The sequence below is a fragment of the Mesobacillus subterraneus genome (genome assembly GCF_023715485.1).
Taxonomy (GTDB): Bacteria; Bacillota; Bacilli; order Bacillales; family Cytobacillaceae; genus Mesobacillus; species Mesobacillus subterraneus_B.
In genome coordinates this window covers 461,372-510,165 of record NZ_JAMBOF010000001.1, presented here as the reverse complement: position 1 = coordinate 510,165, position 48,794 = coordinate 461,372, and the positions used below count along the sequence as shown (strand labels likewise).

At 41.1% G+C, this 48,794-nt stretch carries 48 protein-coding genes (1 of these 48 cut by a window edge); 15 read left to right on the top strand and 33 right to left on the bottom strand.

Annotated elements, in window-relative coordinates; translation table 11 throughout:
* Positions 1-482, top strand: a 482-nt coding sequence (locus tag M3204_RS02535; protein ID WP_251478064.1) for an IS110 family transposase, incomplete at its 5' end; no start/stop codon positions are given.
* A 595-nt stretch (positions 483-1,077) separates the two neighbouring features.
* Here the strand turns inward: M3204_RS02535 and M3204_RS02530 are convergent.
* Entirely contained in the window at positions 1,078-1,377 is a 300-nt protein-coding gene (locus tag M3204_RS02530; RefSeq protein WP_251478062.1) for a DUF3055 domain-containing protein, read from the bottom strand.
* A 159-nt stretch (positions 1,378-1,536) separates the two neighbouring features.
* Between M3204_RS02530 and M3204_RS02525 the strand changes: the two genes are divergently transcribed.
* A complete protein-coding gene (locus M3204_RS02525; protein WP_251478060.1) occupies positions 1,537-1,971 on the top strand; it encodes a DUF1885 family protein in 435 nt (144 codons plus the stop codon).
* 78 nt (positions 1,972-2,049) lie between these two features.
* Here M3204_RS02525 and M3204_RS02520 read toward each other — a convergent pair whose 3' ends face one another.
* Positions 2,050-2,922 carry a polysaccharide deacetylase family protein gene (locus M3204_RS02520; RefSeq protein WP_251478058.1) on the bottom strand — a complete coding sequence of 291 codons (873 nt, stop codon included), beginning with the start codon at positions 2,920-2,922 and terminating at the stop codon, positions 2,050-2,052.
* 581 nt (positions 2,923-3,503) lie between these two features.
* Between M3204_RS02520 and M3204_RS02510 the strand changes: the two genes are divergently transcribed.
* Entirely contained in the window at positions 3,504-3,881 is a 378-nt protein-coding gene (locus tag M3204_RS02510) for a small peptidoglycan-associated lipoprotein (protein ID WP_251478054.1), read from the top strand.
* Between the two features lie 40 nt (positions 3,882-3,921).
* Here M3204_RS02510 and lpdA read toward each other — a convergent pair whose 3' ends face one another.
* The 5 genes from lpdA to M3204_RS02485 form a co-directional block, all read right to left on the bottom strand.
* A complete protein-coding gene (lpdA, locus tag M3204_RS02505; RefSeq protein ID WP_251478052.1) occupies positions 3,922-5,331 on the bottom strand; it encodes a dihydrolipoyl dehydrogenase in 1,410 nt (469 codons plus the stop codon).
* Between the two features lie 3 nt (positions 5,332-5,334).
* Positions 5,335-6,708, bottom strand: a complete 1,374-nt coding sequence (locus tag M3204_RS02500) for a dihydrolipoamide acetyltransferase family protein (protein WP_251478050.1) — start codon at positions 6,706-6,708, stop codon at positions 5,335-5,337.
* A 50-nt stretch (positions 6,709-6,758) separates the two neighbouring features.
* Positions 6,759-7,736, bottom strand: a complete 978-nt coding sequence (locus tag M3204_RS02495; RefSeq protein ID WP_251478048.1) for an alpha-ketoacid dehydrogenase subunit beta — start codon at positions 7,734-7,736, stop codon at positions 6,759-6,761.
* Between the two features lie 3 nt (positions 7,737-7,739).
* Positions 7,740-8,855, bottom strand: coding sequence for a pyruvate dehydrogenase (acetyl-transferring) E1 component subunit alpha (gene pdhA, locus M3204_RS02490; protein ID WP_251478046.1), 1,116 nt, complete (start codon positions 8,853-8,855; stop codon positions 7,740-7,742).
* A gap of 595 nt (positions 8,856-9,450) precedes the next feature.
* Complete coding sequence (locus tag M3204_RS02485) at positions 9,451-10,125, bottom strand: YkyA family protein (protein ID WP_251478043.1); 675 nt, start codon at positions 10,123-10,125, stop codon at positions 9,451-9,453.
* Between the two features lie 261 nt (positions 10,126-10,386).
* Between M3204_RS02485 and M3204_RS02480 the strand changes: the two genes are divergently transcribed.
* Both M3204_RS02480 and def read left to right on the top strand, forming a co-directional pair.
* Positions 10,387-10,512, top strand: a complete 126-nt coding sequence (locus M3204_RS02480; protein WP_251478041.1) for a YjcZ family sporulation protein — start codon at positions 10,387-10,389, stop codon at positions 10,510-10,512.
* A 128-nt stretch (positions 10,513-10,640) separates the two neighbouring features.
* Positions 10,641-11,195 (top strand): peptide deformylase, encoded by a 555-nt coding sequence (def, locus tag M3204_RS02475; protein ID WP_251478039.1) that lies wholly within the window; start codon positions 10,641-10,643, stop codon positions 11,193-11,195.
* Between the two features lie 49 nt (positions 11,196-11,244).
* On the opposite strand, the gene M3204_RS02470 is transcribed toward def, so the two are convergent.
* Complete coding sequence (locus tag M3204_RS02470; protein ID WP_251478037.1) at positions 11,245-12,015, bottom strand: Cof-type HAD-IIB family hydrolase; 771 nt, start codon at positions 12,013-12,015, stop codon at positions 11,245-11,247.
* A gap of 802 nt (positions 12,016-12,817) precedes the next feature.
* Between M3204_RS02470 and M3204_RS02465 the strand changes: the two genes are divergently transcribed.
* Together M3204_RS02465 and rnjA are read left to right on the top strand one after the other, a co-directional pair.
* A complete protein-coding gene (locus M3204_RS02465; RefSeq protein ID WP_251478035.1) occupies positions 12,818-13,030 on the top strand; it encodes a DNA-dependent RNA polymerase subunit epsilon in 213 nt (70 codons plus the stop codon).
* A gap of 3 nt (positions 13,031-13,033) precedes the next feature.
* Positions 13,034-14,701 (top strand): ribonuclease J1, encoded by a 1,668-nt coding sequence (gene rnjA / locus M3204_RS02460; protein ID WP_251478033.1) that lies wholly within the window; start codon positions 13,034-13,036, stop codon positions 14,699-14,701.
* A gap of 55 nt (positions 14,702-14,756) precedes the next feature.
* Here rnjA and M3204_RS02455 read toward each other — a convergent pair whose 3' ends face one another.
* The 11 genes from M3204_RS02455 to M3204_RS02405 form a co-directional block, all read right to left on the bottom strand.
* On the bottom strand, positions 14,757-15,704 hold the full coding sequence (locus M3204_RS02455) for a DUF4349 domain-containing protein (RefSeq protein WP_251478030.1): 948 nt from the start codon (positions 15,702-15,704) through the stop codon (positions 14,757-14,759).
* Positions 15,705-15,800: 96 nt separating this feature from the next.
* Positions 15,801-17,618, bottom strand: a complete 1,818-nt coding sequence (locus M3204_RS02450) for an ABC transporter ATP-binding protein (RefSeq protein ID WP_435367710.1) — start codon at positions 17,616-17,618, stop codon at positions 15,801-15,803.
* Positions 17,619-17,811: 193 nt separating this feature from the next.
* Positions 17,812-19,560: an ABC transporter ATP-binding protein gene (locus M3204_RS02445; protein ID WP_251478026.1), complete on the bottom strand. Its 1,749-nt coding sequence runs from the start codon at positions 19,558-19,560 to the stop codon at positions 17,812-17,814.
* 390 nt (positions 19,561-19,950) lie between these two features.
* Positions 19,951-20,406, bottom strand: coding sequence for a TlpA disulfide reductase family protein (locus M3204_RS02440; RefSeq protein WP_251478024.1), 456 nt, complete (start codon positions 20,404-20,406; stop codon positions 19,951-19,953).
* A 190-nt stretch (positions 20,407-20,596) separates the two neighbouring features.
* Positions 20,597-21,139, bottom strand: coding sequence for a peroxiredoxin (locus tag M3204_RS02435; protein WP_251478023.1), 543 nt, complete (start codon positions 21,137-21,139; stop codon positions 20,597-20,599).
* Positions 21,140-21,481: 342 nt separating this feature from the next.
* A complete protein-coding gene (locus M3204_RS02430; RefSeq protein ID WP_251478021.1) occupies positions 21,482-22,606 on the bottom strand; it encodes an N-acetyldiaminopimelate deacetylase in 1,125 nt (374 codons plus the stop codon).
* Between the two features lie 56 nt (positions 22,607-22,662).
* Positions 22,663-23,373 carry a 2,3,4,5-tetrahydropyridine-2,6-dicarboxylate N-acetyltransferase gene (dapD, locus tag M3204_RS02425; RefSeq protein ID WP_251478019.1) on the bottom strand — a complete coding sequence of 237 codons (711 nt, stop codon included), beginning with the start codon at positions 23,371-23,373 and terminating at the stop codon, positions 22,663-22,665.
* 71 nt (positions 23,374-23,444) lie between these two features.
* On the bottom strand, positions 23,445-24,338 hold the full coding sequence (locus tag M3204_RS02420; RefSeq protein ID WP_251478016.1) for a LysR family transcriptional regulator: 894 nt from the start codon (positions 24,336-24,338) through the stop codon (positions 23,445-23,447).
* Between the two features lie 356 nt (positions 24,339-24,694).
* Positions 24,695-26,209, bottom strand: coding sequence for an MDR family MFS transporter (locus tag M3204_RS02415; RefSeq protein ID WP_251478014.1), 1,515 nt, complete (start codon positions 26,207-26,209; stop codon positions 24,695-24,697).
* A 58-nt stretch (positions 26,210-26,267) separates the two neighbouring features.
* Positions 26,268-26,714, bottom strand: a complete 447-nt coding sequence (cbpB, locus tag M3204_RS02410) for a cyclic-di-AMP-binding protein CbpB (protein WP_251478010.1) — start codon at positions 26,712-26,714, stop codon at positions 26,268-26,270.
* A gap of 188 nt (positions 26,715-26,902) precedes the next feature.
* On the bottom strand, positions 26,903-27,139 hold the full coding sequence (locus tag M3204_RS02405; protein ID WP_251478007.1) for a YkuJ family protein: 237 nt from the start codon (positions 27,137-27,139) through the stop codon (positions 26,903-26,905).
* A gap of 182 nt (positions 27,140-27,321) precedes the next feature.
* Between M3204_RS02405 and M3204_RS02400 the strand changes: the two genes are divergently transcribed.
* The gene (locus M3204_RS02400; protein ID WP_251478003.1) at positions 27,322-28,284 is read left to right on the top strand and encodes an MBL fold metallo-hydrolase; all 963 of its coding nucleotides are present in this window, start codon (positions 27,322-27,324) and stop codon (positions 28,282-28,284) included.
* Between the two features lies 1 nt (position 28,285).
* Positions 28,286-28,525, top strand: coding sequence for a glutaredoxin family protein (locus M3204_RS02395; protein ID WP_251478000.1), 240 nt, complete (start codon positions 28,286-28,288; stop codon positions 28,523-28,525).
* Positions 28,526-28,652: 127 nt separating this feature from the next.
* Here the strand turns inward: M3204_RS02395 and M3204_RS02390 are convergent, their stop codons facing one another.
* The 3 genes from M3204_RS02390 to M3204_RS02380 form a co-directional block, all read right to left on the bottom strand.
* On the bottom strand, positions 28,653-29,321 hold the full coding sequence (locus tag M3204_RS02390; RefSeq protein WP_251477997.1) for a DUF3993 domain-containing protein: 669 nt from the start codon (positions 29,319-29,321) through the stop codon (positions 28,653-28,655).
* Positions 29,322-29,648: 327 nt separating this feature from the next.
* On the bottom strand, positions 29,649-29,891 hold the full coding sequence (locus M3204_RS02385; protein ID WP_251477994.1) for a hypothetical protein: 243 nt from the start codon (positions 29,889-29,891) through the stop codon (positions 29,649-29,651).
* 75 nt (positions 29,892-29,966) lie between these two features.
* Entirely contained in the window at positions 29,967-31,187 is a 1,221-nt protein-coding gene (locus tag M3204_RS02380) for an EAL domain-containing protein (RefSeq protein ID WP_251477991.1), read from the bottom strand.
* A 259-nt stretch (positions 31,188-31,446) separates the two neighbouring features.
* On the opposite strand from M3204_RS02380, the gene M3204_RS02375 reads away from it, so the two are divergent.
* Complete coding sequence (locus M3204_RS02375) at positions 31,447-32,250, top strand: C39 family peptidase (RefSeq protein WP_251477988.1); 804 nt, start codon at positions 31,447-31,449, stop codon at positions 32,248-32,250.
* Positions 32,251-32,312: 62 nt separating this feature from the next.
* On the opposite strand, the gene M3204_RS02370 is transcribed toward M3204_RS02375, so the two are convergent.
* A complete protein-coding gene (locus M3204_RS02370; protein WP_251477985.1) occupies positions 32,313-32,540 on the bottom strand; it encodes a hypothetical protein in 228 nt (75 codons plus the stop codon).
* 216 nt (positions 32,541-32,756) lie between these two features.
* Here M3204_RS02370 and M3204_RS02365 point away from each other — a divergent pair, with 216 nt between their 5' ends.
* Entirely contained in the window at positions 32,757-33,620 is an 864-nt protein-coding gene (locus tag M3204_RS02365) for a metallophosphoesterase (protein WP_251477982.1), read from the top strand.
* 241 nt (positions 33,621-33,861) lie between these two features.
* Here M3204_RS02365 and M3204_RS02360 read toward each other — a convergent pair whose 3' ends face one another.
* Positions 33,862-35,979, bottom strand: a complete 2,118-nt coding sequence (locus tag M3204_RS02360; protein ID WP_251477980.1) for a sensor domain-containing protein — start codon at positions 35,977-35,979, stop codon at positions 33,862-33,864.
* Positions 35,980-36,192: 213 nt separating this feature from the next.
* On the opposite strand from M3204_RS02360, the gene M3204_RS02355 reads away from it, so the two are divergent.
* Entirely contained in the window at positions 36,193-36,690 is a 498-nt protein-coding gene (locus M3204_RS02355; RefSeq protein WP_251477976.1) for a L,D-transpeptidase family protein, read from the top strand.
* Between the two features lie 205 nt (positions 36,691-36,895).
* Positions 36,896-37,366 (top strand): YkyB family protein, encoded by a 471-nt coding sequence (locus tag M3204_RS02350; protein WP_251477973.1) that lies wholly within the window; start codon positions 36,896-36,898, stop codon positions 37,364-37,366.
* A gap of 89 nt (positions 37,367-37,455) precedes the next feature.
* On the opposite strand, the gene M3204_RS02345 is transcribed toward M3204_RS02350, so the two are convergent.
* From M3204_RS02345 to M3204_RS02335, 3 genes are all read right to left on the bottom strand, one after another.
* The gene (locus M3204_RS02345; RefSeq protein ID WP_251477970.1) at positions 37,456-38,358 is read right to left on the bottom strand and encodes a chemotaxis protein; all 903 of its coding nucleotides are present in this window, start codon (positions 38,356-38,358) and stop codon (positions 37,456-37,458) included.
* Between the two features lie 146 nt (positions 38,359-38,504).
* The gene (locus M3204_RS02340) at positions 38,505-40,028 is read right to left on the bottom strand and encodes a M1 family metallopeptidase (RefSeq protein WP_251477967.1); all 1,524 of its coding nucleotides are present in this window, start codon (positions 40,026-40,028) and stop codon (positions 38,505-38,507) included.
* Positions 40,029-40,139: 111 nt separating this feature from the next.
* Positions 40,140-40,610: a DinB family protein gene (locus M3204_RS02335; protein ID WP_251477964.1), complete on the bottom strand. Its 471-nt coding sequence runs from the start codon at positions 40,608-40,610 to the stop codon at positions 40,140-40,142.
* A 143-nt stretch (positions 40,611-40,753) separates the two neighbouring features.
* Between M3204_RS02335 and M3204_RS02330 the strand changes: the two genes are divergently transcribed.
* Positions 40,754-41,899, top strand: a complete 1,146-nt coding sequence (locus tag M3204_RS02330) for an aminotransferase A (protein WP_251477962.1) — start codon at positions 40,754-40,756, stop codon at positions 41,897-41,899.
* 37 nt (positions 41,900-41,936) lie between these two features.
* On the opposite strand, the gene M3204_RS02325 is transcribed toward M3204_RS02330, so the two are convergent.
* Positions 41,937-42,113 carry a hypothetical protein gene (locus M3204_RS02325; RefSeq protein WP_167831916.1) on the bottom strand — a complete coding sequence of 59 codons (177 nt, stop codon included), beginning with the start codon at positions 42,111-42,113 and terminating at the stop codon, positions 41,937-41,939.
* A gap of 63 nt (positions 42,114-42,176) precedes the next feature.
* A complete protein-coding gene (locus M3204_RS02320) occupies positions 42,177-43,106 on the bottom strand; it encodes an NAD(P)-dependent oxidoreductase (protein WP_285856857.1) in 930 nt (309 codons plus the stop codon).
* A gap of 178 nt (positions 43,107-43,284) precedes the next feature.
* Between M3204_RS02320 and M3204_RS02315 the strand changes: the two genes are divergently transcribed.
* Entirely contained in the window at positions 43,285-43,950 is a 666-nt protein-coding gene (locus M3204_RS02315) for a GNAT family N-acetyltransferase (RefSeq protein ID WP_251477956.1), read from the top strand.
* 402 nt (positions 43,951-44,352) lie between these two features.
* Here the strand turns inward: M3204_RS02315 and ptsP are convergent, their stop codons facing one another.
* From ptsP to M3204_RS02295, 4 genes are all read right to left on the bottom strand, one after another.
* Positions 44,353-46,068: a phosphoenolpyruvate--protein phosphotransferase gene (gene ptsP / locus M3204_RS02310; protein WP_251477953.1), complete on the bottom strand. Its 1,716-nt coding sequence runs from the start codon at positions 46,066-46,068 to the stop codon at positions 44,353-44,355.
* Positions 46,068-46,334, bottom strand: coding sequence for a phosphocarrier protein HPr (locus tag M3204_RS02305; protein WP_251477950.1), 267 nt, complete (start codon positions 46,332-46,334; stop codon positions 46,068-46,070). The genes ptsP and M3204_RS02305 overlap by 1 nt, the downstream gene beginning before the upstream one ends.
* Positions 46,335-46,736: 402 nt before the next feature.
* Positions 46,737-47,993, bottom strand: a complete 1,257-nt coding sequence (locus M3204_RS02300; RefSeq protein ID WP_251477947.1) for a hypothetical protein — start codon at positions 47,991-47,993, stop codon at positions 46,737-46,739.
* Positions 47,986-48,794, bottom strand: partial view of a DUF58 domain-containing protein gene (locus M3204_RS02295; RefSeq protein ID WP_251477944.1) — the 3' portion only. It continues 391 nt past the right edge of the window; the window shows 809 of its 1,200 coding nt (coding positions 392-1,200); its start codon lies beyond the right edge, outside the window; its stop codon occupies positions 47,986-47,988. Before M3204_RS02295 ends, M3204_RS02300 begins: the two co-directional genes overlap by 8 nt.

Genomic DNA, 48,794 nt, shown 5'->3' with positions numbered 1-48,794 from the left:
AGTATGACCTTGCGATTCAACAACTTGAAAGAGTTGAGCTGGCAATCAAGGATGAACTACCTAAAATTCCTTTCGCGAATAAGTTACTTATGATTAAGGGAATTAGTGAAATTTCGTTAGCTGGTATCTTAGGGGAAGCAGGAGATTTAAGTGGTTTTTCACACGGCAACTCTTTGCTTCGCCATGCAGGACTCCATCTAGCCGAAGCCAGTTCAGGGAAGTGGAAAGGGCAAATTATCATTTCAAAGCGTGGAAGGTCGAGGCTAAGACGTTTCCTCTATTTAGCTACTATGAGTCTGGTAATGAACAACCCGGAATTTAAAGCCCTCCACTCGAATAATGTTAAGGACAAGAAAATGAAAAAAATGAAATCTATAATGAAGCTGATCGGGAAGTTAGCTAGGATCTTTGTAGGGATAGCGCGAAAAAACGAAGCATATTGTGCCAAGAAGATCCAGCCGTTAACTGAGTTGGCAGCGTAGTTCAATTCACTTTTTCTCGAAGAGAATCATTACCCCTTATATTTTTAAAGATCGAGTGTTGGCTTATTCGCAGGATTTCAAATATGTACGGAGTACCAGGTTTGTTCAACAAAAGGGCACTGACCCATCAGGTTAGCATAACTGGCCTCCACCCCTTGGATAGGCATGACGAAGGAATGAGAGGGCAATTGACCCGTTGAGACATGGGAGGGAAAGCCTCCAAGGGCTGGCGTGGAGAAGTACATCATATGGTAGAATATGGAGTATAAACCTACTCCTCTATTTAACTATGTCTTCACGTAGCCATTTGTCCAGAATCCACTCCTTTTAATTTAGAAATATATATCCATGGAGGATGAAATCCTGCGAATAAGCGAGCATTCGTGAGTAAACCGTATTAAACTGAGGGAGTTGAACATGAAGGTTGATTTCCGTCCAAGTGCCCACTTTCCCGTAAGGAATTATGAAACAAGAACCCTGCTGACCAGCTTTTTCAAAAATTATAATCTTGTTGAATTCAGACGATAATATGACCCGAAAGCTCTCCAATAAAAATAAAAACAGGCCTATTGGTGGCCTGCTCCAAATCTGATGCTTATTCGTATTGAGTCTGGAATGGGGCTGTTGGCAGTTCTTCATTGAAAAACAACGCAAGGTCTTCAGCCTGTCGGACTTCTGTAATATGGAATGCCCTTTGTAAAAACTCTACATCTTCAATGTCTTTAGGGTCGAGGAGTGCCGAACGCCCCGTCTGCATGCAAACAACGAGCGGTTTTCCGAAAAACATATTCGTATACACGATTCCAAAGTCATAACGAGTGTCATAAGTCGTGAACCCCACAAATCTGACCTGAACCTTTTCGTGTTCATCATAAAGCTTTTCGAATAGTTCCATATGCCTCCTCCTTTTTAATTAAATATTTAGAATATTATTATAATTCATTTTTGACAAAAAGGCAAATCATATGAAGTTAAAAAGCTTTAATTCTATTGTCAACGCTTTTTACAGAGTGATAAAATGAATGGAGAATACATAGGAAAAGGGGATTGGACGATGTCTAGTAATGCTTATATCAAACTTGTACCATCATCATCTCAGCAAGCCATTTCCACCGAAGAATTGAAGGATTTATTTAATTACTACAAGCAAATTACCGCTAAAACTGGTGACCAGGTAGATTGGGATTACGAAAATTCCGCACTTCCTTATGAAATAAAGGAAAAAGAAGATGGCAGGGGCAGCTGGTTTTACCTTCAGTCATCCCAGGATCGTTACAACGCAATTTTACTTGGAGTAGATAAAGAAACGATCGCCGAAGAAGATGGAACGGAACGCGAGCAATCATACATACAAATTACCCTGCCTCCGACAGCAACAGCTGGCGACAAAGGCAAAGCCAATGAATTCAGTAAATTTATTGCCAAAAAACTGCAGGGAGAACTGCATTTATTCAATGGACGAGTGATGTATTTCTATCCTCGCAAATAAGAAAGCGCTGGAGCTGGACATTTCTCGCATTGACATTTATACAATATGATCTCGTAAAAAAAAACAAAACAACGGATGTTATTGAGCAGCCGTTGTTTTATTTTTTGGAGTTTCAATAAGCATTGGATCAGCAATTTTAAATCCCTTGTTTTGCAGTCCTTTAACGATGTCGGCAAGGGCAGCGCTTGTCCACTCCCTGTCATGCATAAGCAGGTTTGCTCCATTTCGCAGATAGGGTGTATTAATCATAATGTTTGCAAGGGCTTCTTTTGACTGAAATTCTTTTACCCAATCGTATCCGTATGTCCAATTCATCAATAACATCTTTTCTTCCGCAACCACATTTTTACTAAAATCGGTGTTTTCTCCAAATGGGGCCCTGAAAAATTGCGGTCTTTCTCCGATAAGCTCCTCAACCCTGTCATTAAGTCCAACTATTTCCCGACGTTGTTCCTCTTCCGTTATGCCTTTTAATGACTGATGGCTTAATGTATGATTTCCAATAGGGAAACCCATCTTATGAATTTGCCTCAGCACCTCCCCTTCCTCAGGACTGTCTATAAAGTGCCCATTCACAAAGAAGATTGCTTTTACATTTAAATCCTTTAATGTTTCAGCCATTGCCAAAGCATTTTTATCTGGCGCATCGTCAATCGTTAACAAGACTACTTTTTCTTCAGGAACCTTTATATTCTGGATTGAAAAGTCAGCTTTCATTCTATATTGGGGACTTGTTTGTGCGGCCTCCTGGCTTGCTGTCACTTCCGTCGAATCTTCCTTTGTTTCTTCCTCAGCAGCATCTTCTTCAGTAACTTTACCATCCTTATTGACTTCAGCTTTCTGCTTCTCCTCAGCCGTGCTCATTTCAGTATTCGCTTGCTGTTTTTCTTCAGTGGCTCCACAGCCTCCTAAAAGCAATAACGAACCTATTATCAAAATCTTTGCTTTCAAAGCATATCCCTCCTGCTGGCATTCATGTTGTTAATAGCTGTTCTGCATAGAAAATGGCAGAATTCGCAAATCCATTAGCATCATCCATTTTTTTATACAAACATCATTCTTCCGAAAAGAAACTTATCAAACAATAAAAGACATCGTCAAATGAAATGAGGCATAAATAGCTAGGCTGATGATGGTAGTTATTAATGTCTTTCTTGTCGATTTCATTATGTAATTGCCTATTATTATGGCCAGATAGAAAAATACCAGGAACATAATAACATTATAAATGGGATGATCGTGTTTTGACAGCCATTCTATAAATGTATATCCACTCCATATGATCATCTGCAGCAAGACTACTGTATATACCTTCAAAACTTCCACCACCGTGTTCTAAATTATCTCTTTCCCCTGCTCAAGAAAGCTAAACATTTAGAGTTTTTTAATAGTATATGTCCGTTTAGAAGGGATATTTTTCATTTATGTAACATTTCAATAACATCTCATTATTTTGGAAATTGCTGTGATAGAATATGGACAACTAATAACCGTGTATTTTCACGAATCCGAAAAAAGTGAGGCAACGATAAATGAAATGTTTGTCTTTTGTTTTTGTCGCTTCGTTCCTTTTCTTAACGGCTTCCTGCAACCCAGTCAACAATTCAGATAAATTAATGGTGAATGAAGACATAAAGCAAGTAGTCTTTTTTTCTGATGAAAAAGATTATGCGCATGAAGCATCCTATTATGATGCGATTATCGAATTGAAAAAAAAGTATCCCAGTGAATTTGATAATATGATGGTTATTCCTGCTTCCAACGCGAAAAAATATTATGACCTTATTGAGATTGAGCAATTACCAGCAATTCTTGTCGTACATGGGGACGAAGTAATCGCGAATGTTAATGGCACTGTTTCTAAGGATCAAATCATAGAACCGCTTTCCGCTGTACTTAATCAGGACTAAACAAACAAAAAATCCTCTCTGACTGAGAGGATTTTTTGTTTTATTTTATAATATGGATTGGATTTCCAAGTGCTACTTCCGCAGCTTCCATTGTAATCTCACCAAGCGTTGGGTGAGCGTGGATTGTCATAGCAAGGTCTTCAGCAGTCATACCTGCTTCAATAGCAAGACCAAGCTCTGCAATCATGTCAGACGCATTCGGGCCAGCGATTTGAGCACCGATGACAATGTCATCTTCTTTACGAGTGATCAGCTTCAAGAAGCCGTCTGTCTGATTAAGTGATAGTGCACGGCCATTTGCAGCAAATGGGAATTTAGATGCTGTAATATTGATGCCTGCATCTTTCGCCTGCTTTTCAGAGTATCCTACAGAAGCCAATTCAGGATCAGAGAACACTACCGCAGGAATCGCTAAATAATCAATTTCTGATGGATGGCCAGCAATTGCTTCTGCAGCGATTTTACCCTCATAGGATGCTTTGTGTGCAAGAGGTGGCCCCTCAACAACATCACCGATCGCATAGATGCTGCTGACATTCGTGCGGCACTGCTTATCAATTTTGATGACACCGCGGTCAGTCATTTCAACACCAACTTGCTCAAGGCCAAGCTCATCTGTATTCGGCTTTCTGCCAACCATAACAAATACATAATCCGCTTCAACCTTTTGTTCTTCGCCCTTTACTTCATAAGATACAGTCACACCAGTTTCTGTTTCTTCCACACCTTTAGCAAGTGCCTTCGTAATGATTTCGGCACCCTTCTTTTTTAGGTTTCGTTTTACGAGTGCAGACATCTGCTTCTCGAAACCGTTAAGAATCTCATCAGCGCCTTCAAGGATTGTAACCTTTGTCCCAAAGCTAGCATAAGCTCCGCCAAGCTCTGTTCCAATGTAGCCGCCGCCGATTACTACGATGCTTTTTGGCAGTTCCTGAAGGTTCAATGCACCGGTAGAATCCAGTACGCGCTTAGTATATTTGAATGCAGGAATCTCGATAGGGCGAGAGCCCGTTGCAATGATGGCATTTTTGAAAGTATATGTCTGAGCTGAATTTTCATCCATGACACGAATCGTGTTCGCATCCACGAAATACGCTTCGCCTCTTACGATGTCAATCTTGTTGCCCTTCAATAAGCCTTCAACGCCGCCAGTCAGCTTCTTGACTACTCCTGCCTTGAACTCCTGGACTTTAGAGAAATCAACAGTTACATTCTCAGCAAAAATCCCCATGTCTTCAGAGTGCTTAGCATTTTCATATCTATGACCTGCAGAAATCAATGCCTTTGAAGGAATACATCCAACGTTAAGGCATACTCCGCCAAGTGTTGCTTTTTCTACGATTGTTACTTTTTGTCCCAGCTGGGCAGCACGAATGGCTGCCACGTATCCGCCAGGACCTGCACCGACGACAAGAGTATCAGTTTCGATTGGAAAATCTCCTACTACCATTTATTAACCCTCCATTAACAATAGTTCTGGATCGTTTAACAGGCGTTTGATGTGATTCAACGCGTGCTGTGCAGTTGCGCCGTCGATCATGCGGTGATCGAAGCTTAATGAAAGCGCAAGTACAGGTGCAGCTACAATTTCCCCATCCTTGACTACTGGTTTTTCTGCAATACGGCCGATTCCAAGGATTGCTACTTCCGGATGGTTGATAACCGGAGTGAACCATTGTCCGCCGGCAGATCCGATGTTAGTGATCGTGCATGAAGCACCTTTCATTTCATCTGGAGCTAGCTTGCCATCACGTGCTTTTCCTGCTAATTCGTTGATTTCGTTAGAGATTGAGAACACAGATTTGCGGTCTGCATCTTTAACTACTGGAACTAACAAGCCTTTTTCAGTGTCTGCAGCAATACCGATATTGTAATAGTGCTTGTGAATAATTTCGCTTGTTGCATCATCTAAAGATGTGTTCAATGCTGGGTATTCACGCAAAGCACTTGTTAATGCTTTTACCACATAAGGAAGGAATGTAAGCTTAATTCCTTTTTCTGCAGCTACTTCCTTGAACTTCTTGCGGTGTGCAACAAGTTTCGTTACATCAATTTCGTCCATAAGTGTAACGTGAGGTGCTGTATGCTTAGAGTTAACCATTGCTTTAGCAATCGCTTTTCTGATTCCGCTCATCTTTTCACGAGTTTCAGGGTATTCGCCTTGTGGAATTGCCTGTGCTGCTGCTGCTTTTGGTGCTTCCTCAGTTTTTGGAGCCTCTTGAGCTTGTTCTGCTTGAGGAGCTGCTGCTGCAGTGGCGCCACCGTTCAAGAAGCTTTCAATATCTTCTTTACCAATGCGGCCATTTTTTCCTGAACCAGCTACCTGGCGGATATCCACACCTTTTTCACGCGCATATTTTCGTACAGACGGCATAGCCACGATGCGGCGGTTAGGGTCTACCTCTGCTTGTGGTGCAGCTGCAGCGCCGGCGCCTGTTTCAGCTGCAGGAGCAGGAGCTTCGACCGCTTCTTTTTTAATATCCTGACCAGCTTCTAAAGTAGATTGTACCTGAGCTTCTGTTTTTTCTTGCTTAGGCTGTTCTGCAGGTGCATCTTCTTCATCACCTTTAAACTTAAGATCCTCATATCCAGGTGCATCAAAAGTTACAAGTACCTGTCCAACTGTAGCAACTGTTCCTTCATCTACTAATACTTCTTCTACTGTACCAGCAACTGGTGAAGGAATTTCTACTACTGCTTTATCATTCTGTACTTCACAAAGTACATCGTCTTCCTGAACTTTATCGCCAGGTTTTACGAACCATTTGACGATTTCACCTTCGTGAATGCCTTCGCCGATATCTGGCAGCTTAAATTGGAATGCCAATGGAATTCACCCTCCTAAGTTTGTCGAACCTATTTTGACTAACTGTTTGATTAGAATGTAAGAACTTTCTTAGCTGTTTCGATAACATCTTTATAGTTAGGCAGCCATACAGTTTCTGCCTGAGAGAATGCGAATACAGTATCAGGTGCAGCTACACGCAATACAGGTGCTTCAAGGCTAAGGATTGCACGGTCATTGATTTCAGCAACAACATGCGCAGCAATACCAGATTGCTTTTGAGCTTCCTGAACAACGATTGCTCTTCCAGTTTTCTCAACAGATGCAATGATTGTTTCAATATCAAGAGGCATAATCGTTCTTAAGTCGATTACTTCAACTGAGTGGCCTTCTTTTTCAAGCTCTTCTGCTGCCTTTAAGGATTCATGGACCATTGCGCCATAAGTAATAATTGACAGGTCTTTACCTTCACGTTTGACATCCGCTTTTCCAAGTGGAATTGTGTACTCTTCTTCAGGTACTTCCTGGCGGAATGAACGATACAGCTTCATATGCTCAAGGAAAATAACCGGGTCATTATCACGGATTGAAGAAATTAACAAACCTTTCGCATCGTATGGAGTTGATGGAATGACAATTTTAAGACCTGGCTGCTGTGCCACCATTCCTTCAAGGCTGTCAGCGTGCATTTCTGGCGTATGTACGCCACCGCCAAAAGGTGAGCGAATTGTTACAGGTGAGCTGTAGCGGCCGCCTGAACGGTAACGCATACGAGCCATCTGACCTGCAACAGAATCCATTACTTCAAATATAAATCCAAAGAACTGGATTTCAGGAACTGGTCGGTAACCTTGAAGTGCAAGACCGATCGCAAGGCCGCCGATTCCAGACTCAGCTAATGGAGTATCGAATACTCGATCTTCTCCAAATTCAGATTGAAGTCCTTCAGTTGCACGGAATACACCGCCGTTTACTCCTACATCTTCCCCAAATACAAGTACATTAGGATCGTTGCGAAGTTCTGTGCGCAACGCATCTGTAATTGCTTGAATCATTGTCATTTGAGCCATGGCTTACTTCGACTCCTTCTCTTTATATATTTCATACTGTTCTTGTAAGTGATTTGGCATTTCTTCATACATAATTGAAATCAGATCAGTAACCTTTTGCTTAGGAGTATTGTCAGCTTCTTTGATTGCTTCTTTAATATCTTCCTTAGCCTTTTCGATTGTTTCGTTTTCCATTTCCTCATTCCAAAGGTTCTTCTTTTCAAGGAATTTACGGAAACGAACTAATGGATCCTTCTTTTCCCATTCGTTATCAAGGTCCGCTGTACGGTAGCGAGTTGGGTCGTCCCCTGCCATTGTATGCGGGCCATAGCGGTAAGTCATTGTTTCGATCAACGTAGGTCCTTCACCATTGATTGCACGCTTACGGGCATCAAGAGTCGCAGCATATACTGCAAGCGGGTCCATACCATCAACCTGGATCCCTGGGATACCAGCTGCAACAGCTTTTTGAGCAATTGTCTTAGCAGCAGACTGCTTTTCAACAGGAGTCGAAATTGCAAAACGGTTATTTTGAACGAAGAAGATTGCCGGGGCTTTGTATGCACCTGCAAAATTGATTCCTTCATAGAAGTCACCTTGTGATGCACCGCCATCTCCTGTATAAGTTACCGCAACAGACTTCGCACCGCGCTTCTTCATACCAAGCGCTACTCCAGCAGCCTGGATGTATTGAGCACCAATGATGATCTGTGGTGAAATTACATTTACACCTTCAGGAATCTGGTTCCCTTTGAAATGACCGCGTGAGAATAGGAATGCCTGGGCAAGCGGAAGTCCGTGCCAGATCATTTGTGGAACATCACGGTACCCTGGAAGGATGAAGTCTTCTTTTTCCAGTGCGAATTGGGATGCAAGCTGGGAAGCTTCCTGCCCTGCCGTAGGAGCGTAGAAACCAAGGCGTCCTTGACGGTTTAAAGAAATGGAGCGTTGGTCAAGGATTCTAGTGTAAACCATGCGCTTCATCAATTCTTGTAATTGCTCATCGGAAAGCTCAGGCATTGCCGCTTCATTTACGACTTCGCCCTCTTCGTTTAAAATTTGGAACATTTCAAATTGGCTTTCAACATTCTCGAGTTGCTTCACTGCATCAAAAGTGTTGTTTTTTGTTTTAGATGCCATCAGAGCCACCTCTTCCTTTCTTACTTCATGAATTTTTAATTGAATATACAGGAATAGGTTACCCAATATCAGGATAAACTTCCCCTGGGTTGTAAATACATCTTCAGAGTAGAACTGTACCTAATTTTATTTATAGGCTGATGCGCAACAAGGTAACTCATTTAAAATTTGAGGATTAACAGCTGCCATTGCTTGCGGACACACCATTATTTAGTTTTCCACAGATTCACTATAAAAAAACTAATATTTGTCCTTTTTCATAGCCGTTATACTGTACCAATGAAAAACAAAAATAAAGTAATACAATCAACTCGTTCGTTTTTTAGTTTACAACACGAAAATAACTCCGTCAAATACTTAGTTTTATCTTTTTTAAATTTATTCATTATCTTTATGTTATTATCTAAAAACGACATCTGTACCAGTATATTTTAATTACTGTACTATAATAAATTACTTTTAATTCAAACTGTATTAACTCAATTCCCCTTTTTACACTCTTAGTACTTATTTAGCAAGGAGACACAATATTTATTGCAACTTTCTCAAAAGAAAAAAGCCGCATTCTCTAAATGCCGGCTTTTTTCTTTTGATATTATTTTTCCTTGTCTGTATTCACTTCTATTCCCGCCTTTTTATAAAAGGCCATTTTTTCCTTATTATATTGATCCGTTTTATCATTGAACTCTTGATTATCTTTAAGGACAGTTTCATATACCTTATTTACTTTGTTGATCTGTTCCTCAAGCTTTTCAAAGCTCAATTCCTTGTCCTTTAACATTTCATAAAGTTCTTTATCATATTGCAGGCCTTGACTATAGTTTTGGTATAACTCATCATGGATCTTATATCTTTCCTTCATTGTCGCCTGCAATTCTGCTGCTTGTTTCTTTAAGTCAGGATCGTCTATTTCCTCTATTATTTGGGATACATTCTCAAATTCTTTCTCAGATTCCTCAATGCTTCCTTTTTCTTTCTCAATATGTTCTTTTCTTTTATCCGCTATTTCCAGCGCTTCATCTGCCAATTTAACGATTTGGTCATATTCCTTCATTCCAAGCGAAATTATTTTTTCATATATTTGCTTTTCCTGCTTTTCCAATTCCACAAGCGGGTCCTGCTGATCTTCAAAAACCTTTTCAATTGAAACAACTTTCTCCAGCTCTTCGAACATTTTTTCCTCGGGCGATTGCTTGTCAAGACATCCGGCAAGACTTAAAACACCAGCCAACAAAATGATGGCTAAACTTATTTTTTTAAATATGGACAAAATAATAACCTCCTCACAGATACCAATTTTACTATAGCGATTGCGACGGGATTTGACAATAGATATGAAAAATTGCGGCGTCTTTTGACATATATAGAGAAGCGTTGAAATTAAAGCTTGTCCTTGCCATCAATATATTCATTTTCTTTGAAATTTATGCCTTAGGCGCACGCCTATACTTTTTATTTTTACATGCATAGGCTATAGCAATCGACCCGTCTGAAAAACACGGGCGAAAATACATTGGAGGGGGTTTCCTTTATGTACGGTTATGGATATGGATGCGGTTATCCGGTACAGGGCGCAGGTTACGGCAGAGGATTTGCTTTGATTGTCGTATTGTTCATACTTCTCATCATCGTGGGCTGCTCTTGCTGGAAGTTCTAGTCAATCAGGAAAGGGTGTGCTGCCGCACCCTTTCTTCTTTTGTTCCTGCACTTTTTCTAGTTAACTTTTTATGTTTCTTTTGTTAGACTGAAAATAATTACATAGAATAGAAACTTGAGGTGAAGTATATGTTGACGATGGATGATATCGTTCGCGATGGACATCCTGTTCTCCGCAAAGTTGCGGAAGAAGTCCAATTGCCCCCTTCGCAGGAAGACAAGGCAATTTTAGAAAGCCTGATTGAATACGTTAAAAATAGCCAAGATCCTGATATCGCCCAACTACATGGACTTCGTCCTGGAATAGGGCTTGCCGCTCCACAAATAAATGTCTCTAAACGAATGATTGCAGTACATGTTAATGATGAAAAAGATAACTTATTGAGCTATGCCCTGTTTAATCCTAAAATCATCAGTCATTCCGTTGAACGCTCTTATCTAGCAGCTGGTGAGGGATGCCTTTCAGTGGATGAGTCGATCCCTGGATTCGTACCGAGATATGCACGGATTACTGTAAAAGGCGTAGACCTCGAAGGAAAAGAAGTCAAATTGAGGCTGAAAGGCCTGCCTGCAATCGTTTTCCAGCATGAAATCGATCACCTCAACGGAATCATGTTTTATGACCATATCAACAAACAAGATCCATACGCTGAAGTACCCAATGCTGCACCCGTAGAAAGATAAAAGCCGAATCAGAAAATTGATTCGGCTTTTTCTTTCTTAATAATTTATTTTATATTAGCTTTAGTTGCTTTAATCCATGCCAGATACCGTCATCATCTACATTCTGCGTAACCAGGCTGGCATGCTCTTTAAGTGCTGGCACAGAGTTCCCCATAGCCACACCCGTGCCTGCTGCTTTCAGCATTTCAAAATCATTCAATCCATCGCCAAAAGCATAGACATCTTCTGGCTTAAAGCCTAATCTCTCAATCATCTTTTTTATTCCCTCTGCCTTAGAGCCTCCTGCCGGCAATATGTCTACTGAGAAAGGATGCCATCTGATGAATGTGAATTCAGGATATGCTTCCCTGTAGTACTCCTCTTCCCCTTCTTCACAGAACAAAAGCGTCTGGAATAGATCTCGATCAACATAAAATCGGTCATCAAGTTCAGGATGAGCAAACTTCAAGCCACCTAAGCTTGTTTCTATATATTCATGGTGCTTTACAGATGATTTCATTGTCATATGGTTCATGAAAACGACAGGATGGCCCTTTTCTTTAGAGCTTAAATAAAGGTCCTCTATCTTTTTATTGTTCAATGGATTTAGATAAATAGGTTCGTCCTCAAATACTACGTACTGTCCGTTAAAGCTGACAAACGAATCTATATCCAGCTCTTGTCTAAGGCTTTCAAACATAAATGGTGCCCGGCCTGTCGCAATCGCAACAAATACACCATTTTCCTTTAGCAGAGTAATTGCCTCCTTTGTAGATGCAGGCAAGTTTTTATCGTGATCTAGCAAGGTGCCATCAATGTCAAAAAATACAATTTTACTCATTTTATTCTCCTTTGTTGCATCAATTCTTGAAGCAGTTTTAATCAAGGCTGTTTTTATAAACCTTCTTGCTTTTACACTCGTAAGTATACGGATATTATGCTCTAATGCTTTAGGAACATGTCGAAAAGAGCTAAAAGCTAAGAAGAATACAGAATATCATACGAAAACAGCATATTAGTTATCACAGCAGTCTATCAAATTAAAATAGTGCTTGTATATAAAAAAGAATCATTAAACTGTGGCAATCCAATGACATTTTCTTACATTCCATCATTACCCATGAAAAAATTTGCTATTTCATCATATAATATAAACAAAAAGGTAGGAATTTGAGAAATAAATCTTTTCTAAACTTTCCCCAGTTTACTTTACTTTGGACAAGGATAGTTTAAAATAAGAATTAAGGAGATGATCCACTATGTTAAAGAAGCTCAGAAAGAAGCTCTTAAAACAGTGGAAAGATTTGCTTCGTAAAAAAACAATCGCTTAAACTTTTGAGCCCTTCAAACTTGCGAAGGGCTCCTTCCTTATTGTAAATTGGTTAATAGCGGAAAAAACCTGAATCGGCAAGAATATGAATGCGATGAATAATAACAATGTAAACATTGTTAAATTTTATAAAATGGCTATTTTCGAAATAGATTTTTGAATAATGCATAGCTTTCCGATTAATGCTTGGTTTCCTGTTCTATTCGGAAGGTTACTTAACGAAGAATGGATCCAGTTTGGCTGGAAAAGCAAAAACTTACGAAAAGAGCCCACAAAATAGAAAAAGTTTACTTACTAAGGAGAGAGATTTTTCATGATTTTTAAAGTTTACTTCCAAGACTCAAACAAGCAAGTACCAGTTCGCGAGAAAACGAAGACAATATATGTACAAGGTGATTCAGAGAGAGATGTTCGAAAAAAGATTGCTGACCGCCAATATAATGTTGAGTATGTCGAGGCTGTAGAGGGTAACTATTATGAGTATGAGAAACAAAAAGAAGACTTTGAAGTATTGGAGATAGGATAATTTATGAAATTTGTTAAAAATGACCAAACAGCCGTTTTCGCACTCGGAGGACTTGGCGAAATCGGGAAAAACACCTATGGTGTGCAATTCCAGGATGAAATCATCTTGATTGATGCCGGTATTAAATTCCCTGAAGATGAACTGCTGGGTATTGATTATGTAATTCCTGACTACTCATACCTTGTGAAAAATGAAGATAAAATCAAAGGCCTTTTTATCACTCATGGCCATGAAGACCACATCGGTGGTATTCCATATTTACTTCGAGAGATCAATATCCCGATTTATGGCGGTAAACTTGCTCTTGGGTTGATTCGGAACAAGCTTGAGGAGCACGGCTTATTGCGTAAGGCTAAGCTGATTGAAATCCAGGAAGAAGATATCATCAAATTTCGCAAAACATCCGTTACATTTTTCAGGACTACCCACAGTATTCCTGATTCTTACGGGGTCGTTGTTAAAACGCCTCCAGGACAAATCGTCCACACTGGTGATTTCAAGTTTGACTTTACCCCTGTCGGTGAACCTGCCAACTTGACTAAAATGGCCGAAATCGGTAAGGAAGGCGTCCTTTGCCTTCTTTCAGATAGCACAAATGCTGAAGTTCCTCACTTTACTATGTCAGAGCGACGTGTCGGCGAAAGCATCCATGATATTTTCCGCAAAGTGGATGGACGGATTATTTTCGCTACCTTCGCTTCCAATATCCATCGCTTGCAGCAGGTTGTCGAAGCTGCAGTTACAACTGGCAGAAAAGTGGCGGTTTTCGGAAGAAGTATGGAATCAGCAATCAATATCGGACAAGATCTTGGCTATATTACAGCACCTAAGGATACTTTCATTGAGGCACAGCAAATTAACCGTTTGCCTGCAAACCAGGTAACGATTCTTTGTACCGGAAGCCAGGGAGAACCAATGGCTGCTTTATCGAGGATTGCTAATGGCACACATCGCCAAATCCAGATTCAGCCTGGTGATACAGTTGTTTTCTCTTCATCTCCTATTCCGGGCAATACGATCAGTGTAAACCGCACGATCAATATGCTTTCACGCGCCGGTGCTGACGTCATCCATGGCTCATTGAATGACATTCATACCTCAGGACACGGCGGACAGGAAGAGCAAAAATTGATGCTCCGACTGATTAAGCCAAAGTACTTCATGCCAATCCATGGTGAGTACCGCATGCAAAAGATGCATACGAAGCTTGCGACAGATTGCGGTGTTCCACAAGAAAACTGCTTTATCATGGATAATGGTGAAGTTCTTGCCCTTGGTGACAATGAGGCAGGCGTTGCCGGCAAGATTCCTTCAGGGAATGTCTACATTGACGGCAGCGGGGTAGGCGATATCGGAAACATCGTGCTTCGCGACCGCCGAATCCTTTCAGAAGAAGGACTTGTTGTCGTTGTAGTAAGCATCAATATGAAAGAATTCAAGATCGCTGCAGGCCCTGACTTGATTTCCCGAGGATTTGTCTACATGAGAGAATCCGGAGATCTGATCAACGATGCCCAAAGCCTGATCAATAAGCATCTAAACAAAGTGATGGAAAGAAAAACGACTCAGTGGTCTGAAATCAAAAATGAAATCACTGATACACTTGCTCCTTTCCTTTACGAAAAAACAAAACGCCGTCCAATGATCCTCCCGATCATTATGGAGGTATAAAAGAAAAAACCGTTGCGATTGCAACGGTTTTTTTTGTTGGCTATATTGTGTATGACTAACTATTGGAATCAATATTATTATTTCCTGAGCGTCTCGCAGATTTTCTGACAAAATAAATAATTGAAGCCACTATTGTGCCGACAATCAACAAAATAGGCAGGTTTCCGACCAGGAACACGATGATACCTGAACCCGCAGAGAGCAGGATATTGATGTTTTCCGCGAATTGCTTTTTAATCTTTTGCCAAGTGTTCAAGCTGTCATTATCAATTTTGGGGACAGATATTGTATTTTCTTCTAAATTGATCGTCACTGTCGAAAAAGCGGTCTGATTCTCAAGGAACTTTTTTCTTCCGGCAATTTGTTCGATTTCCTCCTGAACGTTTGCGAGGTCTGAAGATATTTTCAACAAATCCTCTGTTTTCTGTGCCTGTTTCATAAATTCAAGCAGTCTAGCTTCTACTGCCCTTTTTGACTTCAGTCTGGATTCTATATCTACGTATTCCTCCGTGACATCCTGGCCGCTTACCTGCCTGTTATTAACTTTTACAGCTAAACCCTCCGCATCATTAAGGAAAGCTTGAAAATTCTCCTGTGGAATCCTGAATGTCATTGTCCCGCTCTGCTGATCATCATCATAACGTGACGAACTGGACTGAACGATATAGCCATTGTAATTATTTGCTTTTTGTTCAAGGGCATTACGTGCTTTTTCGTAATTTTCAACTCTTAAAGCCATTTCGGCGTTAAAGATGACCATCCGATTGATAGCTGCATTGTCACTATTTGTCTTAGCTTTTTCATCATCAGCTGAAGACTCTCCTGCAGATGAATTTTCCTCACCTTCTGAAAAAGCAATTTCTTCACTTTTGGCATTATCCAAAGCGCCTGAGTCAGCTTCCTGATCATAGCTTGATTTACTATCTTCATTAGACATGCCACCGCTGCAACCCGCAAGAAATAGAAAAAATGATAAAATAACTGCCAGTTTCTTTTTCGACACTAAAAGGCCCCCTAATTGATAGCTGTTTATGAATCTGACGCTTATATTACAAAAAAGTTACAGAATAAAAAAATAAAGCCTTCAATAAGAAGGCTTTTAAACAGCACCCAGCATATTAAATTGCGCCTGGACAAGATGATAATATTCACCTTTTGAATTCATCAGCTGCCCATGGTTTCCTCTTTCGATGATCAACCCATTCTCAAGCACAAAAATATTGTCAGCTTCCCTTATTGTTGACAGCCTGTGGGCGATGATGATAGCCGTCCGGCCGTTCAACAGTGTCTTAAGGGCCTTCTGGATCTTCATTTCCGTCTCTGTATCAATACTTGCCGTCGCTTCATCCATAATCAATATTTTAGGATTAGCGAGAAGGGCCCTTGCGAACGAAAGGAGCTGCCTTTCACCTACTGAAAGAATATTGCCGCGCTCCTCTACCTCTGTTTGATACCCGTTAGGCAGCTTCTCGATGAAGTCCGAAGCCCCTACTGCTTTTGCGGCAGCCTTTACTTCGTCCTCGGATGCTTCCGGCCGGCCGAAACGAATATTATCATAAATCGTGCCTGAAAAAATAAAGGTATCCTGGAGAACGATACTAATGTGTTTCCTTAAGCTGCCGATGGAAATATCTTTTAAATTATGTCCATCTACCAAAACCTTTCCGGAGGTAGGATCATAAAAGCGGCTGATTAAATTGGCAATCGTCGTCTTTCCTGATCCAGTGTGGCCGACGAGTGCTACCGTTTGGCCAGCATGCATCTTCAGGTTGATCCCCTTTAGGGCGGTCCGCTTATCATCATAGGAGAAGACTACTTTTTCAAATTCGATTTCTCCTCGTATATCATCGAGCACGACAGGATTTGCTGCTTCGGAAACAATTGGCTTCTCATCCAAAAATTCAAAGATGCGTTCAGAAGATGCCATCCCCATCAATAATTGGTTGTATACCTGACCAAGTCTTGAAATAGGCTCCCAAAACATTCCCAGATAGAAGGCAAATGATACAAACACACCGATTGAGATTGTTCCATTTTGGATTAAATGCGCACCGTACCAGATCAACACCGCCGTGCCCAGTGCATTCGTCAATTCGACCAGCGGACGGAACATCGCGTTCTTCTGAGAAGCCGATTTCCAGCTTTGGAATGTTTCTTCATTGATTCCATCAAAGAATACCATGTTTTCTTTTTCCTGAGTAAACGACTGTGTAACCCTGATTCCCTGGATGCTTTCATTCAGGTGGGAATTAAGCTTGGATTGCTTCAAGCGGACATCCTGCCAAGAGCGCCTGATATTTTTCCGCAATTTCGTTGAAATCAAGAACATTATTGGCAGGATAATCATGATCGCTAATGTCAGCTGGGGACTTAAAGAAAACAGAATAAAAAAGACGCCGACCAGCAAAACGATATCCATCAGCAAATTGATTACGCCATTGGTGAACAGCTCCTGCAGCGAGTTGATGTCATTCATGATTCTTACCAGGATCGATCCGGCAGAACGCTGGTCAAAAAAGCGATGGGACAGATTCTGGACATGCGTGAATAAGTGCCTGCGCAAGTCATAAATGACATTTTGTCCTAATTGGTTCATCCAGCGGATCCTGAATACATTAGCGATGTACGCTGAAGCATACAGTCCGGCAATAAGCGCAACGAGCCAGAACAGCATTGTTGCATCTTTATTTTTAACTGCCTGGTCCAGCGTGTAAATCCCGATCAGGATTGGAATAACAAGCCTGACCGCTGTAGTGATTAACACCATGGCAATCGACAATGGTACCAGCGTGGTCCTATATGGCAGCATATAACTGAAAAGCCTCAACATTTGCTGCCAGTTAAAAGGCTTATCGATGATTTGGTCCGTTGAATATTGAAATCTCCTTAAAACTTGAGCGTTGCTTTTTTTGCTCAAAACCTTCCCTCCAGTAATCTCATTTACAATATTGATGGTCATTGTCACCCGAGGCCATTAGGGGTGTTAATTCAATTTTTTCCTCCGTATCACCCGTCATTACCTCGTTGACAGACAATAGTTTCAACTTTGAATCAGTATGCCTCATCATTAACTTGCAAGCGCAGATTTATCGACTTTCATGCTAGATCCCTCAGCCAGTTTGTGTCGCTTTATGGCGGTCTTTAAATTGGATATCGTATATTTTTTGGTATGTTCCACCATTTTTAATTAACTGCTCGTGTGTCCCTCGTTCAGCAATTGCTCCATTTTCAAGTACGAGAATTTCATCTGCATGCTTCAGTGAGGATATTCTGTGTGCAATGATGAATGTTGTCCTTCCCTTCATGACTTCTAGCAGTGCTTTCTGGATTTTGAATTCAGTTTCCATGTCGACTGCACTCGTGGCATCATCCAGGATTAAGATGCTCGGATTGACACAGATAGCCCTGGCGATCGCAATCCTCTGCTTCTGGCCTCCAGATAGCCCCATCCCTCGCTCTCCAAGAATCGTATCATAGCCATCAGGCAGCTCCATGATATAACTGTGCGCCTGTGCCCGTGTTGCGGCATCAATTATTTCTTCCATCGTTGCATCAGGATTGCCATAAGAAATATTCGCTTTGATGGATGATGAAAATAAAAATGATTCCTGAAGCACTATGCCAATGTTGCTCCTCAGCGACCTTAGTGAGTAATCTTTTATATCACGATTATCAATAAGCACCTGACCTTCGACCGGCTCGTAAAATCTGGTCATTAGCTGGGTAATACTTGTTTTACCAGATCCAGTGGATCCAATAAGACCAATTATCTGGCCAGGCTGGGCTTTGAATGATATATCGTACAACGCTTCATTTTCATCGTCTCCGTAACGAAGCGTTACGTTATTAAATTCTACCTCACCTGAAAGCTTTTCGATTTCGACCGCTTCATCCTTGTCTTCGATTTCGGTTTCTGCTTCCAGGATTTCCAACAGCCTCTCACCTGAAGCTTTGGACTGGGAAAATAAATTAACAACGAAACCGAGGTTCATGATCGGCCACATGATATACCAAACAAGGCTGTAAAATGCGACCAGCTCGCCAGGCTGCAGAGAATCGTTCATTACGAGATAACCACCATAGCCAAGCAGAAGCACGACACTTAAGTTTCCCATGAACTCCATCAACGGAAAATACTTTGCCCAAATTTCAGACGTGAATAAGTATTTATCTTTATAATCGCCATTAGAATCATTGAATCTGCCAATCTCATATTCTTCTCTGGACAGAGATTTAACTGTGTTGATTCCGCTGATATTCTCCTGGACCTTTGTATTAAGTTTGCCGAATGATTTACGTATGCTCCTGAAAGCGGGATGAACGGCCTTGTCAAACTTAAAAACAACGATTGCCAGGAACGGAAGAGTAGCTAGTGTCACAAATGTCAGTGAAACAGAATAATAGAACATCACTGAAAAACTGATGCCTATTAACAGGACGAATCGAATTAATTCGGAGAAGCCGAAGCTTAGGAAAAAACGAAAGCCTTCCACATCAGCTGTAAGCCGGGACATCAAATCTCCTGTCTTGGCATTGTCATAATATCTAAAAGACAAAAACTGAAGTTTTTCGTAAAGCGAGTTCCTTAATTTATAAACCGAATGAATGCCAAACAAATCGCCGGTATATTGATAAATATAAGTACAAATACCTTTTACGACCATGAAGCCTACAAAGCCGGCTGCCAATACAGGTATAAGTTCGTACCTTCCGCCTATCACCGCATCATCAATCGTGATCTGCAGAATCATTGGATAAACGACTGTAATAGCCGTTACAATCAGCATAAACAAAATTGACCAAATGAAATAATTTTTGTAAGGCCAATAGTAAGCCTTTAGTTTTTTGAATGTCTCCATTCATTCCCCCCCTTTGGAAATAACAGATTCTCCACAACAAATATCATTGGTGCCTCTTAGTTTTGGAAAAGCTTAACATAAATAACAGGCACGTATACATTAATATATCGGGTTTCGAAATATATTTCCAGCTTTTTTATAGAATTTTTTTATTTTTTTGTTTATGTGAATAATCAGACATAAATAAATAAAAAAAGGCTCTAAACTTGGTTGCTTTCACATCCAAAAGTAAAAATTGGCACTTTGATTTTTGCGAGTTTTAGTGCATTTCCTGTTTAAAAACCTCCTAAAAAGAGCTCGAAGCCAAGAGAGATACGGGATGGAAGCTTGTTTTATTCTAAGCGAAAACATCCATAAAAAAGAAGCCGACATGAGTCGGCTTCCTGATTTTTATTCAGTCTTTTCCAATTCATCAAGAACGCGGTTCACACGCTTTTCAAGCATCTTCATTCCGCTTCCGCCAGCCTGGAAGTGTCTTAATTTACCGTCCTTATCGAAAACATAATATGCAGGAACATACTGATTTTCGAATGTCTCAGTCAATTTGTGTTCATTATCCACGAAGATTGGCTGTGTGATGCTATGCTCAGCTGCAACCTTCTTGATTTCCTCAAGATTCAAATCATCTTCAGACCTTGGCATATGAACTGCGATCACATTCAGCTTTTCTTTATAATTATCACGGAACTCATTGACCTGTGGCATCGCTTCCTTGCACAAGTGGCAGCTGATTGACCAGAAATGGATTAGAGTCGGTTTTTCACCGACCAATTGATCTCTAGTCACTTCTCCGTTTAGCCATTCAGTAGCGCCAGTTAATTCTGGCATTGGTTCGCGTAATTTCATAATAGCACCCCTCAAATGAAAGTAGTTATTAAAGGCTGTTATTAAGCCTCTTTCGACTATAGATCGTATTCGTGTTCTTTTAGAAATGTCCCGCACAGAAAAATTCAGCGGCATTCAAAAAGGGCATAGTAACAAAAAGACCTAACAGCAGTTAGGTCTTTTAAATTATCATCGGATTTAACGCGATTTATTAAAGAGTAGCTTGTCCAGGCTTCCAGTTTGCAGGGCAAAGGCCGCCAGTTTGAAGAGCTTGAAGTACACGTAGAGTTTCATCAACATCACGGCCGATATTGTTGTGGTTAACTACTGAGTACATCAATTCACCTTCAGGGCTGATGATGTATAGTCCGCGAAGAGCAACGCCTTCTTCTTCAATTAATACGCCGTATTCACGGGAAACAACGTGGTTCGTGTCAGCTGCTAGCGGATATTTTAGATCTCCAAGACCATTTTCTTTGCGGTCAGTTTTGATCCAAGCAAGGTGAGTGTGGATTGTATCAGTTGAAACACCGATTACTTCAGCATCCAGGTCTTCGAACTCGTCGTAACGGTCAGACATAGCTGTGATTTCAGTTGGGCAAACAAATGTGAAGTCCATTGGATAGAAGAAAAGAACAGTCCACTTATCGTTCTTCATGTTTTCTTCAAGGCTTACTTTTCCGAATTCCTTGTTTGCTAATACTGCGTCCATTTCAAAGCGTGGTGCTTGTTTACCTACCATACGTTCTGGCATGTAAAATCCCTCCAATATCAATAATTATTTTTAAGACACCCAATGGCGTCTTTTAAAACCTATGTCCCAAATATAACAGAACAATTATTTGGAGTCAATCTTAAATTATAATTAATTTAAATAAACACTCATTATAATTACAAGAATTGCAATTCCCCACTTAAATGGTTTGCCCAAACTCCCGTTAATTTAAACAGAAAAGATATCTATGAAAACAGCTGGAAAATATACCTTATTCCGAATATTAGTGTAACATGTTTTCGTTTTTCGACAAAATGATATGCATTTTTTGGATAAAAAAAACAGTAGGAATTTTCATTCCTACCATATTTACTAGCAATTTCATCTGCACTTATATTTAATATATTGGGTCAGCAAATCAATCGCCGATCCTATTGCCCTTTCATCCGGATTTAATTTGGCATGGTGAAGTCCATAGCCTGAATCGACTCCGAGCCAGAACATGAACCCGGGGATTTCCTTAAGCATGTAGCCAAAATCCTCTCCGGTCATTGCTTCGCGGCAAACAATCACATCCACTTTCTCAATTGTCTCCGCGAAATTGATAAATTCACGAGTTAATTCCTCATGATTATAAACCTGATGGTACATTGAACCATAGTCAATCACTGTTTTGCACTGATACCCCACTTCTATTCCCTTCACAAGGGCCTCTATTCTTTCTTTAACCTTATTCATAGATTCGACAGAAAGGGTCCTAATCGTACCTTCTATTCTTGCTGTTTCAGCGATGATATTTTGCACAGTTCCACCAGTAATTTTCCCTACGGTTACAACCGCGCTGTCCAGCGGGTCTATATTTCTTGCCACGACTGATTGCAGCTGAGTCACTAGTGCACAAGCAGCTACAATCATATCATTTGTATTATGAGGATAAGCAGCATGTCCGCCTTTGCCTTCCAGGTCAATAAAAAGCTCAGAAGTATTGGCAAAAAGCAGGCCCTCTCTTGTAGCAATCGTACCTACCGGATATTCAGGAGCGATATGCAGCGCGATGATCATATCTGGCTTCCAGCTCTTCATTATTTCTGTCTTAAGCATCGGTTCAGCTCCGCCAGGACCCTCTTCGGCAGGCTGGAATATGAATAACAAATGATCATCAATAGGGTTGTCAACAAAGTGCCTAATCAATCCCAGTGCAATCGTCATATGGAAATCATGTCCGCAAGCGTGCATCCGGCCATCATGCGACGATTTAAACTCCAAACCGGTTGCTTCGGTTATCGGCAGGCCGTCTATATCCGCCCTGTAGCCGATTGTTTTTTTGGGATGATTCCCTATGATTTTTACAAAGATCCCTGTCTCCCAAGTTTTTATTTCCAGGCGGTCCTTTGGAAGCTGGTGCAAATAATCAAGCAGGTAAGCCTGAGTCTTAAACTCTTTAAATCCCAGCTCAGGAATTTGGTGCAACTCTCTTCTAATTTTTATAAAAGTATCCTGTTCCAAAAAAGATCTCTCCCTTAAAAGAAAAGCGCGGATTATCTATCCACGCTTACTCGCTTTTATAGCTGGCGAAGCTCCTGCTTGATTTCAGTTTTAGACTTAGTCTTTTCATCGATTTCTTTAATGACGCGAGCTGGTGTTCCAGCTACAACTGTGTACGGTGGAACATCATCGATTACGATTGCTCCCGCTGCAACAACCGCTCCTTTTCCTACGGTAACTCCCTCAAGAACAACTGCGTTTGCGCCAACCACTACATCGTCTTCGACAACGACTGGCTTTGCAGAAGGTGGTTCAATTACGCCTGCTAGTACGGAACCCGCTCCGATGTGGCAGTTTTTGCCGACAGTAGCGCGGCCTCCAAGTACTACGTTCATGTCGATCATCGTACCTTCACCAATGACTGCACCGATGTTGATAGAAGCACCCATCATGATTACAGCGTTGTCGCCAATTTCAACCTGATCTCTGATGATCGCGCCCGGCTCAATTCGTGCCTTGATATTTTTCATGTCCAGCAATGGGATAGCTGAATTCCTGCGGTCATTCTCTACAACATAGTCTTCAATTTTTGCCTGGTTAGCTTCAATGGCAGGATTGATTTCAGCCCACTCTCCAAAAATGACGCCAGTGTTGCCAGAGATGAACGTTTTTGTGTTTGCACCAAAATCGATTCCTTCGAGGTCACCTTTGACATAAACCTTTACTGGTGTTGCTTTTTTGCTATTTTGAATAAACGAAATAATTTCGTTTGCATCCATCATCTTCATTTGTATTACCTCCACTTATGTATTTTTCTAAAAATTACTTTAACAAACAAAAGTATTGAAAACAAGAAAAACTATTTTTCATTCTTGTTTGTATCTAGAATATGTTCCTTGACAATATCAAGAAATGCCTGCACTTGCTTCAGCTGGAAGGCTGATTCATAGCCAAGGAGCCAGGTGTCCCGCCCTAACGGTTCATTATTTTCATCATGCAATGGCACTTTGAAAATATCCTTTTCTAACCCATTCAAAGTTATTGCGGGGAGGATGGCATAACCAATGCCATTGAATGTCATTTGCTTGCAGGTCTCAATTTGGTCGACGATGATCGTCCTCTTGGGAGCTGTCTGGAATTGTCTTAGCCACCAATCCTGGATTTCCTGATAGTAATTAGAATCACTTTTAAATTGGATAAAGGGCCTGTCAGTCTCCAATACCTGTTCAGGGCTGGTTATTTCTGTATCTACCAGATAGAGACTGTCTTTAAAAAGGTGAATTTTGACCCCTTTCCAATCAGGTGTTCCCCTGATAATTCCGATGTGCACCTGATCTTCATACAATGCCTTTGAAATTTCACTGCTCCAACCTGTGACCAGCGAGATTTTAGCCTGCGGATATCGGTTCACATATTTCTTCAGAACCTGGGGAAGCCAATTTTGGCCAACAATTGATGCAACAGCTATTTTAAGGGTTCCATACACTTCTGAATTTAATGCATGGATCGATTCTCTTGCTTTTTCTTCTCTGGAAATCGTGTCATTTACAAACTGGATGACAACTTCTCCCGCCGGTGTAAGGGTCAGCCCTTTTTGTGACCGCAGGAAAAGCTTCGCGCCCCAATCCTTTTCAATGGTCTGAAGCCTTTGCGACAAGGCAGGCTGGGATACAAAAAGCCTTTCTGCCGCTTTCCTCATATTCATTTCCTGTGCAAGTACAGATAAAAGATGAAATTCTGAAATGGATGACATACTATCCCTGCTTCATAAGTTTTGCTTATATTATATATAAAAAACCGATTATTTACATTATCAGCTTTATAGAATTCTTCCAAATTAAATAAACAAAGGCTCTGTTAAACTAGGCTGTTGATTTACGTTCCAGGCGCTTCGCTTTCCGCGGGAAGAATTATGAAAAAGCCCTACTGCCGGCTTTTTCAAAGAACAAATTCTTCCTAGGCGGGCCCGGGGAGCCTCCTCGTCGCTTCACTCCTGCGGGGTCTCCCCTGACCCGTTCATCCCGCCGGAGTCTTCGCGCCTTCCACTCCAATCAACAGAGCTTAAACATCAGCAATCACCTTTACATAGCTTAAACAAGAACCTGCAGATTACTCTGCAGTCTGTTCGTTTTTGGGGAGGAATAAAATGAACAGCAAGCTTACCACTGAGAAAACCAGGACGACTAAATACACGGAATGCAGGGCGTTAGTAAGTGCATCCTGCAGGAGTGTCTTTGATTCCATCGAAAGCTTCATTCTCTCGGATTCATTGAGAAGGACATTTGCGGTATCGATTGATAAATCCTGGTCTGCCGCTCCATTCCTTTTCATATAACTAATGATGCTGCTGTTTAGTATCCCGCCTAGCAGGGCTGCCCCGACTGTATTGCCCAGATTCCTCATGAACATATTCGCAGCTGTGGCAATTCCTCTTTGCTGCCATGCCACAGTACTTTGTATCGATACAATGAAGGCTGTGCTAGTCAGGCCCATCCCTACGCCAACTAAAAAGGAACCTGCAGCCGCCCAGAGCGGTCCAGCCTCAGGCGTCAGCGTCACGAACATGATGCTCCCAAGTATTAACGCTGCCCCGCCAAACAAAGACGTAGTCCGGTATCCGATCTTTAAAAGAAGCCGGCCGCCTACCGCTGCCGCAATCGGCCAGCCAATGGACATCGCTGTCAATGTAAATCCGGCAACGATGGGCGAGCGCTCCATGACTCCCTGAACAAACGCTGGAAGGAAACTGGAGATGCCAATAAGCATGACACCTGTAGTAAACGATGTCATATTAGCGATGAATATGGACCTCTCCCGCCAAATATTAAAAGGCATCATTGGTTCCGCAGCCCTTTTTTCCTGTAATATGAAAAAGACAAACGTAAAAATGCTAAGGCTGATCAATCCGAGAGTTTGAGGGGATGTCCAGGACCAATTCGTTCCTGCCTCAACGAGCACAATCATCAATGAGCTAATTGCGACTGTAAGCAAAAACGCCCCCGGGTAATCAATCTCATGCTTCTTTTTCTCTACACTTTCATGGAGGTATAACCACAGGCCAGCGATTGCCAGAATTCCAAGCGGTACATTGATCCAGAACACATACCTCCAGCTTACATATTCGACGAGGAGGCCGCCCAGCGCCGGCCCTGAAACCGCCGAAATCCCCCATACACTTGAAAGATAGCCCTGGACCTTTGCTCTTTCTTCCTTCGTGTAAATATCACCAACTATAGTGGTTGCTATAGGCATGACTGCTCCTGCACCGATCCCCTGGATTAACCGGAACAGAATCAGCATCTCCATCGATTCGGCCGTACCGCATAAAACCGAGCCAATCAGGAACACGATTATTCCAAATGTTAGAATTGGCTTCCTGCCAAATAAATCTGATAATTTACCATAGATTAGGACTGTAACAGCATTCATTAATAAGTAGGCTGAGAACACCCAGCTATACAACGCAAATCCGCCAAGATCTCCTACAATCGCGGGCATGGCAGTAGACACTATCGTTCCTTCTACGGCGCCCATAAACATGGCGAGCATGACTGTAGCTAAAACGAAAGGCCGCTTAGTCTCGCGTTTTTCCATTTTTTCTTGAGTATTTCCGGCTTGTCCCATACGTTCACCTCTGAGAGCGTAAAAAATTCAGCCCCCGCGGACGGGAGCTGCATATGCTCTATTTCTTATTTTGCTTTTTGACTTGTTTTGTTAATTGCTGCAGAACGGTACGCCTTGTTAAAATACCCTCAAAAATACCTGAGTCATCTTCAATGCACAGAAAAGGATAATCAACCAGAAGGTCTAATGAGGACTGAAGAGTCGAGTGGATGTTGATTCTTGGTATTTTCTTGTTCATGGCTTCCTCAACCCTTTTTTTCTCAAGCTGTTCAAATTCTATTCTCTCCAGGCCAAGGATTGATTCCATAATGATGGGTGTGCTGATTAAACCCAGAAGGCGATAGTGGGGGTCAAGGACTGGAATCGCAGTATAACCGCTCTTGGTAAGTACGAGAAGAGCATGCTCCATGCTATTGCCTATTTGGACATGGGCCACGCGTTCTGAAGGAATCATAAGATCTTTGATCGTGAGTTGCAAAAACTCTCCGCTTTGAAGACTAATCATGGCGAAAACTCCCTAAAATGGATTTCTTTCCTCTCCATTTTATCATAATTCATTTGCTGACGCTTTCAATTAGTTTGCACTATAAAGTGAGTATTATTTAACCAGAAGCTATTCCAGCTGATGGGTAAATTTCTGGTGTGTCATGTATATTTTGCAATCAAAAAAGGAACCACATGGGTTCCTCTTGATTATTGAATAAGGTCAAAAATTTCGATTGTTATCATATCAATGTTGTCAAACTGATACTTCTTTGGCTTTTCTTTTTCATTATATATTTCCAATTCGTATGTTTCAGTTTTTGGGTGATATGTAACCTGGCATTTACGCTCACCATTTACTTCAAAAAAGCGTTGTGCAGGTTCCCCACCATTTGACTGCTCTTGAAGATTCTTTAAACGAGTAATAATTCCTTGAAGCTGTGACATTGCTCTCTCTCCTTTCAAAACGAAAACCAATTATCTATCAATAGGTTTCTCAATTAGCATATTTATATCCATGTAAAATGATTTCAGAATATTCTATACATAATTCTTTACATGTCAATATTAACAGAATAAAATATTGTCAGGCGTTGTACAAGTAAAAGCTATCTTAAAGGAGTGTTTTTTTGAAAAAACCTGTCCAAATAACTGAAAATGTCTTTCTGATTGATGATTTTGATTTAAGCATGGCGGAACGAACGGGGACGTATGTGTTGAAGGAAGAGAAAATAACACTTATAGAAACATCAGCCAGTCCTTCTGTACCCTATATCCTTGAAGGGTTAGGTGCGCTCGGAATCTCCCCAGCTGACATATCCTACATAATCGTTACCCATATACATCTAGACCATGCAGGCGGAGCAGGACTGATGCTTAAGCATTGCCCTGAGGCAAAAGTAATAGTACATCCAAAAGGGGCAAGGCATTTATCTGACCCATCCAGATTAATTCAGGGAGCTAAAGCTGTCTACGGCGATAAATTCAAACAGTTATTTGACCCGATCGTTGAAATTCCCGAGGACCGCCTGATGATAAAGGACGATGGAGACACGCTTCAAATAGGCAACAATGTTGCCCTTGAATTTTTAGATACTCCGGGCCACGCCAACCACCATTTCAGTATCTATCATCCCCGTGTAAATGGGATTTTTTCCGGTGACACAGCCGGCATTTTTTACCCGCAGCTTTATCGCAAAGGTATAGAATTTTATCTTCCATCTACATCACCGAATCAATTTGACCCAGAAAAGATGCTTCAATCTATCAACCGATTTAAAGAATTAAAAATTGACAGGGTTTACTTCGGACATTACGGCATGTCCGAAAACCCTGGGGAAGCATTCCGCCAGGTCGAGAGCTGGCTGGAAATATTCGTAGAGGAAGCAAAGCAAGTGTTAATAGATGAAAGCGACTCAGCAAAACATGTCGACACAATTACCCAAAGACTTTATGATAAAATCAAAACGCACTTGCAGCAGCAAGGGTTGGAAGACAGTCACCCTATATACGAACTGCTCTACCTGGATGTTAATGTGAGCGCTATGGGCCTTGCCCATTATTTGAACAAGTCGAATGGAGGAAGCCGTTAGAATGAATGACATCATCGTGTATACACAAAATGAATGTCCACCATGCAAAATCATTAAAATGTTCCTGGATGAATCTGGATTTACCTATTCCGAAAAAAACATTAATGAAGATGATAAAAGCAGAAAGGAACTGACTGATCTTTATGGCTCATACTCAACACCAACTATTATTATTGGCGATGAAGTCATCATCGGGTTCGATCTTGAAAAATTAAAAAAGGTTTTAAATATTCATGAGTAACAGAACAAAAAGCTCAAGCGCCTCGTTCAGCCCTGGAGTTGGATTAAGATACATGTAGTTATCCACAACTAAATAAATTAAACAACTAAAAAAGAGGTGCCGCACTGTAGTGGCACCTCCCCTTATATTATAGCAATCCTAACAAAAGCGTTTTGCTTTCATTTCTAAAGAAAACTCCAAATTCCATGAATGTTTTCAGCGAGGAAAAATTCGGGCGGAAAACAAGAGTTTCAGGATACGGGCTAAATTCATTTTTTGCTTCCGCAGTATTATTTTTTTCGGTTTTTTCAGGATATGCTTTATTGATTACTTCCTCAGGGATTTCATCGTACAAATAGTCCGCTACCTTCCAGCTTCCTTCCACTTTTGAAAGTTTTAGGCCTTCATAATGGTCTTCGTAGCTTACTGGACCTTCTGCATTGCCAGGGAAATACTCAATTACATATATTTCGTTTTTCAGTTCCACCACTTTTGTCTTATCCGAGAAAGCATAAAAGGGAATATAAAATGGGGCAAAATCCGTGCCATATGTTTGGTACTGATTTTCTTGACCCACAACATTTTCCTTTATAAATTGAGATTTATAACCTTCTGTAAAATACGGTTCAAGGATTTCTTCGATTTGATCCATCGACCTGCCGCGCTCACTTAATGAAACCTGAGAATCAAATGCTTCACCGAGAAATTCAAAAACTTGATCTCTGCCTTTGAGATCAGACTGGGCAGATGTGTTTAATGGGACCATCCATATTAGCAATGAAAATAATAAAAATAATAGCCAAGACCGCTTGTCCATTTTCCTCCCCCTTTTCTGTGATGACTGGTAAGTTCAATTTTACCAACATTTTCCCTATAGGATTACGAAATTCATTCGTAAAATAACTTCAGCATATGACATAAAACATCGTTTACAGTCTCAATTTACCCTTTTAAGACTCGAACTAACGCAAAAGTTAATAAAAATTGTAATTTATTAAGACTTTTCCATAAATTATGCGTTTTGCCGATGAGTTGTGAGTAAAGATGAGTGAAGTCTCTCTGTTAAACGCTTATCCATTTCTGCTAAATCATCGAAGAGTATAAGCAGAGCCTATGCAAAAAAAATAACCCCCAGTGAAGGAGGTTAATATCTTGCAGATGTTACGGCAAAATATACGACAAATAACAATGCTATGGAAAGGACGATTATATATGTCAGGAATACTGGATTGCGGATATAAGCGTGCCCCTGTACAGCTCCAGGAACTTGAGAATCCAGATTGCCGTTCGCTCTTTTCTGTCCCTTGCCGAATGACCAAGTATAAAAAAGGCCCGCAACCAGAACCCCTGCTCCAGCTAAAAGCAACATCGTTGTATAGATGCTCATGTGAATCCCCCTTTTTAGAAGGCTGTATATATATAAATTGTGCTTATTCCGCAATGCTATACGTTTTCCACTTTGTCAAAATAACCCTTCTTTTTCATACAGGTAAGCAGCACTGAGATCCACAAATAAAAATTCACTTTCATTCAGCGGCAGAGAAAAAGTACGGATGACTTCCCCTGTTTCAATATCGCTGTAACGGTCGGACAAAATGCCTTTTTTCCCGGTTCTCATCCTGATGATGTTCTCAAGGAAATACGGGCGCCAGCTCCAGTTTTTATCAAGATATTCAGGCTGAAGCAGCCATTGCCCCCTCCCTTTAATCAAGTTTGGCGACAATTGGAATCCATCTTCATCGCAAATATACATCCGAAAAGCGATCCCATCCAGACTTTTCCCGAGTGAAATCAATAACTCACTATTATTTTGGACCTTTTTATTCCGGCTAATGATCTCGAGGAATTTCGAATTCAATTCACTCCTTAAGTCGAAAAAGGATTGCAGCCGCTTTTTCTCGGATAAAATGAATCCATGTATTTCAGTCTTTATTTTTTCCTTAAGTACGTCCTTATTAGTAATCAAGGTATCCTCAGGCTTTCGCAAGTAAAATCCCTGATAAAACCTGCCTCCATTTTTCCATGCAAACTGCAATTGATACGTTGTTTCAATATTTCCAAACAACAAATTCGCTCCAATTTTACGGGCAAGTATCGATAAGGAATGAAGAACATCAAGGTAAGCTGAACCGGGTGTATTAGACATTAATGAAGACAGATCTATTTTCAGGATATCCGGTTCGAGACCGGCTATTCTGTCTAACTGGCCGCTATCATTGCCGACTTTATCTATTGCGACCTTAATGCCATATGACTTGTAATAACTTAACAAGTGTTCAATATGTCCATGATCATTGCCATGTTTCCGATCTGAAATTTCAATGACTATTTGGTCTGGACGAAGTCCCTTATCTTTATACTTTAGAATGAGTTGTAAGAACTGTTCTCCATTATCAAGCATCAATAATTCAGCATTCCGGTTCACGAACCAAAGAACATCCTCATTTCCAGGAAGAGAAGCAATTTCAAGCGCTTTTGCCAAAACGGTGTTGTCCACTTCGATCCGGTACTCTTCTGGGATACTTTCATCCTGGAAAAAGGCCCCAAGGCTTACCGATTCTTTTCCGCTTTTATATCGGCCTAAAATCTCATATCCAATAATCCTGTGCTCATCAGCATTAAAAATCGGCTGAAAAAACGGAATGACATTATCAAGATCGGTCAATATATCCAGGGCGTCCAAATTAATTCATCTCCTCCCCAATTCCTCTTTAACCCCTTTCGTATCATGTGCAGAACTAAGAAAAATAAATGGCTGGTTCTTTAAAAATAACCTGGGCTGGATCCATTCGATAATTCTTCAGGTTTTCCTCATTATTGTGATATGAATGATTTTACCATAATATGATTATTCCCTCAGCTACACTGTTTCCATTTACATCATGTTATAAAACCATTGTAAAAACCTAAACTACAGATAGAGCTTATGGAAGGATGATGACATGAAAACGTGGCATTTCATCGGCATTCTTCTTCCATTGCTTGGATGCAGCCACGGCTCGCCCGCCGATCATGAAGTGCAAACGAAACATACAACTGATGCACCAATCAGAATGACAGACAAACCCAAGCCAATTCAAAACATGGAGACCCGTCAACAAACGGATAAGACTGAAACACAAGAAATTGGACAGCAGCAAACAATTAAAAATCACACTCTTTTGAACGTACCCTTAATAAGGCAAAATCCTGAACTGAAATACGGATGCGAAGTAACCAGCCTGGCCATGATGCTAAGATACGCCGGTGCTGAAACCGATAAAATGAAACTTTTCCAGGAAATCAAAAAAGATAATGATCCGTTGAAAAGGTCATCTAAAGGGGATATTTTGAGCTGGGGCAACCCGGCTGAAGGCTTCGTTGGGGATATGACAGGAAGACAAGCAGGCTATGCAGTTTTTGAAAAACCAATGATCGAGGTTATTGAACGTTATTTTCCTGGCCGTGCGATCAATCTTACAGGCAAGAATTTTGAGGAAGTACTTGCACATGTGTCTGAAGGTTATCCGGTCGTAGTATGGACCACAGGAGATTATCGACTCCCCGATCGATGGGAATCATGGACTCATGGCAAAGAAGTCATTAAAACGCCACTAGACTTGCATGCCGTCGTCCTAGTGGGTTACGAGGGTAACACCGTCTATCTAAATGACCCGCTATCCGGAAAGAAGCAGGTCCCTGTTAATAAGCAGCGCTTTATTGATACCTGGAAAGCAATGCAGTCAAGAGCTGTCAGTTACAAATGAAATAATTACTAAATGGATAAGGCTGGTTTTTTTCCGGCCTTATCTTTTCACTGCCACCAGCTCTATTCATTTTTCCTTCCTTTTCTAACTAATGATTCATGAAGTTTGGAAATTGACCGTACAATCGTTCTTTTTTTGTTAAATCCTTTTGCCGTTACGGTAACCCCATTAAATTCAGCCACCGCATTCCCCCAAGTCCCAAGATTGGAGAATCCATATACATATACTTTTATATAGCCATTTTTAGCTGGTATAAATATCATCTCCATACGCATATCATAGTCAATCATAAAATAATCACCTCTATCAAGCGTCCGCTTACTTTTGGGAAATTAGTCTGGAAAGACAAGCGGCTCATCATATTTCCTTTCTCTTCCCTTTTGCCATAAATTAAAAACCCTTATATGGGTGGCACTACAGGTCAATTCCCTAAAATGGCACTTCTAATTTCAAAGTTTGTTTGCTAGTATAGTAGAGGAAAATTTGGAGATAGGTTGGTATTTTTCATGACTGAAAAAGTGACTCGGAGGACTTTTATTAAGAGGACACTCGGCAGCCTCCTGGCTATTGCCGGAACAGGCACCGGTGGCTACTATTATGCGCGAGAAATTGAACCTCGAATGCTGGATATAACGCGCCACAATATAAAAAGTGCTGACTTGCCTGCCGGATTCAACGGCATAAAAATCGTTCAATTCAGCGACACCCATATCGGCTTCCAGTACACAATGGACCAGTTAGAAAAATTAATCTCCAAGATAAATCAACTGCAGCCAGATCTCATTTTTTTCACTGGTGACTTACTCGATGACGCTCGTCATTTTCAGGAAGAAAACAAAATGATCACAATGCTGAACCAGCTAAATGCTCCCTTAGGGAAGTTTGCGGTATACGGAAACCATGACCACGGAGGTTATGGCACGGATGTTTACAAACAAATCATCGAAAAATCAGGGTTCACCCTTTTGTTAAATACAGCAGCTAATGTAGAGCTGCTAGATGGCAGCTCGCTGTGGATAGCCGGAATCGATGATGCGATGCTCGGCAAACCTGATTTAGCTGCAGCAATGGCAAAAGTCCCAAAAAATTCGTTTACCATCCTTTTGTCCCATGCACCTGACAAAGCAGATGAAGCAGCAAGGCATCCAATTCAACTGCAGCTAAGCGGACACAGCCATGGCGGGCAAATCCAAATTCCGTTTTACGGACCATGGGTAACACCACCATTTGCAGAGAAATATGTCGAAGGCTTTTATGAAATTGGAGATGATAAGCCATTGATGCTGTATGTAAATCGGGGGTTAGGAACGACAAGACTTCCCTTCAGATTCTTGTCTCAGCCAGAATTGGCTTTATTCACACTTCAATAAGAAAAGCGCAAGCGCCTTGATCAGCCCCGACAAGCGCTGGAGGGCCGACCGATGAAGTCGTTTTTTGACTTCATTGTGCGGACCGAAGCGACTCGAGGGGCTAGGCGCTGGAGCTGGACAATTCTCGAAGTAAATTTTATACCTTCTTATTTCACAGAAAAACAAGCAGCTAATCATATTAGCTGCTTGAGTATTTTTTATAAATAATTACGAAATAAAAGATTTATCCGCAAAGCAATAATCATTGCGAAATTAGTGCTTTATTTATGAATTTGACCTCTGCCTCTTCCGCACTTAATGGCCTCGCAAAAAAGAATCCTTGAGCTTTTTCACAATGAGCATCAGTCAGGAAATCGACCTGGCTCTGCTCCTCTACACCTTCTGCAATAACCTCCATTCCAAGACTTTTGCCTAAATGAATGATGGTAGTAATAATCGCTGCATCCTTGCCATTGAATTTAATATCTCTTATAAAGCTTTGATCTATTTTGAGGACATCGATCGGAAATTTCTTTAAATAACTTAATGATGAATAGCCCGTCCCAAAATCATCCACCGAGATCGTAATTCCAAGATCTTTTAATTTTTTCAGTATCGGGATCGTTTCCTTCGTATCCTGCATGGCCCCTTCAGTTATTTCGATTTCGAGCATCGAAGGATCGATTCCATATAAATCGATGGCATTCTTAATAATCCGTACTAAATCTAGCTGCAAAAATTGTTTGGGAGAAATATTGACGGCAATTCGGATTGGCTTGCCTGTTTTTTCTGTCCACTCTTTTATTTGCCTGCAAGCTCTGTCAATCACCCAGTTGCCTATCGGAATGATTAAACCAGTATCTTCGGCAAGCGGGATGAATTCAGCTGGCGATATGAATCCTAATTCGCTGTTATTCCAGCGCAGTAATGCCTCAAAGCTGGAAATTTCGTTCGTGATCAAGTTGACTTGCGGCTGATAATAAAGCTCCAATTCGCGGCGCTCAATCGCTTTTCGCAAGTGAGCTTCGAGCGTGATGACATTGACACCTGTCGAATTCATGTCAGCGCGGTAAAATTGATAATGCGCTTTCCCTTTTTCCTTAACACTATACAGGGCTTCATCTGCACTTTTTATCAGGGTCTCAGAATCCTTTCCGTCGTTCGGGAATAGACTGATGCCGATGCTTGGGGTGATATAGTATTCTTGAGAATTAAAATAAAATGATTCATTGAACCTGCTCAATACCTTCTGGGCAAACTCCCCTGCTCCCTGCCTGTCCGTATCCTCAAGAACGATGATAAATTCATCCCCGCCTTGCCTGTATACAGTGCATTTTTCTTTCTGGATGTCGATTAATCGTTCGGCAACTTGCTTGAGAATCTGGTCACCAACAAGATGGCCAAGCGTATCATTCAAATACTTAAATCGGTCAATGTCTAAAAAAAGAAGAGCGAATTCATAACTTGACCTCTGTTTCCTTTTCACTAAATCATCCAAATGGTCAAGAAGAGCGCGTCTGTTCCGTAAACCAGTCAACTGATCATGGAATGCCATGTATTTTATTAACTCGGTGCTTTCCGCCTGTTCGGTCAGATCGCGGATAATGACATACATTCCTGTTATTTCTGAATGGATAAGGATAGGAATCGTTTTCAAGTGGACTGTCAAGTATTGTCCCTGTCGATGCATGAATCGGCAATCGAGCGATTCCTTCGCATTTCCAACCTTCGTCTCTGACAAAACTTCATTAAAGGATTGTAAATCTGTTTCGCATATTAAACTGAAAATCTTTTTGGATTTCAATTGTTTGACAGTATAGCCTGTCAGCATTTGAGCCGCAGGATTTACGTCAAGTATTTTCCCTTTTAAATCTATAGAAAATACAGCATCCAGATTATGGTCAACAAGTGACCGATACCTTTGTTCACTCTCAATCAACCTGTGCTTTTCTTTAAAGTTTTCGGTAATATCCCGTGTTACCGCCACTATGTATTGAACATCGCCGTTTACTTCTTTAATGGGAGTAAGCAGCGTTTCACCAAGCACCTGCTGGTCGTTTTCCAGTCTCACTTCATCTTGGAAAACGACTTCCTTTCCTGTCTTAGCAGCCTTCAGATACTGCTTTTGCAATCGATTCGCCAGGCAAGAAGGTAATACTTCCTCAATCGTCTTTCCGATATCCCTAGTGCTCATCCCCGCATGGAGAAGTCCGTTTTCATTTGCGAATAAATAACGGAACTGCTTGTCATGTTCGACCTTCATGATAAATACAAGATCCTTGACATGCTTAAAAATGATATCGGAAATCATTCGTTCGAGTCTTTTGGAAGCAGTCTTGCTTTTTCTATATGTTATTCGTGCTTGCTTAGTCTGATTCATCTAACCATCCTCATTCCAGATGTACTAAAGTACCTGGTCCACGACTCTGAAATAGTGTTATATTCCTATTCTACCTTTATTATTTATGAAAAACGATAATAAATTTTAATAATTTAAAATTTTTCGCTAAAATACGACAATTCGAAACCGCGCCTCTTCTCAAGAAACTCAAACCCAACACCAGCATAAACTGCCATTAGAGGAGGAGATACCATGCAGCACATAGTAAAGCGAGGCGAAACGCTAGCATTGATTGCAGCAAATTACCGCCGCCCCCTTCAACAAATTCTCTCAGCCAACCCTGCTGTCACTAATCCGGCACTTATTTTTCCGGGGCAGCAAATTACGATACCAGGACTTCCAGAACCAAATTCTATACCATACTCAATTTCGGTATCATTAAGTAATAAAAGACTGATTCTTTACAAATCAGGCCAGGCTGTAAAATCATATCCAGTCGGAATCGGAAGAATGCTGACCCAAACACCTGTGGGCGAATATGTCATCGTGAACAGAGAACCAAATCCAGGTGGTCCATATGGTGTCATGTGGCTTTCACTTTCACAATTAGGCTATGGCATCCACGGAACGAATAATCCCGCCTCCATAGGAAAGGAAGTCTCTAAAGGATGCATCAGGATGTATAATCAGGATGTTTTGGAACTCTCAAGACAGGTCCCAAATGGAACGAGGGTCATAATTACCCGATAAAATCTTTTGAAACGACATGAGGATAGGCTCCTATTTCTCAATTAAGCGAATTAAGGGTATAATAAAAATATGCACTTTTAATAGCACTGATTCGCAATAGATTCCAATACCAAGTCTCTCTTTTAAACTTAAATAGGAATCCTAAGCCAAAAGTAGAGCAGAACAGGTGCGGAAAGAGCTAATAGAAAGAAAGGAGCCTATTCCATTGAATAATGAAAGGAACAAAATCCTCCAACTCCGTCCAACGATCGAGAACCTCTCGCAAGCTATCTTCACTGTGAACCGTCATGCAAAGACTGCTCCAAACCCAAAATATTTATATCAGCTAAAACATGATGCGATTAAAAAAATGCTTAAAGAAGGAAAAGCAAAAAAGACTGGATTGCACTTTTCCAACAACCCCAGGAATAGTCAGCAGCAATCGGACGTTCTGGTCGTTTGCGGAGAATACACCTTCCATATCCCGCCGACAAAGCTTGATTTTGAACAGCTCCCCCATCTTGGAAAGCTGGATCAGTCAGTAAGGAATCCGAAAGCTTCTATTTCCTTGAACAACGCTAAACGGTTACTGTCTGACTACACAGGCTTAAAGGAAAATCGCGAAGCAGCAGGCTCAGGCAAGACAAGGCAATACGCAAAGCCCGTATTCAAGAAACTTGGAGAACGATACCCTTGATCAGAAAGCTGAACTGCTCAGCTTTCTTTTTTTGGGCTTCGACAGCCTTTCGCTCTTTGGCAGCGTGGTTACTTCAGGTAAAAAGAGGCTTATAAAATCAATTCATCTATTTTAAGGACTAATTCACTAATTTCCGGCTTGCTGATTTGAGCATCCGCCCCAACGATCATCCCCTTATGCCGCAAATCGTTCGTGATTAATGAGGAAAAGATGATGACAGGCAGCTTTGTCAGGACAGGATGTTCCTTAATTCTCTTTGTTAGATGATGGCCATCCATCTGCGGCATTTCGATATCCGTGATCACCAGCTGAACCTTCTGTGAAAAATCCTCTTCATTTTCCGCCAGATGCTCGAGGTATGCGATTGCATCCTGACCATTTTCAAAGAATTCAAGGTACTGGAATCCTGCTTCGCTTAAAGTATCATGAAGCATTTTTCTTAACATCGAAGAATCCTCAGCCACTACGATTTTTTTATTTGAACGTTCCCGTGGACCTAATTTTTTGACATCACTCATCTTGATACCCGAATCAGGACTGATTTCGAGAAGTATTTTTTCAAAGTCCAGGAAAAGAATCATTTGTCCACCCAGCTTGATAACTCCAATCACCTGGCTTTCTGTCCCCTGGTACATCTCAGATGGTTTCTCGATCTGAGACCATGATATGCGGTGGATCTGTGAAACGGTATGTACATGGAAAACAGTCTTCTGCTGGTTAAATTCAGCCACTATGAACTTATCCTGCTCCGGGCTGGCGGAAGATGGCAAGCCAAGAGCTGCAGAAACATCAATGACTGGAAGCACCTCTCCCCGCAGCTCCATGATTCCCTCCACGTAAGGATGTGCATGCGGAATGTCTACTACGGGAACAGGTATCAAAATCTCTTTTACTTTCATCACATTTATTGCAAATTTATTGGTTCCGATTCCGAACTCGACGATTTCCAGCTCATTCGTGCCTGACTCTAATAAAATACTGCTTTCCTTCATTACGCTCTTCCTTCTCTATATAAATTAAGTACCATATACCTATTATCGGTGTATTAAAACGAACTGTTTAGCTGGAAAAAAGCGACAGAATTCAAAACCCCCTATAAAAATTTAAACGGACTTTCAAATGAACGCCCGTTAATAAACTATTCGTAGGAGATCCATTCCCTAAAGAATTGATCTTCATTTAATTTAAAATAGGATTTTGTAAAACGAATCCATTCGGCTGTATCAACCTCTTGATAAGAATAAAGTTCAACATACTTATTCAAATAGTCGAATGCCTCTTGTTCTCCACCTGTTAGCTCCCAAAGCTTCAAAGAAGGAATTTCATAATTCGCTCCCATAAAGCCACCATTTAGATATTCATGCAAAGGCAGATGAGCAAGTGCAGTTGTTTTGACTTCCTGATCTTTTGCAAATTGAAAAACTTCTTCCGGTGTCTTTTTGTCATGGCCGATCATAAATAAGTAGCTGGCAAAATTCGTTAAGCCTTCATCGATAAACACGTCATAGTATGGATCATTATTAACAATTCCATAAAACCATTGGTGCGCAATTTCATGGATAAGCGCATGGTATTGTGAAACTCTGCCTTCATTCTTCAGTTCCCCATTCAATAGACCGATCGTCACAATTCCTGGGTATTCCATTCCCCCTTCGTCCGCTATGATATCAATCTGTTTATGCGGGTATGGAGAGAGTTTATCTGAAAAGTAGTTTACTGCTTTAACTGAGGTTTCAAGCACCTGTTTAAGGCTGTCGGCTGAAGCCACTCCTGCCACTCTAACTTCAACGTCTCCAGCAGTTTGTTGAACGACCTCCATATTCTTGGTTAAGGCCATGTAAAACTCTTTGACATTTTGACTTTCAAGTTCACCGCTTTTGGAGGGCACTGCTGGGTCATTATCTGCCGTACTCAGAACCATATATTCTTCTGGCAGGCTATATTTCACTTTAAAATCGCTATAATCTGTAAAATAAGATTCACCTGATGCAATATAATCTTCTTTTCTCCATCCAGAGTGATAGGTTGCAAGCATCGGGTACCACTCAGCCAAATAGATATTGTTAAAATTGTTTGATAAACGGTATCCAAACTGGGGTGCAGTAAATGAATAACGCACCGTCACGGACTTTTCGTCCCCTGGCTTAAAGCCCTCTTCAAGAGGAAGATACAGTGTATCATGGTTCAACAAATAATCGGCTTTCTCCCCGTCAAGTTCTATTCGGCTAACAGATACTTCTGCAGCATCTTCCAAAGATTCAGGTTTATTTTCCTCCGTGAATGCATTTGGTATAAAATAAAACACTATTTCATTCCATACATCTTTTGATGTATTTTCAACCTTCACTTCAGCAGTCACTGTAAATTTTTCATCAGAATCCATTGTTAAATCAAGATTGTAGGTTGCTTTATTTTCATTTTGTATTGGGGCTGGCTTAAAATCGGAAATGGAATCAGGTTTACCCCCCGCGATTTTTCTCTGGGCAGCCTTCGGATATTCTGGTATTCCAACTTGCTTTTCTTCTTCGTCAGATGTTTCCTTGATCACTTGTTCCTTTCCTGAATGTTCTTTCTGCTCTTTTTCTTCCTGTACATTATTTGTAGTATTACTGCAGGCAGAAATGAGAGTTATTGCTAATAAGATCATCATCACCTTTTTCATCTTTTTCCCCCTTATTTATATATGTATATCTATTAATTCTTCGGACATCCAAAATATTCCTATTATAACAATAAAAAAACAAACCGAAAACTCGGTTTGCTTAGTTAAATATTAAACCAGTGCCTTGCCTAATGTCTGATTGACTTGCATTTGATGATGGATGTCATGCTGGATGAAGTCTTCAAAATACTTCCCTATTGTCAGCTGATGATTTGAGATCTTAAATGATACAGCCAGCTTCTCACTGTCCATTTGTTCAAGCATTTTAAGGTACTCTTTTCGTACTGCCAGCAGTTCGTCCAGTACGTCCTCTTTTGTTGCAGTTTTTTCCGCATATTCACGAGCACGGTCATTGATACCCTGGAAATCCGGGTATGAAGGAAGTTCTGCCCCTTCTTTAAAATAAGGGAATCTTTCTTCCAGTGAGTATTTATCCCAAAACAACAGATGCGCAACAACTGCTGCCACTGACCACTTGCCTTCACCTAAAGGCATTTGCCACTCAGTATCTGTTACCTCTCTCAATGAATTGACCCAAATATCAAACTCTGTATAATGCTGTTTCATTTGTTCTATATTCAATTGACTCTCCCCTTTTCTTTTTTATCTTAAATAAATATTCGCTGTTACATGAAAATAACCTTCCTAATTTTAAGCAAACGAATTTTACACCTTTTTGCTTCAGCATGGTAAAATAATGATATTCAATCGGAGGGATGAAAGACGTGGAGCATTTAATCAGCCAAAGGGTAAAAAATATAGAAATCTCAGGCATCAGGAAGTTCTTTAATCTGGTTGCGGATGTGCAGGACATGGTATCCCTGACTATTGGCCAGCCAGACTTTCCAACACCGGAGCATGTAAAAGAAGCGGGAAAGAAAGCAATCGAGGACAACATAACTACATACACACATAATGCTGGTTTAATTCAGCTGAGACAGGCTGCGGCAAACTTTTACCGAACAAAATACAATATAGATTATTCAGCTGAGCATGAAACAATCATCACAGTAGGTGCAAGTGAGGCGATCGATATTACCTTCAGGACCATCCTGGATGAAGGCTGTGAGGTCATCCTTCCTGGTCCTGTTTATCCAGGATATGAGCCAATCATCAAGCTTTGCGGTGCCACTCCAATCTATGCGGATATCAGGAATACTGGATTTCGGATGACTGCCGAGCTGATTGAGAGCCTAATTACCGAAAAAACAAGGTGCATCGTCCTGCCATACCCATCGAATCCTACGGGGGTCAGCCTGAATGAGACCGAGCTTCAGGGAATCGCACAACTCCTAATGGACAAGGATATTTTTGTGCTGGCTGATGAAATATACAGTGAACTGGTTTATGGGCAGAAGCATGCTTCGATTGCACAATTCATGAAGGAAAAGACAATCGTCATCAATGGACTTTCCAAATCGCATTCGATGACAGGCTGGCGGATTGGAATGCTTTTTGCACCTGATTTTCTTGCAAAACATATTTTGAAAGTCCATCAATATAATGTGACTTGTGCCACTTCGATTGCACAAATGGCTGCACTAGAGGCATTGACTGTCGGAATCGACGACGCAATACCGATGAAAAATGAATACGGGGCTAGAAGGGATTATGTCTTTGACAGGCTAATGGCAATGAATCTGGAAGTCATAAAACCTGAAGGCGCTTTTTACTTTTTTGTAAAAATTCCTGATTCCAAGCTTTCATCATTTGATTTTTGCATGGACCTGGTCAATAAGGTGAAGCTTGCTGTTGTTCCTGGCAGTGCATTCTCTACATATGGAGAGGGTTATTTCAGACTCTCGTATGCTTATTCAATGGAGACATTAAAAGAGGGTATGAACCGTTTAGAAAATTATGTAAATGGTTGATTTTAAAAAGCCGTTCCCCCACAGGAACGGCTTTTTTTTACCCTTTATATTTACCGTTATTCTTAGGAGCTTTTTCTTTCTTTGCTTTGTCCTTGTGAATCTTGTTTGTTGCTGCACTTCCAATTTCATGGGAGAATTCAGAATCGATCACTGCAGAATCGAAGCCTTTTTTATTCTTTTGCTGTGGATCATTCTTTTTCGTCCTTTTTGCCATAGAAATCCCCTCCTTTTGTTTTAGTATTTTACCTAGGGAGGAGGCTATGAATAGAAAGTTTTATCATTGTTTCCAGTACTTATACAATGCCTGAGTACCGCTGTTTTCTTCACCTTTTTCAGCAAGCTGCTCATACAATGACAATGCCATTGAAAGCCCTGGCACGTCCATATCCATCCGCTCGGCTTCGTCTAGGGCAATTTTCATGTCCTTAATAAAATGTTTGATATAGAATCCAGGCTCGAAATTTCCATTGATCATGCGCGGTGCCAGGTTGGACAGTGACCAACTGCCTGCTGCACCTGTCGATATGCTCTTCAAAACAGTTTCTGGATCAAGGCCGGCTTTTTCGGCATAGATGATGGCCTCGCATACTCCTATCATGTTTGAGGCAATTGCAATCTGGTTGCACATTTTCGTATGCTGGCCTGCACCTGCATCACCCTGGTATACAATATTTGTGCCTAGTATATTCAGGAGCGGTTCCACTTGCAGAAATGAATCATTATCTCCTCCAACCATGATCGCCAGCCTTGCTTCGCGGGCTCCGACATCTCCGCCAGAAACAGGGGCATCAATTGCATGAATGCCTTTCTCTTTTGCCTGTTCATAAATCTTTTTGGCAAGGGAGGGAGTTGAGGTGGTCATATCAATTAAATAACTACCTTCCTTGCCATTGGCAACGAGACCGTCCTCACCAAGATACACTTCCTCCACGTCTGATGGATAACCAACGATTGTAAAAATCACATCCGCTTTCTGGGCAACCTGGCGAGGAGAATCTGACCAGACAGCCCCTTTTTCAATTAGTTCTGAAGCCTTTTCCTTTGTTCTAGTATAGACCGTCAGCTGATAGCCAGCATCGAGCAGATGTCCTGCCATGCTTTTTCCCATAACACCTGTTCCGATGAAGCCAATCACCGTGTCTTCTTTAGAAAGCATATGTACTCCTTCTTTCCAAATATATTTTAGTTTTATTTTAACACTGTACATGAAAAAGGCCGAAGAATTTATCTTCGGCCTCCCAGAACGATCTGCAATTTTATGCGCTCTATGTTTTACCCTATTTGTTGTAGGTTGAAACCTTGTTTTTGAATTTTTTCACTTAGATTGCCTTTAAGGACCATTCTTCTTATACTTTGGCTAAAGGATAAAAATTTGAGGTGCGCAAATGTATTATAAAGAATTATATGTTTTTGAGAATTCCACTCCAGTAAAAGCAATTATCAGGAATTATGGCAAGGATGATTTTAACCATTTGATCCGTGTACAGCAAGAGGCCTTCCCTCCTCCGTTTCCTGAGGAGCTTTGGTGGAATACAGAACAACTGACGAACCATATTACATTGTTCCCTGAAGGGGCACTCTGTGTAGAAATCGAAGGAAGGATTGCTGGTTCCATTACGGGCTTAACTGTGAAGATAGACGATGGGGATGAAAATCATTCCTGGGCAGAGATCACCGATAATGGCTATATCCGGAATCACGACCCTAATGGCAATACTTTGTACATCGTCGATATATGCATTAGCCCGTCTTACCGCAAGCTTGGGCTCGGTAAATGGATGATGCAGTCCATGTACGAGACAGTCGTCCACTTAGGACTTGAAAGGCTATTGGGAGGAGGCCGGATGCCAGGATACCACCTCTACTCGGCAGACCTGTCTATTGAACAGTATGCAGAAAAGGTACTCGAAGGAGAATTAAAGGATCCAGTCGTTTCATTTTTGCTACGCTGCGGCCGTACACCGGTAAGACCGGTGGCAAATTACCTTGAGGACGAGGAATCATTGAATTATGGAATGCTTATGGAGTGGAAGAATCCATTTAAACGTTAGAAACTGCCAATACTGTCATATTTTTGTAAAACTTGTTTTTCTATCCTCATAATTTTTTTGGGATGTGTTGACTGGTTTGTGCTCCCACTGATTGCGACCGAATTTCTGAATCTCCCTCGTTTTCGGGAGTAAAACGCCTTTGGCTGCGACCTAATTTCAGTCTCTCCTTCAATTTCGGGAGCAGAACGCCTTTGGCTTCGACCGAATTCTCGACTCTCCCTCGGTTTCGGGAGCAGACCGGTTGCCACATACAAAAAATCCACAAAAAAATGCCGGCTGATTAACAGCCGGCCAAATCTGGGGGAAAATGAGAATGATTAGCTTACTTTCAGTCTAACCAAAGTGCTTATTCATATATACCCGCCATCTATAGGGTAAAACATTTTTTATATTACATTTATGTTACAAAGACAAAGCCTGGTTTACTGCTTCTACAACTTCTTCGGTTGTGCTCATATTAACCACTGTTGAAGCAAGCTTTTCCATATCGGACTTATTTAAGTTCCTGATGAGAGAACGTGCTTTAAGGATTGAAGAAGCACTCATTGAGAACTCATCGAGGCCTAAACCAAGCAAGATTGGAATCGCCGTTTCGTCCCCTGCCATTTCTCCGCACATGCCAGCCCATTTACCTTCTTTATGGGCAGCATCGATCACCATTTTCACAAGACGAAGAATGGATGGATTGTAAGGCTGGTACAAGTAAGATACCTGCTGGTTCATTCTGTCAGCCGCCATCGTGTATTGAATCAGGTCATTTGTGCCGATGCTGAAGAAATCCACTTCCTTAGCAAACTGGTCTGCAAGGACTGCAGTTGAAGGGATTTCTACCATGATGCCGAGCTCGATGTGATCAGCAACCTGGACGCCTTCGTTTACTAATTTCGCTTTTTCCTCTTCAAGCATTGCTTTTGCTTCTCTGAATTCAACCAATGTTGCGATCATCGGGAACATGACTTTCAAGTTACCATGAACACTTGCACGTAAAAGAGCGCGAAGCTGCGTGCGGAAAATGTCCTGTTCCTCAAGGCAAAGGCGAATCGCCCGGAAGCCAAGGAAGGGATTCATTTCTTTAGGCAGATTTAAGTATGGAAGTTCTTTATCGCCGCCGATATCCAATGTCCGGACAACGACAGGCTTCCCTGCCATTCCTTCAAGAACTGCCTTGTATGCTGTAAATTGTTCCTCTTCGGTAGGAAGCTGGTCCCTGTCCATATACAGGAACTCTGTGCGGTAAAGGCCAATTCCCTCGCCGCCATTTTCAACTACACCTTTTAAATCCTTAGGCGTGCCTATATTTGCCGCAAGCTCGACATGGTGTCCATCAGCAGTAACCGATTTTTCATTAACTAACTTAGCCCATTCAGCTTTTTGTTTTACAAAGTCTTCCTGAGTCTTTTTATAGACTTCCAGCACTTCTGGAGTAGGGTTGAAATGTACTTCACCCTTCAAACCGTCCACAACGACGATGTCGCCGTTGTGGATTTCTTCAGTAGCTGCCTTCGTTCCAACGACAGCAGGGATTTCCATCGAACGGGCCATGATTGCGGAATGGGAAGTCCGTCCGCCAATGTTTGTAGTAAAACCTTTTACAAATTGACGGTTTAGCTGTGCAGTATCTGATGGAGTCAAATCCTCGGCCACGATGACCACCTCTTCAGCGATCATGCTTGGGTTAGGGATTTGAATTCCCAACAAATGCGCCAGAACTCGTTTGGTCACATCGCGGATATCTGCTGCACGTTCTTTCATATATTCATTGTCCATTGACTCGAACATACCGATAAACATATCAGCTGTTTCTTTTAATGCATGTTCTGCATTTACATTTTCAGTATTGATTTTATCTTCGATGGGTGAAATCAACTCTGGGTCACTTAAAACTAGAAGATGCGCATCAAAAATCGCTGCTTTATCAACACCTAATGCAGTTCCGGCATGGTCACGGATTTGTTCAAGCTCAAGCTTTGACTTTTGAAGTGCAGATTGAAAACGCGCTACTTCCTCTGCAGGAGCAGCTACTGTCTTTTTTTCAAAAGAAAAATCCGGTTCGACCAGCTTGTAGGCTTTTGCGATTGCAATGCCATTGGAAGCTGCAATTCCCTGAAGAAAGCCCATTATTCAGCTAAACCTTCTTTTTTTAGAGCTTCTTCTAGTGTGTTAAGAGCATCTTGCTCGTCGCTTCCTTCAGCGAAGATTGTGACATCTGCTCCCTGGCCGATTCCTAATGACATTACACCCATGATTGATTTAAGGTTAACCTTTTTTTCTTTATATTCTAAGTGGATTTCTGAATCGAACTTGCTTGCAGCCTGTACAAGCATCGTAGCAGGGCGAGCGTGGATTCCAGTTTCAGCAACAACCTTGAATTGTTTTTGTACCATATTATATCATTCTCCTTTTTAATAGATGATTAAGATGACCATACATGATGCCTTCCAAACTAAATGGCTCAATTCAGCGAAAGGTCAAAATTCAGGCCTAGCTAAAATGATACTTGTATTTTACCCATTTGTATTGTTCTTTCACACCATATATTATTTCCAATCATTCCCTCAGGAATATCGACTGGCATCCCACACAAAAGGATAGCATTTTGCATAGGCTTAGACAACGAAAAAACCTTGTTTTTTTAAGGTTTTGGCCATTTTTTTTGATAAAACGTTTTCATTTTATCAAAATTGTGACAAGTGACTCGAACTATCTTTTACTCGCTGAAATGTTGTACTTAAATTTTTGCTCATTAAAATATCCTCTTAACTTTTGATCGGGCAAAATTAGCCGGATTACCCTTTAAAAACATTTTTCAGGACATCTTTCAAGCCGGGGTTGCTCTCTTCTTTACGTTTTTTTTGCAGGATTGATAACTGCTTTTTTATACTTTTAATATCCTCATTGAACCAGGCTTCCACTTCATATTCTTCATTTCCGCCATATCTGACCTTGTGGTATGTCTGGATTGTCCGGTCTTCATATTGGACACCAAGCCTGTCTAGCCAATCATTGAATGCTTCATGGCTGAACCTGCCAAGCTCCTTTTTCTGGGCGAATTTTTCGAGCTGGAAAATTTCCTTGCGGATTTGGTTCGACGGAATACCTGTCCGTCTCTTATAAATTTGATTTCTGGACTTTGAGCCGTTAAGTGAGCTTGAAGTGATATAGCCGCTTGGCGATACCGTCACCTCCTGCTTTTTGTTAAACAAATTCGTTTTTTTATAGATAAAATAGAAAATAACTACTCCGATCATAGCAAAGACGATTGGGCCCCAAAGGGCAGGATCGAAAATTTGCTGTGCTGTCTCAATCTGAAAATCATCTCTATTTTCAGGCTTCCGCTGTACTGAAAGCTTACTTGCTCTTTCTCTTATTGCCGGTGAGTCAATCCAGGCAAAAAAAGGATAAAGTACAATCGAAAGAATCAAACCTATCCCCTGCAAAATGTAAAAGAAGATATCTTTGAGGATATTTCTGCCGAACGTAATTATTAATACGATTGTAATGGCAATACCGAGCAGCTTTCCAAAGTCTATGGCGAATTTTCGTTTTGTGACAAGATCAATGTCAACCCATTTTATAAAAAATTGCCCCAAGACGATAAAAAACAGTTGAAAAGTCAGCAGGAATGCTATTTGAATTAAGTAAGTGCTGCCATAAAAGGATGCAAGCGGTGAAAGGAACAAGCCAACAAGAAAAGTCAAAACAAGCCAGACGCTTTCAGAATTGCTCGTAGAGTCTTGATGAAAGTTAAGCGTTCTCCAAAAAACAAACAATGCGATGCCACTAACGTAGAAAAGCTGAAGGCCAGCCAAAAAGCCAGCAACGAAAATCATCGGCATTACAACAAGTAAATACCACAGCTTCGCAATATTCCCTTTCTTCTCTAATAAAAAAGCAAACAATAATGATGCGCTCGCAGAAATTCCCATGGTGGAAAGCAATGGCATATGCTGGGTCGATAACAAGTGCAGCATTAATAGAATCAGGCTCGCAAAGGTCCATTCTATATAAAATCGAAAAAACACATTCAAGACATGATTATTCATTGACCGCCACTTCCTTTTTAGATAATTTCAAAGGTTCGAGGAAGGCGTCTTCTTCATGCTTTTGCAGTTCAAGAAGCTGCAGTCCATCTCTCCCGAAATCCCGGAAGTAAAGATCCGCACCTGCAGTACGGTCGCCAGCATGCATCATTGTCGGTGCTGAAGGCAAATGCCTCTTATAAAAAAACAGCATCTTTTCATACGGAATTGTAGGCGAATGGTAATCTGCTATCGCCAGGATATCAAGAAGTTTTTGCAGATGGTCCTTGCCAGTACCTAATGGAATATAAGTAAAAGGCGTTGTGCCCGCGGACCTGATATTCATACAAAGTGAAAAAGGAATATTAGCCCGCTGAAAGAAATATGCCATCTCTGCTATGCTGCTCATCAGGAATTCAAGTTTAGCGGTGACAGAGAAACCATCCGTTACATTAACAAAAAATACGGCACCTGACTCTGTGATCCTTTCAAATTCCTTTGTTTGCAAGGTCATTCTTCTTGCACTTGCTTTCCAATTGATCCTGTTGAAACTGTCGGCCGGCAGATAATCCCTTGTTCCTACCGGCCCCATATTATCCTCAAAAACTGAAAATAGTGATGGGCTGCTGCCTGGCCTCAGGGATTTATGTTTATCAATGTTCCGGACATTTATCGTCCGGGGATATACTAGTGCTTCAATGTTGATAAAATCCTTAAACTCGAGAATCGTATCACCAAAGCCGAAAAAATGCGGAATATGAAGCTCCAGCTTCCTGATCCTTGACATACCCCGCTTATCAGCAGTAAAGGGAATTTTAATATTGA

Excerpts from the sequence above, each read along its gene's own strand:
- M3204_RS02360 (WP_251477980.1), bottom strand. The coding sequence starts at position 35,979 with ATGAATCAGACTAAGCAAGCACGAATAACATATAGAAAAAGCAAGACT.
- def (WP_251478039.1), top strand. The coding sequence starts at position 10,641 with ATGTTGACGATGGATGATATCGTTCGCGATGGACATCCTGTTCTCCGC.
- M3204_RS02315 (WP_251477956.1), top strand. The coding sequence starts at position 43,285 with ATGTATTATAAAGAATTATATGTTTTTGAGAATTCCACTCCAGTAAAA.
- M3204_RS02530 (WP_251478062.1), bottom strand. The coding sequence starts at position 1,377 with ATGGAACTATTCGAAAAGCTTTATGATGAACACGAAAAGGTTCAGGTC.
- ptsP (WP_251477953.1), bottom strand. The coding sequence starts at position 46,068 with ATGGGCTTTCTTCAGGGAATTGCAGCTTCCAATGGCATTGCAATCGCA.
- M3204_RS02345 (WP_251477970.1), bottom strand. The coding sequence starts at position 38,358 with ATGAAGGAAAGCAGTATTTTATTAGAGTCAGGCACGAATGAGCTGGAA.
- M3204_RS02415 (WP_251478014.1), bottom strand. The coding sequence starts at position 26,209 with ATGGGACAAGCCGGAAATACTCAAGAAAAAATGGAAAAACGCGAGACT.
- M3204_RS02395 (WP_251478000.1), top strand. The coding sequence starts at position 28,286 with ATGAATGACATCATCGTGTATACACAAAATGAATGTCCACCATGCAAA.
- M3204_RS02445 (WP_251478026.1), bottom strand. The coding sequence starts at position 19,560 with ATGGAGACATTCAAAAAACTAAAGGCTTACTATTGGCCTTACAAAAAT.
- M3204_RS02320 (WP_285856857.1), bottom strand. The coding sequence starts at position 43,106 with ATGTACAGTGTTAAAATAAAACTAAAATATATTTGGAAAGAAGGAGTA.
- M3204_RS02435 (WP_251478023.1), bottom strand. The coding sequence starts at position 21,139 with ATGCCAGAACGTATGGTAGGTAAACAAGCACCACGCTTTGAAATGGAC.
- M3204_RS02510 (WP_251478054.1), top strand. The coding sequence starts at position 3,504 with ATGAAATGTTTGTCTTTTGTTTTTGTCGCTTCGTTCCTTTTCTTAACG.
- M3204_RS02355 (WP_251477976.1), top strand. The coding sequence starts at position 36,193 with ATGCAGCACATAGTAAAGCGAGGCGAAACGCTAGCATTGATTGCAGCA.
- M3204_RS02495 (WP_251478048.1), bottom strand. The coding sequence starts at position 7,736 with ATGGCTCAAATGACAATGATTCAAGCAATTACAGATGCGTTGCGCACA.
- M3204_RS02420 (WP_251478016.1), bottom strand. The coding sequence starts at position 24,338 with ATGTCATCCATTTCAGAATTTCATCTTTTATCTGTACTTGCACAGGAA.
- M3204_RS02370 (WP_251477985.1), bottom strand. The coding sequence starts at position 32,540 with ATGATTGACTATGATATGCGTATGGAGATGATATTTATACCAGCTAAA.
- M3204_RS02340 (WP_251477967.1), bottom strand. The coding sequence starts at position 40,028 with ATGAAAAAGGTGATGATGATCTTATTAGCAATAACTCTCATTTCTGCC.
- M3204_RS02375 (WP_251477988.1), top strand. The coding sequence starts at position 31,447 with ATGAAAACGTGGCATTTCATCGGCATTCTTCTTCCATTGCTTGGATGC.
- M3204_RS02365 (WP_251477982.1), top strand. The coding sequence starts at position 32,757 with ATGACTGAAAAAGTGACTCGGAGGACTTTTATTAAGAGGACACTCGGC.
- lpdA (WP_251478052.1), bottom strand. The coding sequence starts at position 5,331 with ATGGTAGTAGGAGATTTTCCAATCGAAACTGATACTCTTGTCGTCGGT.
- M3204_RS02300 (WP_251477947.1), bottom strand. The coding sequence starts at position 47,993 with ATGAATAATCATGTCTTGAATGTGTTTTTTCGATTTTATATAGAATGG.
- M3204_RS02390 (WP_251477997.1), bottom strand. The coding sequence starts at position 29,321 with ATGGACAAGCGGTCTTGGCTATTATTTTTATTATTTTCATTGCTAATA.
- M3204_RS02325 (WP_167831916.1), bottom strand. The coding sequence starts at position 42,113 with ATGGCAAAAAGGACGAAAAAGAATGATCCACAGCAAAAGAATAAAAAA.
- M3204_RS02525 (WP_251478060.1), top strand. The coding sequence starts at position 1,537 with ATGTCTAGTAATGCTTATATCAAACTTGTACCATCATCATCTCAGCAA.
- M3204_RS02385 (WP_251477994.1), bottom strand. The coding sequence starts at position 29,891 with ATGAGCATCTATACAACGATGTTGCTTTTAGCTGGAGCAGGGGTTCTG.
- M3204_RS02465 (WP_251478035.1), top strand. The coding sequence starts at position 12,818 with ATGATTTTTAAAGTTTACTTCCAAGACTCAAACAAGCAAGTACCAGTT.
- M3204_RS02480 (WP_251478041.1), top strand. The coding sequence starts at position 10,387 with ATGTACGGTTATGGATATGGATGCGGTTATCCGGTACAGGGCGCAGGT.
- dapD (WP_251478019.1), bottom strand. The coding sequence starts at position 23,373 with ATGAAGATGATGGATGCAAACGAAATTATTTCGTTTATTCAAAATAGC.
- M3204_RS02305 (WP_251477950.1), bottom strand. The coding sequence starts at position 46,334 with ATGGTACAAAAACAATTCAAGGTTGTTGCTGAAACTGGAATCCACGCT.
- M3204_RS02405 (WP_251478007.1), bottom strand. The coding sequence starts at position 27,139 with ATGTCACAGCTTCAAGGAATTATTACTCGTTTAAAGAATCTTCAAGAG.
- M3204_RS02470 (WP_251478037.1), bottom strand. The coding sequence starts at position 12,015 with ATGAGTAAAATTGTATTTTTTGACATTGATGGCACCTTGCTAGATCAC.
- cbpB (WP_251478010.1), bottom strand. The coding sequence starts at position 26,714 with ATGATTAGTCTTCAAAGCGGAGAGTTTTTGCAACTCACGATCAAAGAT.
- pdhA (WP_251478046.1), bottom strand. The coding sequence starts at position 8,855 with ATGGCATCTAAAACAAAAAACAACACTTTTGATGCAGTGAAGCAACTC.
- rnjA (WP_251478033.1), top strand. The coding sequence starts at position 13,034 with ATGAAATTTGTTAAAAATGACCAAACAGCCGTTTTCGCACTCGGAGGA.
- M3204_RS02440 (WP_251478024.1), bottom strand. The coding sequence starts at position 20,406 with ATGAAATTACGCGAACCAATGCCAGAATTAACTGGCGCTACTGAATGG.